Annotated in this window: 59 protein-coding genes (1 of these 59 running past the window's edge); 21 read left to right on the forward strand and 38 right to left on the reverse strand. The window is 74.0% G+C overall.

The features are described from left to right. Positions 1-181: 181 nt before the first annotated feature. Positions 182-931, forward strand: a complete 750-nt coding sequence (locus RF640_RS00300; protein WP_229587499.1) for a class I SAM-dependent methyltransferase — start codon at positions 182-184, stop codon at positions 929-931. Positions 932-1061: 130 nt separating this feature from the next. Here RF640_RS00300 and RF640_RS00305 read toward each other — a convergent pair whose 3' ends face one another. Together RF640_RS00305 and RF640_RS00310 are read right to left on the reverse strand one after the other, a co-directional pair. Continuing rightward, entirely contained in the window at positions 1062-2201 is a 1140-nt protein-coding gene (locus tag RF640_RS00305) for an MBL fold metallo-hydrolase (RefSeq protein ID WP_368826134.1), read from the reverse strand. Between the two features lie 123 nt (positions 2202-2324). After that, complete coding sequence (locus RF640_RS00310; RefSeq protein WP_368826136.1) at positions 2325-3233, reverse strand: LysR family transcriptional regulator ArgP; 909 nt, start codon at positions 3231-3233, stop codon at positions 2325-2327. Positions 3234-3303: 70 nt separating this feature from the next. Here RF640_RS00310 and RF640_RS00315 point away from each other — a divergent pair, with 70 nt between their 5' ends. Then, entirely contained in the window at positions 3304-3900 is a 597-nt protein-coding gene (locus RF640_RS00315; protein WP_031283834.1) for a LysE/ArgO family amino acid transporter, read from the forward strand. A 10-nt stretch (positions 3901-3910) separates the two neighbouring features. Here the strand turns inward: RF640_RS00315 and RF640_RS00320 are convergent, their stop codons facing one another. Further along, positions 3911-4306 carry a hypothetical protein gene (locus RF640_RS00320; protein ID WP_109243981.1) on the reverse strand — a complete coding sequence of 132 codons (396 nt, stop codon included), beginning with the start codon at positions 4304-4306 and terminating at the stop codon, positions 3911-3913. 190 nt (positions 4307-4496) lie between these two features. Between RF640_RS00320 and RF640_RS00325 the strand changes: the two genes are divergently transcribed. The 3 genes from RF640_RS00325 to RF640_RS00335 all read left to right on the forward strand — a co-directional run bounded on the left by RF640_RS00325 (position 4497) and on the right by RF640_RS00335 (position 7085). Continuing rightward, positions 4497-4994, forward strand: coding sequence for a DedA family protein (locus RF640_RS00325; protein WP_017834984.1), 498 nt, complete (start codon positions 4497-4499; stop codon positions 4992-4994). Between the two features lie 148 nt (positions 4995-5142). Next, a complete protein-coding gene (locus tag RF640_RS00330; RefSeq protein ID WP_368826139.1) occupies positions 5143-6654 on the forward strand; it encodes an amidase in 1512 nt (503 codons plus the stop codon). A 125-nt stretch (positions 6655-6779) separates the two neighbouring features. After that, positions 6780-7085, forward strand: a complete 306-nt coding sequence (locus RF640_RS00335) for a hypothetical protein (RefSeq protein WP_017834986.1) — start codon at positions 6780-6782, stop codon at positions 7083-7085. Between the two features lie 16 nt (positions 7086-7101). On the opposite strand, the gene RF640_RS00340 is transcribed toward RF640_RS00335, so the two are convergent. The 5 genes from RF640_RS00340 to RF640_RS00360 form a co-directional block, all read right to left on the reverse strand. After that, the gene (locus tag RF640_RS00340; RefSeq protein WP_017834987.1) at positions 7102-7242 is read right to left on the reverse strand and encodes a hypothetical protein; all 141 of its coding nucleotides are present in this window, start codon (positions 7240-7242) and stop codon (positions 7102-7104) included. Between the two features lie 70 nt (positions 7243-7312). Beyond that, entirely contained in the window at positions 7313-7888 is a 576-nt protein-coding gene (locus RF640_RS00345; protein ID WP_109221548.1) for an NADPH-dependent FMN reductase, read from the reverse strand. Between the two features lie 25 nt (positions 7889-7913). Next, complete coding sequence (locus RF640_RS00350; protein WP_109269064.1) at positions 7914-9011, reverse strand: FAD-dependent oxidoreductase; 1098 nt, start codon at positions 9009-9011, stop codon at positions 7914-7916. A gap of 58 nt (positions 9012-9069) precedes the next feature. Next, the gene (locus RF640_RS00355; protein WP_368826142.1) at positions 9070-9981 is read right to left on the reverse strand and encodes an alpha/beta hydrolase; all 912 of its coding nucleotides are present in this window, start codon (positions 9979-9981) and stop codon (positions 9070-9072) included. Positions 9982-10007: 26 nt separating this feature from the next. Beyond that, complete coding sequence (locus RF640_RS00360; protein WP_017834991.1) at positions 10008-10556, reverse strand: CueP family metal-binding protein; 549 nt, start codon at positions 10554-10556, stop codon at positions 10008-10010. 147 nt (positions 10557-10703) lie between these two features. On the opposite strand from RF640_RS00360, the gene RF640_RS00365 reads away from it, so the two are divergent. Beyond that, positions 10704-11588: a hypothetical protein gene (locus tag RF640_RS00365; protein WP_017834992.1), complete on the forward strand. Its 885-nt coding sequence runs from the start codon at positions 10704-10706 to the stop codon at positions 11586-11588. A gap of 22 nt (positions 11589-11610) precedes the next feature. On the opposite strand, the gene RF640_RS00370 is transcribed toward RF640_RS00365, so the two are convergent. The 3 genes from RF640_RS00370 to RF640_RS00380 all read right to left on the reverse strand — a co-directional run bounded on the left by RF640_RS00370 (position 11611) and on the right by RF640_RS00380 (position 13553). Then, positions 11611-11973, reverse strand: coding sequence for a YciI family protein (locus RF640_RS00370; RefSeq protein ID WP_017834993.1), 363 nt, complete (start codon positions 11971-11973; stop codon positions 11611-11613). Between the two features lie 35 nt (positions 11974-12008). Next, on the reverse strand, positions 12009-12353 hold the full coding sequence (locus RF640_RS00375; RefSeq protein ID WP_017834994.1) for a nuclear transport factor 2 family protein: 345 nt from the start codon (positions 12351-12353) through the stop codon (positions 12009-12011). A 63-nt stretch (positions 12354-12416) separates the two neighbouring features. Next, complete coding sequence (locus RF640_RS00380; RefSeq protein ID WP_017834995.1) at positions 12417-13553, reverse strand: Gfo/Idh/MocA family protein; 1137 nt, start codon at positions 13551-13553, stop codon at positions 12417-12419. Positions 13554-13716: 163 nt separating this feature from the next. Here RF640_RS00380 and RF640_RS00385 point away from each other — a divergent pair, with 163 nt between their 5' ends. Then, a complete protein-coding gene (locus tag RF640_RS00385) occupies positions 13717-14355 on the forward strand; it encodes a hypothetical protein (RefSeq protein ID WP_017834996.1) in 639 nt (212 codons plus the stop codon). Positions 14356-14434: 79 nt separating this feature from the next. Continuing rightward, entirely contained in the window at positions 14435-14593 is a 159-nt protein-coding gene (locus RF640_RS00390; protein WP_154676755.1) for a hypothetical protein, read from the forward strand. Between the two features lie 53 nt (positions 14594-14646). On the opposite strand, the gene RF640_RS00395 is transcribed toward RF640_RS00390, so the two are convergent. The 4 genes from RF640_RS00395 to sigK form a co-directional block, all read right to left on the reverse strand. After that, on the reverse strand, positions 14647-15600 hold the full coding sequence (locus tag RF640_RS00395) for a hypothetical protein (RefSeq protein ID WP_109221551.1): 954 nt from the start codon (positions 15598-15600) through the stop codon (positions 14647-14649). 88 nt (positions 15601-15688) lie between these two features. Then, positions 15689-16558 (reverse strand): hypothetical protein, encoded by an 870-nt coding sequence (locus RF640_RS00400; protein WP_368826145.1) that lies wholly within the window; start codon positions 16556-16558, stop codon positions 15689-15691. 129 nt (positions 16559-16687) lie between these two features. Further along, a complete protein-coding gene (locus RF640_RS00405; RefSeq protein ID WP_052132780.1) occupies positions 16688-17458 on the reverse strand; it encodes an anti-sigma factor in 771 nt (256 codons plus the stop codon). After that, positions 17455-18063 (reverse strand): ECF RNA polymerase sigma factor SigK, encoded by a 609-nt coding sequence (gene sigK, locus RF640_RS00410; RefSeq protein WP_158279186.1) that lies wholly within the window; start codon positions 18061-18063, stop codon positions 17455-17457. The genes RF640_RS00405 and sigK overlap by 4 nt, the downstream gene beginning before the upstream one ends. A 293-nt stretch (positions 18064-18356) precedes the next feature. Here sigK and RF640_RS00415 point away from each other — a divergent pair, with 293 nt between their 5' ends. The 3 genes from RF640_RS00415 (at position 18357) to RF640_RS00425 (ending at position 20850) form a co-directional block, all read left to right on the forward strand. Further along, entirely contained in the window at positions 18357-19127 is a 771-nt protein-coding gene (locus RF640_RS00415; protein ID WP_109221554.1) for a hypothetical protein, read from the forward strand. A 21-nt stretch (positions 19128-19148) separates the two neighbouring features. Beyond that, positions 19149-19865 carry a class F sortase gene (locus tag RF640_RS00420; protein WP_109221555.1) on the forward strand — a complete coding sequence of 239 codons (717 nt, stop codon included), beginning with the start codon at positions 19149-19151 and terminating at the stop codon, positions 19863-19865. Positions 19866-20013: 148 nt separating this feature from the next. Further along, positions 20014-20850, forward strand: a complete 837-nt coding sequence (locus tag RF640_RS00425; protein ID WP_109221556.1) for an alpha/beta fold hydrolase — start codon at positions 20014-20016, stop codon at positions 20848-20850. A 94-nt stretch (positions 20851-20944) separates the two neighbouring features. Here RF640_RS00425 and RF640_RS00430 read toward each other — a convergent pair whose 3' ends face one another. The 6 genes from RF640_RS00430 to RF640_RS00455 all read right to left on the reverse strand — a co-directional run bounded on the left by RF640_RS00430 (position 20945) and on the right by RF640_RS00455 (position 27774). Next, positions 20945-21307 carry an antitoxin gene (locus tag RF640_RS00430; RefSeq protein WP_017835005.1) on the reverse strand — a complete coding sequence of 121 codons (363 nt, stop codon included), beginning with the start codon at positions 21305-21307 and terminating at the stop codon, positions 20945-20947. A gap of 61 nt (positions 21308-21368) precedes the next feature. Next, complete coding sequence (locus RF640_RS00435) at positions 21369-22784, reverse strand: FAD-binding oxidoreductase (protein ID WP_244915829.1); 1416 nt, start codon at positions 22782-22784, stop codon at positions 21369-21371. 183 nt (positions 22785-22967) lie between these two features. Continuing rightward, complete coding sequence (locus RF640_RS00440; protein WP_017835007.1) at positions 22968-24515, reverse strand: gluconokinase; 1548 nt, start codon at positions 24513-24515, stop codon at positions 22968-22970. Then, positions 24515-25537: a zinc-binding dehydrogenase gene (locus RF640_RS00445; protein ID WP_017835008.1), complete on the reverse strand. Its 1023-nt coding sequence runs from the start codon at positions 25535-25537 to the stop codon at positions 24515-24517. Before RF640_RS00445 ends, RF640_RS00440 begins: the two co-directional genes overlap by 1 nt. Before the next feature lie 81 nt (positions 25538-25618). Further along, positions 25619-26386 carry a glucose 1-dehydrogenase gene (locus RF640_RS00450; RefSeq protein ID WP_115163304.1) on the reverse strand — a complete coding sequence of 256 codons (768 nt, stop codon included), beginning with the start codon at positions 26384-26386 and terminating at the stop codon, positions 25619-25621. Positions 26387-26394: 8 nt separating this feature from the next. Next, on the reverse strand, positions 26395-27774 hold the full coding sequence (locus tag RF640_RS00455; RefSeq protein WP_017835010.1) for a GntP family permease: 1380 nt from the start codon (positions 27772-27774) through the stop codon (positions 26395-26397). Positions 27775-27898: 124 nt separating this feature from the next. Between RF640_RS00455 and RF640_RS00460 the strand changes: the two genes are divergently transcribed. From RF640_RS00460 to RF640_RS00475, 4 genes are all read left to right on the forward strand, one after another. Further along, entirely contained in the window at positions 27899-28627 is a 729-nt protein-coding gene (locus tag RF640_RS00460) for a FadR/GntR family transcriptional regulator (protein ID WP_051063850.1), read from the forward strand. A 51-nt stretch (positions 28628-28678) separates the two neighbouring features. Further along, positions 28679-29440: a YoaK family protein gene (locus RF640_RS00465; RefSeq protein WP_017835012.1), complete on the forward strand. Its 762-nt coding sequence runs from the start codon at positions 28679-28681 to the stop codon at positions 29438-29440. Positions 29441-29469: 29 nt separating this feature from the next. Further along, positions 29470-29973 (forward strand): nucleoside deaminase, encoded by a 504-nt coding sequence (locus tag RF640_RS00470; protein WP_109221561.1) that lies wholly within the window; start codon positions 29470-29472, stop codon positions 29971-29973. A gap of 137 nt (positions 29974-30110) precedes the next feature. Further along, positions 30111-30311: an antitoxin gene (locus RF640_RS00475; protein ID WP_017835014.1), complete on the forward strand. Its 201-nt coding sequence runs from the start codon at positions 30111-30113 to the stop codon at positions 30309-30311. A 56-nt stretch (positions 30312-30367) separates the two neighbouring features. Here RF640_RS00475 and RF640_RS00480 read toward each other — a convergent pair whose 3' ends face one another. From RF640_RS00480 to RF640_RS00510, 7 genes are all read right to left on the reverse strand, one after another. After that, the gene (locus tag RF640_RS00480; protein ID WP_115163642.1) at positions 30368-32872 is read right to left on the reverse strand and encodes an excinuclease ABC subunit UvrA; all 2505 of its coding nucleotides are present in this window, start codon (positions 32870-32872) and stop codon (positions 30368-30370) included. A gap of 101 nt (positions 32873-32973) precedes the next feature. Continuing rightward, positions 32974-33804 carry an FAD:protein FMN transferase gene (locus tag RF640_RS00485; RefSeq protein WP_368826151.1) on the reverse strand — a complete coding sequence of 277 codons (831 nt, stop codon included), beginning with the start codon at positions 33802-33804 and terminating at the stop codon, positions 32974-32976. Continuing rightward, on the reverse strand, positions 33801-34019 hold the full coding sequence (locus RF640_RS00490) for a hypothetical protein (protein ID WP_017835016.1): 219 nt from the start codon (positions 34017-34019) through the stop codon (positions 33801-33803). Before RF640_RS00490 ends, RF640_RS00485 begins: the two co-directional genes overlap by 4 nt. Positions 34020-34107: 88 nt before the next feature. Beyond that, complete coding sequence (locus RF640_RS00495; RefSeq protein ID WP_126349613.1) at positions 34108-34521, reverse strand: hypothetical protein; 414 nt, start codon at positions 34519-34521, stop codon at positions 34108-34110. A 237-nt stretch (positions 34522-34758) separates the two neighbouring features. Beyond that, positions 34759-35121, reverse strand: a complete 363-nt coding sequence (locus RF640_RS00500) for a hypothetical protein (protein ID WP_017835018.1) — start codon at positions 35119-35121, stop codon at positions 34759-34761. A gap of 256 nt (positions 35122-35377) precedes the next feature. After that, complete coding sequence (locus RF640_RS00505) at positions 35378-36058, reverse strand: YqjF family protein (protein WP_115163299.1); 681 nt, start codon at positions 36056-36058, stop codon at positions 35378-35380. 49 nt (positions 36059-36107) lie between these two features. Continuing rightward, positions 36108-36371, reverse strand: a complete 264-nt coding sequence (locus RF640_RS00510) for a hypothetical protein (protein WP_017835020.1) — start codon at positions 36369-36371, stop codon at positions 36108-36110. A gap of 192 nt (positions 36372-36563) precedes the next feature. On the opposite strand from RF640_RS00510, the gene RF640_RS00515 reads away from it, so the two are divergent. Continuing rightward, positions 36564-37442 carry a serine hydrolase gene (locus RF640_RS00515; RefSeq protein ID WP_181821136.1) on the forward strand — a complete coding sequence of 293 codons (879 nt, stop codon included), beginning with the start codon at positions 36564-36566 and terminating at the stop codon, positions 37440-37442. Between the two features lie 17 nt (positions 37443-37459). Here RF640_RS00515 and RF640_RS00520 read toward each other — a convergent pair whose 3' ends face one another. Continuing rightward, positions 37460-39148, reverse strand: coding sequence for an ABC-F family ATP-binding cassette domain-containing protein (locus RF640_RS00520; RefSeq protein WP_368826154.1), 1689 nt, complete (start codon positions 39146-39148; stop codon positions 37460-37462). Positions 39149-39379: 231 nt separating this feature from the next. Here RF640_RS00520 and RF640_RS00525 point away from each other — a divergent pair, with 231 nt between their 5' ends. Both RF640_RS00525 and RF640_RS00530 read left to right on the forward strand, forming a co-directional pair. Continuing rightward, positions 39380-40339, forward strand: a complete 960-nt coding sequence (locus tag RF640_RS00525) for a helix-turn-helix domain-containing protein (protein WP_017835023.1) — start codon at positions 39380-39382, stop codon at positions 40337-40339. A 5-nt stretch (positions 40340-40344) separates the two neighbouring features. Next, positions 40345-41319, forward strand: a complete 975-nt coding sequence (locus RF640_RS00530) for an AraC family transcriptional regulator (RefSeq protein ID WP_136340911.1) — start codon at positions 40345-40347, stop codon at positions 41317-41319. On the opposite strand, the gene RF640_RS00535 is transcribed toward RF640_RS00530, so the two are convergent. Then, entirely contained in the window at positions 41316-42011 is a 696-nt protein-coding gene (locus RF640_RS00535; protein ID WP_136340910.1) for an SCO1664 family protein, read from the reverse strand. The genes RF640_RS00530 and RF640_RS00535 overlap by 4 nt on opposite strands. 10 nt (positions 42012-42021) lie before the next feature. Further along, positions 42022-42666: an MSMEG_4193 family putative phosphomutase gene (locus RF640_RS00540; protein ID WP_017835026.1), complete on the reverse strand. Its 645-nt coding sequence runs from the start codon at positions 42664-42666 to the stop codon at positions 42022-42024. A gap of 130 nt (positions 42667-42796) precedes the next feature. Here RF640_RS00540 and RF640_RS00545 point away from each other — a divergent pair, with 130 nt between their 5' ends. Beyond that, a complete protein-coding gene (locus RF640_RS00545; protein ID WP_035924417.1) occupies positions 42797-44212 on the forward strand; it encodes a sigma 54-interacting transcriptional regulator in 1416 nt (471 codons plus the stop codon). Positions 44213-44282: 70 nt separating this feature from the next. Beyond that, on the forward strand, positions 44283-46271 hold the full coding sequence (locus tag RF640_RS00550; RefSeq protein WP_095650067.1) for a VWA domain-containing protein: 1989 nt from the start codon (positions 44283-44285) through the stop codon (positions 46269-46271). A gap of 21 nt (positions 46272-46292) precedes the next feature. Here the strand turns inward: RF640_RS00550 and RF640_RS00555 are convergent, their stop codons facing one another. Then, a complete protein-coding gene (locus RF640_RS00555; protein WP_109244475.1) occupies positions 46293-47402 on the reverse strand; it encodes a DUF808 domain-containing protein in 1110 nt (369 codons plus the stop codon). Between the two features lie 207 nt (positions 47403-47609). Between RF640_RS00555 and RF640_RS00560 the strand changes: the two genes are divergently transcribed. After that, positions 47610-48329 (forward strand): alpha/beta hydrolase, encoded by a 720-nt coding sequence (locus tag RF640_RS00560; protein ID WP_126349605.1) that lies wholly within the window; start codon positions 47610-47612, stop codon positions 48327-48329. Positions 48330-48447: 118 nt separating this feature from the next. Here the strand turns inward: RF640_RS00560 and RF640_RS00565 are convergent, their stop codons facing one another. The 6 genes from RF640_RS00565 to RF640_RS00590 form a co-directional block, all read right to left on the reverse strand. Next, positions 48448-49194 carry a gamma-glutamyl-gamma-aminobutyrate hydrolase family protein gene (locus tag RF640_RS00565; RefSeq protein WP_109221569.1) on the reverse strand — a complete coding sequence of 249 codons (747 nt, stop codon included), beginning with the start codon at positions 49192-49194 and terminating at the stop codon, positions 48448-48450. Between the two features lie 492 nt (positions 49195-49686). Then, entirely contained in the window at positions 49687-50724 is a 1038-nt protein-coding gene (locus RF640_RS00570; RefSeq protein ID WP_017835032.1) for an alcohol dehydrogenase catalytic domain-containing protein, read from the reverse strand. Positions 50725-50770: 46 nt separating this feature from the next. Further along, positions 50771-51718, reverse strand: a complete 948-nt coding sequence (locus RF640_RS00575) for a helix-turn-helix transcriptional regulator (RefSeq protein ID WP_017835039.1) — start codon at positions 51716-51718, stop codon at positions 50771-50773. A gap of 185 nt (positions 51719-51903) precedes the next feature. Then, positions 51904-52644: an alpha/beta fold hydrolase gene (locus RF640_RS00580; RefSeq protein ID WP_368826159.1), complete on the reverse strand. Its 741-nt coding sequence runs from the start codon at positions 52642-52644 to the stop codon at positions 51904-51906. A 23-nt stretch (positions 52645-52667) separates the two neighbouring features. After that, positions 52668-53132, reverse strand: a complete 465-nt coding sequence (locus tag RF640_RS00585; protein WP_158279187.1) for an ester cyclase — start codon at positions 53130-53132, stop codon at positions 52668-52670. 173 nt (positions 53133-53305) lie between these two features. Next, positions 53306-55160, reverse strand: partial view of a replicative DNA helicase gene (locus RF640_RS00590; protein ID WP_081994253.1) — the 3' portion only. The gene runs 1235 nt beyond the window's last position; 1855 of the gene's 3090 nt are visible here — the last part of the coding sequence; the start codon falls outside the window, past its right edge; it ends in the stop codon at positions 53306-53308.

Consider the following 55160-nt stretch of genomic DNA (forward strand, 5'->3'; position numbering starts at 1 on the left):
CGTCCGCCGGACCCGCACGGGGTCGTAGTGACGACGGAACGCTGGTGGGATACTCCCCTCCCTGTGCAAACAAGTGAAGCACGCTTCACCCATGGATTCAATGGGGTCTGTCGCACCACATGATCGCGGGGCGGCAGCCTCACTGCTCTTCCTTTCGCACGGCAGGACGGAGAAGAATCTGATGATGGACCTTCCCCGCATCTTCACCATCCGCGAGAGCACCCACCGGATCCACAACCCGCTGACCGCGGGCAAGCTCGCGGCCCTGGGCGAGGCGCTCCGTCTCGACCCCGGGACACGGATGCTCGACCTGGCCAGCGGTTCGGGCGAGATGCTGTGCACCTGGGCGCGTGACCTGGGTTTCACGGGCACCGGGGTGGACATCAGCACGGTCTTCACCGAGCAGGCCCGGGCCCGCGCCGTCGAACTCGGCGTCGCGGACCGGGTCGAGTTCGTCCACGGTGACGCCGCCGGCCATGTCGCGGACCAGCCGGTCGACCTCGCCGCCTGTATCGGCGCCACGTGGATCGGCAACGGCGTCGCCGGAACCGCCGAGCTGCTCGACCGCAGCCTCCGCCCCGGAGGACTGATGCTGATCGGCGAGCCCTACTGGCGGCGGCTCCCTCCGGACGAGGAGACCGCCCAGGCATGCCACGCCACCGGCATCGCCGACTTCCTGCTCCTCCCGGAACTGATCGAGCAGTTCCAGGCGCTCGGATACGACGTCGTGGAGATGGTGCTGGCCGACCAGGACAGCTGGGACCGCTACGCCGCCGCCCAGTGGCTCAACCTGCGCCGCTGGCTCGACCAGAACCCGGACGACGATCTGGCCACCGAGGTACGCGAAGAACTCACCACGGAGCCCGCCCGCTACGCGCGCTCCACGCGTGAGCACCTCGGCTGGGGAGTCTTCGCCCTCATGGAACGCTGATCTTCCGGAGCAGGTTCCCGGGTCAACGGGCGTACGACCCGGCGGGACCGAGGAGGTCGAGGCCGGGGCGCAGCACGACAAGGCCGGTCCGGGAGTCCCAGGAGCGCCTGGAGGAAGGCATGGGAGGCGGTTAGAGACTGATCTCGTCCAGGTCGGCCCCGACGATCAGCCGACCGCTGTACCCCTGCTGCGCCGCCTGCCACTTCTCGAGCGGCCAGCTGCCGGGCACGAAGTGGTTGAGCACGAGCGTCGGGACGCCGGCCTTCTCCGCGATGGCGCCCACCTCTTCGACAGGGGTGTGGGACTTGATGAGGTGCTGGAAAGCCGCTTCGTCCTCGGGGCTGCGAGGTTCCGGATAGCGCTGGGCCGCCCATTCGGTGGCGATCACCTCGTGCACCAGCACATCCGCGCCCCGTGCCATCCGGACGAGGTTCTCGCTGGGTCCGGTGTCGCCGGAGAAGACGACGCTGCCGTCCTCGGTGTCGAAGCGGAAGGCGAAGGAGGGGAAGACCGGAGCATGCTGGACCAGGGTCGCGGAGACCTTCACCCGGTCGTCCTCGTAGAAGACCACCGGCTTCATCCGCGGGTGCGGATCGCCGTTCGGGTCGTCGACGAGACGCTCCGGCAGGGGGATGTCGTGACCGGCGAACATGTCCTGCGGAGCGGGCATGCCGCCGTCGATGGCGCGATCGTTGAAGTCCGTGGCGAAGGCACGCACGAGCAGCCCGACCATCTCCGCGGTGCCCGGGGTGGGGTTGTCGGGGGCGGTGATGGGCGGCATCGGATGGGTGCCGGTCTTCGGCGGCAGGATCCCGCGGTTGCCGGGGCCCCACACCGGGACAGGGCGGTCCGCGGCCACCAGACCGTTGTAGGCGCCCAGGCTGAGGATGTTCGACAGGTCGTTGATGTGGTCCGAGTGCAGGTGGGTGAGGAAGATCGCGCGCAGATCGCTCAGCGCGGCCCTGGCCTGCCAGTTCCCGAGCTCGGCGTCCATGAGCCGGAATCCGACGCCCTCGCCGGTGTCCACGAGGTAGTAGCGGTCACCGACGACCAGCGCGCTGGCGATGCCCGTGCGCGGCGGCTCGGTGGCGCCCCAGCCCGGACCACCGCTGGTGCCCAGGAGGACGATCTTGGTCCGTGCATCGGAACGCAACGGCGTGCGGGCCGCCGCCGCAGCCACGGGGGCCGGGGCGAGCAGAGGAACAGCACCGGCAGCGGCGAGACCGCCGAGCACCGTACGACGCGATACGGGACGTTCTCGAGAGGACATCAGGACTCCTGGGCAGGCTGCAACGAGACGCACTTCACACTGGTCCGCGCGCCGTCTGCTCAACAGGCGGTCGAGCACCACCCCCCTTCCCCGCATCGCGAGCGCACTGACCGACTGGGGCCCCTACGCCGGCGGGCCGGCCCCAGGCCCGTCCTGCGCCGTGGCGCGCAGGTGCTCCCGGGCGACCCGGCGGACGCACGCGGTGATGCGGTGCAGCCGCTCGGAGTCCAGGGCCCAGCTCTGCCAGTAGAGGGCGACGTCGTGGTGCGCGTGGTCCTCGAGCAGGGCCAGGGACCCGTCGGCGAGCTCCGTGCCCAGCTGCAGCTCCGGGAGCATGCCCCAGCCCAGACCCGCCCGGACGGCGGCGAGGAAGCCCTCGGCGGACGGGACGGTGTGGGTGGGCGGGGACCGGTCGACGCCGCGGGCGCGCAGTGCGCGCAGCTGCAGGTCGTCCTTGGCGTTGAACCGGAGCACCGGCATGTCCGCCCAGTCGACGCCGGCCTCGGTGGTGAACCGCCGGCGCAGGGCGGGGGTGGCGACCGGGACGTAGCGCATGAAGCCCAGCCGCTCGAGCCGGCACCCGCTCACGGGGGCGGGGTCGCCGGTGACGGCGCCGATGACGTCCCCCTGGCGCAGGAGTCGGCTGCTGTGGTCCTGGTCCTCCACGTGCAGGTCCAGGGTGGTGTCCGACCAGCCGGCGGCCTCCTGCAGGACGGGCACGAACCAGGTGGCCAGGGAGTCGGCGTTGACGGCCACCGGGGTCACCGTCCGGGAGGAGACCCCGTGGCCGAGGGAGTGCAGGGCCTCCGCCTCGAGCACCTGCACCTGGCGGGCGGTGCGCAGCAGCACGGCCCCGGCCTCGGTGGGAGTGCAGGGCGCGCCGCGGCGCACCACGACCTGGCCCACGGAGGCCTCCAGGGCCTTGATCCGCTGGCTGACGGCCGACGGGGTGATCCCCAGGGCGTCCGCTGCGGCCTCGAAGGTGCCCTCGTCGACGATCGCGGTCAGGGCGCGCAGATGCTCGAAGTTCATGAAGCAAAGCTAACGCACCCGTCAATTCTTTCGTTTGTCTGCATCGCGGGAGCTGGCTACCGTCGAGGCCATGTGGAGCATCTGGGGTACCGGGCTGATGAGCGGGCTGGCGCTGATCGTCGCCCTCGGCGCGCAGAACGCGTTCGTGCTGCGGCAGGGCATCCGCCGCGAGCACGTGGGGGTGGTGGTGGCACTGTGCGCGGTCAGCGACGCGGTGCTGATCCTCGGCGGCACGGCCGGGATCGGGGCGCTGGTCTCCCGGTTCCCGGAGGCCCTGGACGTGCTGCGGTGGGGCGGGGCCGCCTACCTGACGTGGTGGGCCGTGCGGTCCTTCGCCTCGGCCCTGAAGCCGTCCTCCTTGACCGCCGAGGCCCCGCGCTCCCGCGGATCGGTCATCGCCACCACACTGGCCCTGACCTACCTGAACCCCCACGTCTACCTCGACACCGTGGTGCTGCTGGGCAGCCTCGCCAACCAGCACGGAACCGACGCCCGGTGGATCTTCGCCCTCGGTGCCGTGGTGGGCAGCGTGGTGTGGTTCTCCGCCCTGGGCTACGGCGCCCGGGCGCTGTCCGGGGTGCTCAGCAGCCCGCGCACCTGGCGGGTGGTGGACCTGGTGATCGGCGTGGTGATGCTCGCCCTGGCCGTCAACCTGGTGCGGGGCTGATCCCGCGGTCTCAGCCCGCGGCCGGCTCCTCGGTGACCGACTCCTCGGCGGCAGGCTCCCCGGTAAGCGGCGGCTCCTGGGTCAACGGCTCCTCGGTCGTGGGCTCCTCGGTCGTGGGCTCCTCGGCGGCCGGCTCCTCAGCCACCGGCTCCGCCGACGTCGCCTCGGTCCAGGAGGCACCGGGCTCCCGGGGCGTCCCGGCGGCGAAAGCCTGCCGGACGGCCTCGGCCTGCTCCTCGGGACCGGCGTGCTCGGCGGCGGCGATCACCGTGGCGAACGCCTTCGTGTCGTGGACGAGCTCGGTGATCGTCTCGGGCGAGTCGACGCACCAGGCGTAGGCCGTCGCGTAGTCCACGGGGCGCCCGTCGGCGGTCACGGTCCCGCGCTCGTCGATCTCCACGCTCATGCGTCCTCCTCGGTCGGGGCTCCGGCCTCCGGAGCGGGCCGGCCGTACGGCGAGAGTACCCCCGGGCGGCACGGCAGGACCGGAGGAGACCCTCTGCCGGCCGGATCCGCGCCACCCGGGCGGGCACACCCCGTCGCGGAGTGACACCCTGTCGTCAGCGGTTGTCAGGCCCGCTCCCTAGACTGAACGGGTGCAGGCCTGGCTGGAGTCCCTCCCCCTCGGGGCCGCGATTCTGTTCTTCTGGGCCGGGGCCGTCGTGCGGACCACCACCATCTTCGCCCTGGGCCGTGCCGCCGCCACCGGCGGGAGCCGGCGCTCCGACCGCGTCCGCGAGCTCATGGACACCGCCGTGTACCGGCGGGCCCAGCGCCTCGTGCACCGCTGGGGCGTCCTGGCCGTCCCGGCCTGCTTCCTCACCGTGGGTCTGCAGACCGCCGTCATCCTCACCACCGCCGTCACGGGCATGCCCCTGCGTCGCTGGATCCCCGCGATGCTCGTGGGCACCCTCATCTGGGGTGTCATCTACGGCACCGTGGGCATGGCGGTCGTCTGGGCGTGGCTGGAGCAGCCGTGGGTGGTCGCGCCGGTCGTCGTCGCTGTGCTCCTCCTGCTGCTCGGCCACAGGATCCGCGCGCGACGCCGGGCCCGCCGCGAGCGCCGCGACGAGAAGGCGCCGCTCTCCCGCTGACGACCCCGCAGTGACGATCCCGGTCCGGCGGACGCCGCCCGGTCGTTGTCGTGCGAGGCACGTCACAGTACGGTGGCCCCAGCATCCGGCGTTCCGGACCGTATCCAGCGGCCGTGCACCCGGCGACCCCTGATCGTGAGGATCTCCCGTGAGCCTGAGCTGGAACATCGAAGAAGCCACCATCGACACCGTCCAGTCGGCCTACCGGGAGGGGAAGTCCACGGTCCGGGAGGTGGTGCAGGCCTACCTCGACCGGATCGCCGCTCTCGACGTCGACGGACCGGCACTGAACTCCGTGGTCACCGTCTCGGCGACGGCCCTCGACGAGGCCGACGCCCTCGACCTGGAGTACGCGGCCCGCGGTGAGCTGTCGGGACCGTTGCACGGTGTGCCGGTCCTGGTCAAGGACCAGGTCGCGACCGCCGGGCTGCGGACCACCTACGGCAACCGGGCCACGGCCGGGCACGTCCCGGAGCGGGATGCCACGGCGGTCGCCAGGCTGAGGGAGGCGGGAGCGGTCATCCTGGGCAAGACCACGATGCCCGACTTCGCGACCTCCTGGTTCTCGACCTCGTCCGTGTCCGGGGTGACGAAGAATCCCTACGACCTCTCCCGGGACCCGGGGGGATCCAGCAGCGGAACGGCCGCGGCGATCGCCGCGAACCTGGCGCTGGTCGGCATCGGCGAGGACACGGGAGGTTCCATCCGCCTCCCGGCGTCCTTCTGCAACCTGGTGGGCGTGCGCGTCACACCGGGCCTGATCAGCCGGGACGGCATGTCCCCGCTGGTGGTCCCCCAGGACACGGCCGGGCCGATGACCCGGACGGTGGAGGACGCCGCGAAGGTCCTCGACGTCCTGGTGGGCTTCGACCCGGCGGACGCCTACACGGTCGCGGTCCGGCAGCGCCGCCGGAGCGCGTCCTTCACCGAGGCGGCCGCCGGCGGATCGTTGCAGGGCCGGCGCCTCGGCGTCCTGCGCGGGGCGTTCGGCGATCCCGCCGACCCGGAGGCTGCGGCCGTCGTCCGCGTGGTCGAGGACGCGCTGGCACGGCTCGCCGGGGCCGGGGCGGAACTGGTCGATGTGGAGATCCCCGGTCTGATGGACTACGTGGGCTTCACCTCGCTGTACTTCACCCGTTCCCGGCAGGACATGAACGCCTTCTTCGCCGCCCATCCGGAGACGGGCATCGGCGGTGTGGACGAGGTCCGCGCGAACGGCACCTACGACTCGCACCTGGACCTCTTCGAGGGCATCACCGACGGCCCCGAGGACCCGCGCACCGACCCCCAGTACCTGGACCGGGTGCTGACCCGCGAGGACTTCGTGCGAGCCGTGCAAACGCAGTTTTTGGAGCTGGGCCTGGACGCCATGGTCTTTCCCGACGTCCAGCTCGCGGCTCCCACCCACGAGGACGTGCTCGGGGGCCGGTGGACGTGCCTCACCTACCCGACCAACACGGTGATCGCCTCGCAGCTTCACTTCCCGGCCGCCACCGTGCCGGCCGGCTTCACCGAGGACCGTCTGCCCGTGGGCCTGGAGATCATGACGTCCAGCTTCGAGGAGACCGACCTGCTCGCGGTGGCCCGGGGTGTGGAGGCCACGCTCGACGCCCGCAGGGCACCGCGGCTGGAGGCCGTGGTCGATCCACTGACCAGCTGATCCCGCGGGTGCGCGCAGAGGCCGGTACCGAGCCACCTCGTCACGCCGTGCGGCGCGACCGGACCCCGACCGGTCTCAGAGAATTCTTATGAACCGGGGGTAGTGTTCCGGCAGTGATGTCACCGATGCAGTCCCCCGTTCCCCACATGTTCGCCGCGCCCGTCTACGCCGCCGAGCGGCTGCTCGTCGAGGCCATCCACGACGAGCACGTCAGCGTCGACGCCGTCGTCGTCCTCGACGCCCTGGCCGAGCACGTCACGGCCGCTGAGGCCCCCGCCCTCGAGGTCGTCGCCGAGGACGCCCAGCTCACCTGCGCGGAGCTCACGGCCGCCCTGGGCGACCTGGACGACCTGGGCTACCTCCAGGAGCTGGCCGAGCACGCCCCGCCCCTGTCGGCTCTTCGCGCCTCGCTCTTCGGAACGGCCGCCTGAGCCCAGCGGAACGGGCTCAGTCCCGCTGCTCGGACTCCTCGTTCTTGGCGTCCCCGTGCTCGTGCGGGATCGGGGTCATCTCGGTGGTCATGTCGGCGTCGTCGTTGGAGGCGGCGTCCTCGATGGGGTCCGGGCTGGAGGTGGGCTGCTCGCTCACGGGGTGCTCCTTCGTCGGGATGGCGTGCGCCGCATCGGCGCGGTGTCCCCAGACTACGACGGCGCCCTGCTCAGCCGGCGTCCTCCGCCGGGGCGCGCAGCGGCGCGAGGGCGGTGGACCAGGCCACGACCTGGTCCAGCATCGTGGCCAGCGAGCGCCGGTGGTGCTCGGCCGGGGCGAAGGTGCGGTAGTGCTCGAAGTCGGTGCGCAGGGACAGCGACACCTGCTGGCGCACGTCGGCCAGCTGCAGCTCCCCGGCCACCTGCCGCAGCTGCTCCACGGCGCGCACGCCACCGGCGGTGCCGTAGGAGACGAAGCCCACGGCCTTGTTGTTCCACTCGGCGTAGAGGTAGTCGAAGGCGTTCTTCAGCACCCCGGGCGCGCCGTGGTTGTACTCGGGGGTGACCACCACGAAGCCGTCGAAGCGATCGATCGTGGCCGCCCACCGCCTGGTGTGCTCGTTCTGGTACTTCCCGGCCGAGGGCGGCACCGGCTCGTCGAAGTGCGGCAGCGGGTGCTCGCGCAGGTCGAGGAGCTCGAACCGGGCGTCGCCGCGCCCGGAGGCGTGGGCGAGGACCCAGCGGGCCACGTCCCCGCCGTTGCGGTTCGGCCGGGTGCTGCCGAGGATGATGCCGATACGGACCATGGCGGTCCCTCCCGAGGGTCTCGGATCAGGTGCTGACAGTGGCAACACGTGCTGCGGGCCGCTGCTTCCCGGCCGGAGCCGCGGACAGCAGCCGCACGGCCTCGCGGGCGGCCGCCCGCCCCGCACGGGTGGCGCCGAGGGTCGAGGCCGAGGCGCCGTAGCCGACCAGCAGCACCCGCGGATCCCGGAGCACGCGCACCCCGTCCATCCGGATGCCGCCGCCAGGTTCGCGCAGCCCCAGGGGTGCCAGGTGGTCCAGGGCGGGCCGGAAGCCGGTGGCCCACAGGATCGCGTCCGCCCGCACCTCCCGGCCGTCGGCGAGCCGGACGCCCTCCGGCGTCACCGCCCCCAGCGGCCCGGCAGAGACGAGGATCCCGGCCTCGATCCCGGCCCGGTACTGCGCGGTCCGGGGCAGCCCGGTCGCCGAGACCACGCTGGCCGTCGGCAGCCCCGCGCGGGTCCGCTCGTCGACCCGGCGCTCGACGTCCCGCCCCCAGTCCGGGTCGAACTCCCGGTCCGTGAAGCGCGGGGGCCGGCGGGTGACCCACGTGGTGGTGGCGCCCGCCGCGGCGAGCTGGAGCAGGAACTGCACGGCCGAGGTGCCGCCGCCCACGACCACCACGTGCCGGCCACGGAACTCCTCCGCCGAGCGGAAGTCGTGGGTGTGCAGCTGCCGCCCGCGGAAGGACTCCCGCCCGGGGTAGTACGGCCAGTGGGGGCGGTCCCAGGTGCCGGTGCCGTTGATCACCAGCTCCGTCCGCCAGGTGCCGGTGTCCGTGACCACCTCGAGCAGCCCGTCGTCGGACGCCGCCTCGACCCGCCGCACCGCGACGGGACGGTGGACCGGCAGCGCGAAGCGGCGCTCGTACTCGCCGTAGTAGCGCGCGACGACGGCGGAGGCCGGCTCGGCCGGGTCCGGCACCCCGAGGGGCAGCCCGGGCAGGTCGTGGATCCCGTGGGCGCCGCCGAAGGTGAGCGAGGGCCAGCGGTGCCGCCACGCTCCCCCGGGGCCGGGATTGGCGTCGAGGACCACGAAGTCCTCCTCGGGGACCAGTCCCCGGCGCCGCAGGTGGTGGGCCGCCGACAGCCCGGCCTGTCCCGCCCCGATGACCACGACCTTCATGCCCGCTCCCCTTTTTGGTTGATGTATCACCAATCAGGGAACGGCCGGGGGTGCCGAGCTATTCCTGGGCCCGCCCCGCCGCCGGGGCGTGCTCCCCGAGCAGGGAGCGCACGTGCCGGACCGCCCGCCGGGCCTCCGGCGTCCACCAGGCGCCCACGTAGACGTGGAAGGCGCCGGGCTCGTAGATCAGCTTCCCCGGGTTGCCTGCCCGCGCCAGGTCCCGCGCGAAGGCCAGGACGTCGGCGGCCAGGATGTCCTTGCCGCCCTGGACCACGTGCACCGGCGGCAGCCCGGCCACGTCCCCGTAGAGCGGGCTGACCAGCGGGTCGGTGAGCTCGCGGTCCCGCGCCCAGGCCGCGGCCATGGGCACCACCCGGTCGGTGCTCAGCATGGGGTCGTGCGGATCGATCTCCCGCACGGCCGGGTGCGTGGCGGAGACGTCCACCGCCGGGGAGAAGCCCACCACGTGGTCGGGCATCCGCTGCCCGGCGTCCCGCAGGCGCATGGCCAGCCCGATCGCCAGGCACCCGCCGGCCGAGTCCCCCGCGACCACGATCCGGCCCGCGGCGGACCGGGTCACGAGGTCCGCCCAGGCCGCGGCGAGGAAGTCGTAGCCCTCGTCCACGTGGCCCTCCGGGGCCAGCCGGTACAGCGGGACCGTGACCGTGGTCCCGGTGTCCTTCACGAGCTCGCGGACGATCCACCAGTGCGCCGGCAGCAGCGGGTTCACGAACGCCCCGCCGTGCAGGTAGATCAGGTGGGACCCGTCCGCCCCGGCGCGCGGGGTCAGGCGCAGCAGCGGGCGCCCGGCCACCTCGGTGCGCTCCACGGCGTGCGAGCGCCGCAGGTCGGCGGGGATCCTGGCCGGCTCCGGGTACCGGCGCCCGTGCAGCTGCTCCACCGGGGTCCACGGCTGCAGGCGCGCCCGCAGCCGGACCGCCTGGGAGGTCACGGCCATGCTGATGCTCATCCGATCACCCTTCCTTCGCGCCGGACTCAGGCCAGCTGGAGGGTGGTGAGGCAGGTCGGGCTGTCCGGGGAGGTCTCGAACTCCTGGACCGCCCGGCCCCGCTCCGAGCTGATCTCGAGCGTGCCGGTGATGTCCTTGGGCAGCCAGAAGCCCACGAACCCGTTCTCGTAGCTGGTCACGCTCTCGTCCACGAGCACGGCCCCGGAGCCGTCGGTGATCCGCACGTCGAAGTCCTCGCCCACGAGCTCGCCCTGGCACCCGGAGAGGCTGTGGAAGAAGCACTCGTGGGTCGTGGTGGCATACGGGGCGACCGCCAGGTAGAAGCGGTCCTCCGGCATGGGCAGGGTCGTCTCGGCGGCGCCGTCGTCGAGGACCACCTCGTCGTAGGTCACGGAGCCGGCGAGCCCGGCGTCGCGGTCCTCGTGCGTGCGGTCCAGCTGCTCGACGACCTCCTGCGTGCTCGCGCCCTCGAGCCCGTGCGCCCGGAGCAGGTCGTCCTGCTCGGAGCCCCCGCCGGCGCAGCCGGAGACGAGGAGGAGGACGGCGGCGGACACGGACAGCACGGCGGATCGCATGGGTCCAGGATATCGGGGCGGCCCCTGTCGCCGGCCCCTCCGCGGCCGCCCCGGGATGCCGGGAGTTTCCTGTGGGACCGGTCACAGATCCCGCCCCGGCGGCTAGAGTGGATGTCCAGTGGTGTGAGGGGTTCGGGAGGATCCGCCGTGCAGAACACCGAGAACAACGACGTCTCCGGGATCGTGCTCCTGATCGCCGGGGCGGTGGTCCTGTCGGTGGTCTCGTTCGTCCTCGTCAACCTGGGCACGATCCTTCTCCTCCTGCTGGCCGGGGCCGTCCTGTGGCTGCTCGGCATGTTCGTGCGGGAGTTCGCCCGCTCCCTGACGGAGCGCGCGCGGGAGCGGCTGCACGGCACGTCGCGAAGCCCTGCCGGGTCCGGTGCGCGGACGGCCTGCAGGGCCACCGCGAGGATTCCGGGCAAGAGCCCCCGGAAGAACAGCGGGAAGTCGATCGTGAGGACCGCCGAGCAGGCCCGGCTGACCGCCGCGGAGGACATGCGCACCGCGTGGATCCGCTGGCAGCTCGGCGTCCTGCCGCCGCAGCAGCGGCACGGGGACGCGAGCTTCATCGCCGTCCGGCTGGCCGAGGTCCCGCACGCGGACTGGGACGCGACCCGGCTCCGGCGGCACGGCCAGGCCCTGTGGTCCGTCCGGGACGCCGCCGCCAGGACGCCCCTGCACGGGGAGGTCGAGGCCCGCCTGGACCGGGTGGCCGCCATGCTCTCGGAGCTGACCGACGAGGAGTTCGACACCCACCGCGGCCAGATCGACGACCGCTACCTGTACCACCCGGACCGGGAGGTCCGGGCCGCCTACCTGGCGGGCGGCTCGCAGGGCGTCGAGGCCATCATGGGCACCATCACCGCCGTCCGCGCCCAGGTCCGCGAGGACGCCGCCGCCCGGGCGGCCGCGGACTTCCTGGCGCGCGAGCGCAACGCCGCGCTCCGGGCCCTGCGGGAGACCCGGCGGCCGGCCCGGCCCCGGGACGCCCACGCCGCGTGGGAGGCGCAGGCCGAGCAGATCGGCCGGTGAGCCGCCGGGACCGGGGCGGGCCCTACGCCAGGTGCTCCTCCGGCTCGCCCTGGAACTCGCGCACCTCCACCGGGAGCGTGGTCGCCTGCGCCAGCTTGCGGCCCCACTCGATGGCGGCGTCGTAGTCCGGGGCGGCCACGATGCAGATGCCCCCGGCGTGCTCGTCTTCGCGCTCGTACGGACCGTCGGTGGTCACCACGTCCTCGCCGTGGAAGCGCACGACGACGGAGGCCTCCGCCCGGTCCAGGCCCCCGGCGAAGACCCACGCCCCGGCCGCCCTGAGCTCCTCGTTGAACGCGGCGACGTCCCGCATCACGGGCTCGAGGATCTCCGGGGCCGCCGGTCCGCCGTCGGGCTGTTCGATGCTGAGCAGGTAGTGCTTCATGGCGAGCCTCCTGGGCGTCGGATGGTCCTCGGAGTCTACGGTCGCGGCGGCCCGCCGAAATAGACCTGGGCGTCCACCACCTGCCCGTCGCGCACGGTGATCGCCTCCATGTTCCGGAAGGTCCCCCCGGTCCGGAGCTCGTACTCGTACCGGACGAGCACCAGGCCGGGCTCCGCCTCGACCACCTGGAGCAGGTCCTGCCGGGAGACCCGCTGCGCCGTGGGGAAGCACCGCTCGAAGTACGCGGCCCGGTCGATGTGGTCGTCCTGCGGGGACGTGAACCGGAATCCGTCCCCGACGAGCCCGCGGGCCGCCGCCTCGTCCTGCGCGAGATAGGCGGCGAAGAGCCGCCGGACGACGTCCGTGCTGCTGCTGGTCATGCCCGCAAGCTACTCCCGGGCGGGGTGCGGGACAAGCACCGGAGCCGGTCCGCCCGCCGGGGCTCAGCCGTTCTGCGGGACCTGGGCCACCAGCTCGTCGTCGCCGGGCTCCGCCACGGGCGGCAGGGCCCGGGCCTGCTCCGCGACGGGGCGCACCGCGCGGTCCGCGGGCTCCAGGCGCACGGTCCGGCCCGTCTCGAGGGAGGCGAGCACCGCCTCGTGCACCCGGATGTCCATCAGCCCCTCCTCCCCGCCGGCCTCGGGATCGGTGCCGGTGAGGATGCAGTCCGAGAAGTACTCGGTCTGGCCCGCGAACTGCTCCACCGGGTCGTGGGTGCGGGTCTCGCTGCGCCCGTCGCGGGTCACGGTCCAGCTGATGCCCACCTCGGGGCCGAAGCCGAAGCACGGCTGCGCCGCGACCACGCCCCCGGTGCCCACCACCGTGAACTGCTCGGTGGCCTCGCCCGCGTAGCTGATGGTGAACTGCGCCACCCGCTGCCCGGGGAAGCGCAGCGTCACCGCCACGGTGTCGTCGAAGTCGAAGCCGCGCCCCGGGGTCCGCACCCCCATCGCGTGGACCTCGAGGGGCTCGGCCGCGAACAGGTGGCGCACCGCGTTGAGGGGGTAGCTGCCCATGTCCGGGATGGGCCCGCCCCAGTACCCGGAGTGCCCGCGGTGGTTGGCCTCGTCGATGTCCTGGGTGAAGACGGCGGTGAACAGCCGGGGGTCGCCCACCAGCCCCTCGTCCCGGACCCGGGTGATCAGCTCGAGCGTGCCGGGCTCGTGGTGCAGCCGGTACGCGACCATCAGCCGGGCCCCGCCGCGCGCGGCGGCGTCGATCATCGCCCGGCAGTCCGCCACGGACGTCTCCATCGGCTTCTCCACCAGCACGTGGACGCCCGCCTCGAGCGCCGGCTCGGCGAACTCGCGGTGCCGGAACACGGGCGTGGCCACGTAGACCGCGTCCACGTCCCCGGAGGCCAGCAGCGCGGGGTAGTCCTCGTAGGAGTACGCGGGCACGCCGTACTCGGCCGCGAGCTCCCGGGCCTTGTCCGGGGTGCCGGTGACCAGCGCCGCCAGCACGGAGCTGCCGGCCCGGGCCATGGCGGGCAGGAACGCCTGCTGGGAGATCTGGCCGAGCCCGACCACCGCGTAGCGCACGGGGCCGTTCGTCGAGGGGGCGGTCCGGGGAGAGGTCATGGGGGCATCCTTCGCGGTCGGGACGGACGGTCCCGGCCAGACTAGCCCCGCGGGGTCCCGGCCGGGCGGAGCGGGCCCGGCGTCCCCGGATCCCGCCGGATGCGCGATCATGGGAGGTCCGAGGGACCGCGCACGCGTCCGTCCCCGCCCGTCAGGAGGATCCGTGCCCAAGAGCAAGCCCCGCAAGAAGGCCGCCGCCAAGAAGAAGCAGCAGCGGCGGGAGTTCCACGCCGCGGCCGGCGCCCGCACCGTCGACATCGAGGGCGCCGCTCAGGGCACCTGGGACGACGACGCCCACGAGCTGCTCGTCGCCCGCGGCTGGGTGGCCTACCGGGACCTGGAGATGGACCAGCTCGGTGACGGCTGGGAGTGGCTGCCGTCCCAGCTGCCCCTCGACGCCGGCGTGGGCGGGGAGCCCGGGCCCACCACCGTGTTCGCCGCGGCCGAGGGCGGCTACGACGTCGAGCTGGCCAACCCGAACGGCTCCGTGGACCCGGACCGCGCGGGCCACTACGACACCCTCGAGGACCTCGCGGCGGACCTGGACAGCCTCGAGGCCTGGCGCGTGCCGGCCGACGAGTACGTCCTGCCGGACGTCCCCGCGTTCTCCGCGGACACCCCGTGGGCGATCTGCCAGCTCTGGGCCGGCGGGATGATCGACCACTGGGAGCTCGCGGCGGACCTCATCCACTTCCCGTACGAGGAGACCGAGGAGGGCTTCGCCGCGGTCGAGCGCGCCCACCGGACCGGGCTGATCCCCGCCCAGCTCTACGCCGCGATCCGCGCCGGCCGGGCCGCGTAGCGGGATCCTCTTGTCGGGGCCCCGGGCCCGGCGTAGCGTGAGCCGGGACCATCACCCTGCTGAGCGCACGAGGAGCGGCATGAGCGAGACGACCCCGGACCCGGCCCGGAACAAGCCCTCCCAGGCCGAGGGAGACGTGCCGGAGGACCAGAGCGTGCAGTCGGCCGTCGACCCGGACGACAACAAGCCCTCCCAGGCCGAGGGGGACGCCCCCGAGGACGCGCCGGGCGACGACTGATCCCCGGCCCGGACGGCCCCGGGCGCCCCGCCGAGAGCGGCACGCGCCCGGGATCAGTGCCGGGTCAGCCCCCGGTCGTCCCGGGCGGAGGCGTTCTTCGGCGCCCACGCGGACAGGCCGAGGAGGTCGGCCACCTCGCGGTAGTGGCTGGTGGAGAGGATCCCGAAGCCGGCCTCGACCGCGCGGCGGTAGTAGTGCACGTCCAGGGCGTCGGCGGACAGGTTCTCGTCGTAGCGGTGCAGCTCGAGGCGCATGGGCACGTTCCAGCTCCGCATCCGCAGGCTCTCCTCCATGTCCGGGACGTAGTGGCCGGCGAAGCCGATCACCCGGCGGAGGTCGGGCACCTCCCGCCGGACGTCGTCGACCGTGGGCAGGCCGTCCGGGTGGGTCGGGACGAAGTAGACGAGGTCGGGGGCGATCCTGCGGTAGACGGCCAGCTCCGTCATCCCGTGCACGCTCACCACCACCTGGCCCTCGGCCCGGTGCGTGCGGACGAGCTCGACGACGGCCTCCGGGGTCACGTTCTTGACGTCGAGCCACAGCACCGCCCCGGCCAGCACCGCCCAGGTGAGGAACTCGCCGGCCTCCCGGATGGGGAACCGGGTGACCTCGCCGTAGTTGTCCACCAGGTGCTGGCTGAGCACGTAGTCGGCCGACTGCTCGCTCACCGGGCCGGCGCCGGTGCTCCCGTGCCCCATGACGGCCTCGTGCAGGACCACGCACCGGCCGTCGACCGTGGTGCGCAGCTCGATCTCGATCATGGTGCGCGCCCGGGTGGCCAGGACGTTCTGGGCGGACTCGAGCGCCGAGCAGGGCCAGGGCCCGTCGGGGTGGAATCCGGCGCGGCGGGCGAGCAGGAGGGGCCCGTCGGCGGACAGGCGGTCGTGGCGGGTGTAGGCGGCCAGTTCGGCCGGCGAGTCGAAGACGATCGAGTGCCCTGCTGCGCGCGCCGGCACGTCGGCTGCGACGTGGTCCGGCGAGTCCGGGCGGCGGTAGTTCTTCGGCATGGGAACTCCTGGGGGGATGGGAGCGCGGACAGCGGCCGTGGGGGGACGGCCGGCGGACGGGAAGCGGGGGAACTGCCCGTCCACGTGCTCAGGGGCCCTCGGCCACCCGTGCACGCTCCAACTCTTCCACGTCCGAGGCCGAATACGTGGCTGCGATCTGCATGTCGTTGCCCCCGCGCAGGACATTGCGGGTGCTGAGGCCCCGGAAGAGCGTCCTGGGGATGGGCCGGTAGGCGGTGCGGCCGTCTCCGACGGGCCGGACGCCGGTCCCGTGGCGCAGGGCGACGGCGTGCAGCCACACGTCGTCGGCCATCGGCGCGCACGCGGTGAACGCGGTGCCGAGCTCGCGCAGGGCGTCGAGCAGGTGCGGCGGGTAGAGCACGCCGGAGGTGCCCGTGGCGAAGGTGCGGACGGACGCTCCCGCCGGGGCGCCGGGGCTCCACGTCGCGTAGGGCAGGATCCGTCCTCCGCCGAGGCGGATCCGGTGGGTGCGGTGGGCGACCACGTCGTGCGGGTGCCGCGCGTGGACCGCGAGCAGCTCCTCGAGCCACGCCGGGCCGTAGAGCACGTCGTCGTCCGCGATGACCAGCGGCAGCTCGTGCCGCGCCCGGGACCGGACGTAGGGGTAGTACTTCTGGTGGGGGCCCCAGTCCTCGGTGCACCTCAGCTCGAGGCCCCGGCGCACCAGCCGGGCCAGCGGCGCGGGCGGGTCCGCCACGACGTCGGCCTCGCGCAGCCACAGGATCAGCCGCTGCGGGCGCACGGTGCCGTGCACCATCGACTCGACGGCCAGGTGCACCGCCCGGATCCGGCTCCCGTAGGACGTGAGGCTCACGACCACGGGCGCGCCCCCCCGCACGGGCGCGTCCGAGAAGCGGTTCCGGAGCCGGAAGTGCAGGGCGCTGCGGCTGGTGCGGAACGAGCGCAGCCAGTCGAGGACCAGCTCCCGGGACAGCACCCACCGCAGGGGGTGCCGGCGCCTCCCGCCCGGCCGGGGCCTCACGACGGGCGTGCCGGGGCCGCCCGGGCCGCGCCGCCGCCGGAAGGTTCTGCCTCGGTCATGAACTCATTCTGGCAGGAGCCGCGCTCAGATCTCCGCGGCGGCCAGCACCGGCAGGGTGGGCGTCTCGGAGCCGCCGGCGGGCTCCACGGTCATGGCCACCGCCCCGGCCCGGTCGATGTCGCCGTCCAGCCAGACCTGCACCTGTCCGCCGCCGAAGCGCACGTCCGGCACCGGGGTCTCGTCCTGCACGAGCCACAGCTGGTACTCCCGGCCCTCCCCCGGTCCGGCGAGGTCGGAGGCGACGAACAGCGCCGCGTCCGCCTGCGCCGAGACCACCAGGGTGGCCGGGCGGCCGTCCACGTCGAGCTGGCGGGTGGTGACGTCCGGGGCGCTCAGCAGCCGGTTCTGCCGGTCCTGCTCCTGGGCCACGAGCTGCTGCTCCCGCTGCTCGGCCTGCGTGCCCACGGCCCAGCCGCCCAGGGCCGCACCGGGCAGGAGCACGGCGGCCGCGGCGGCGGCCAGCCAGCGGCGCCGGGGCGGGCGCCGCTGGGCCAGGGACACGGGCGCGTCCCCGGCCCGGTCCTCGGCCCGTTCCTCCGGCCGCCGCTCCTGGGGCGTCCCGCGCACGGCCGCGAGGACGTCCCCGCGCAGCGCCGCCGGCGGCGGCTCGGCCACGGCGGCGGCGAGGTGCGCCCCGACCTCCCCGAACGCGGCCACCTCCTCCCGGCAGGCGGCGCAGCCGCGCAGGTGGAGCTCGAACGCGGCGCGCTCGCCGGGCTCGAGGGCGTCCACGGCGTAGAGCGCCGCGTCGGCGTGGACGTCGCCGGCCCGGTCGTCCCCCTGGATGTCCTTCACTGCCGCACCCCCAGTGCCGATCTCAGATTGGTGAGTCCGTCGCGGATCCTGGCCTTCGCCGTGCCCAGCGGGACGTCCAGGTGCTCCGCGACCTGCCGGTGACTGTACCCCCGGTAGTAGACCAGGCAGACGGCCTCCCGCTGGAGCGGGCTGAGCCCGCCGAGCTCGGCCCGCACCTCCTCGGAGTCCAGGGACTGCTCCACCTCGCTCCAGGTGGAGTCGGAGGGCGTCTCGGCCCGCCGGACCTCGTACTGCTGGTCCCGGTCCCGCTCCCGCTGGCTCTGCCGGATCCGGTCCACCGCGCGGCGGTGGGCCATGGTGCACAACCACGCCAGGACCGTGCCGCGGCCGGCGTCGAAGCGCTCCGCCTGCTGCCATGCCATCAGGTAGACCTCCTGGACCACCTCGGCGGCGAGCTCCGGGGAGCGGAGCAGCCGCAGCACGAGTCCGTGGACCGTGGACGACGTCGCGTCGTACAGCTGGGCGAAGGCGTCCTCGTCACCGCCCGCCACGCGGCGCAGCAGCTCGACCTGTTGTTCGGTCCGCCCGGGCACGGGGACCGGGGCCCCGGCTCTCCCGCTCCGGCCGGTCGGTCCTGGGCTCACGCGGTCTCGCTGTTCCCTCGGAGAGCGGCGCCCCGCCCGGGGTCCGGGCGGGAGCAGTGTCGCACTGCACCTTGCCACACCGGGTCGATGTGATGCCATCGACACACTCGTCGTCTCCATGACCGTTGTTCGTCGCGGGGCCGGCACCGGACGGGTCGGCGGTCCGTTCCGGCGCGCCGGAAACTTTTCTGCCCCCGCACCCGTCCGGGCCCGTTCCGGCGCCGAACTCACCGTGCGCACACCGAAAGTGCGCACCCGGCACGACCCCCCGGTACGACACAGGAGAGAATCTGATGCGCAAGTCCATGCTCCTCACAGTCCCCACCCTGGCCCTCGGCGCGCTCACCATGGCCGCCGCGCCCGCCGCCGCCCACGACTCCGACATGTGGCCCGCCCAGGCGGCGCTGAGCACCCTGAACAACTCCGGCACCACCGGCGAGGTCATGGTCGACGTCCACGGCACCGAGGCCACCGTCACGATGAACGTGAGCGGCGCGGCCGAGACGTTCATGGACGGCCCGTTCCCGCACGCCCAGCACATCCACATCCACGGCCAGGGCACCTGCCCGGGCCCGGAGGCGGACGCGGACGGCGACGGCGTGGTCAACACCACCGAGGGCCACCCCTTCTACGGCATGATCGGCACCTCGCTGACCACCGAGGGCGACACCAGCCCCGACTCCGGCCTGGCCGTGGAGCGCTTCCCGGGCGGCTCCGCGTACACCTACGAGCGGACCCTGCAGCTGGACGAGGCCACCGCCGAGTCCCTGCAGAACGGCACCGCGGTCGTCGTGGTCCACGGCGTGGACCCGGCGAAGATGCCCGCCGCGGCCGCCGAGAAGATGAGCGACCTCGACCCGGCGCTGCCCGCGGCCGCGACCCTCCCGGCCGCGTGCGGCACGCTGACCGCCTCGCAGATGGGCGCCATGCCGGAGGGCGGCGCCGACACCGGCGTGGCCCAGGAGACGGGGTCCACCGCCCAGACCGCGGCCCTCGGCGGCGGCGTCCTGGCCGCCGCGGCCGGCGCCGCGTGGGCCCTGCGCCGTCGCGCAGCGCGCAGCTGATCCGACGGGACGGTTCCTGCTGTGACGGGATCGACCTCCGGTCGTCGCGGAGGCCTGCTGGCCTCCGCGACGACCGCCGTCCTGCTCGCCACCGGCTGCGCCGCGTCCGACGACGGCGCCGCGCCGGCTGCCGGCAGCACCCCGCCGACGGCCTCGAGCACCGCCTCGCCGTCGAGCACCTCGGCGCCCTCGGTCGCGGCGTCCGCCCCGTCCGCGACGGGGAGGCCGACCGCCGCCGCAACGGACAGTCCAGCGGACGGCCCCGCGGACGGCCCCGCGGTCCTGGGCGCGTCGGAGCCGGTCTCCCTGTCCGTCCCGGCCACCGGCACCGAGTCCGAGCTGCTGCGCCTGGGCCTGCGCGAGGACGGCTCGCTCGAGGTCCCGCCCGAGGGGCCCGGCTCCCCGGCGAGCTGGTACACCGGGTCCCCCACCCCCGGCGAGCGCGGCCCGGCCGTGCTGCTGGGCCACGTCAACGCCACGGGCGGCGGCCCCGGGGTCTTCGCCGGGCTGCGCGCCCTGGAACCCGGCGACACGATCGAGGTGGCCCGGGAGGACGGGTCCACGGCGGTCTTCGCCGTCGACCGCGGGGAGCAGTACGGCAAGGACGACTTCCCCACCCTCGAGGTCTACGGCAACACGGAGGGGTCCGAGCTGCGGCTGATCACCTGCGACGGCTTCGACCCGGCCACCGGGGAGTTCGACGACAACTACGTGGTCTACGCGTCCCTGGTGCCCTGAGCGGCGCAGCCCTGGGAACGAGCGCTGGTGCGCACCGCCCCGGCCTCGCGCGGAGAACGACCCTTCCCTAGGCTTCTGCGCAGGGAACGGCCGTTCTCTGCATCTGTCGCACCAGCGAGAGGTCGCACCAGCGAGAGGAAGAGCCTCCATGGGTCACATCACCGTCGGCACCGAGAACAGCACCGACATCGAGCTGTACTACGAGGACCACGGCAGCGGTCAGCCCGTCGTCCTCATCCACGGGTACCCCCTGGACGGCTCGTCCTGGGAGAAGCAGACCGCCGCCCTGCTCGGGGCCGGCTATCGCGTGATCACCTACGACCGCCGCGGCTTCGGCCGCTCGAGCCGGCCGACGACGGGTTACGACTACGACACCTTCGCCGCCGACCTCGACACCGTCCTGAGCACCCTCGACCTGAACGACGTGGTCCTGGTGGGCTTCTCCATGGGGACCGGGGAAGTGGGGCGCTACCTCGGGACCTACGGATCCTCGCGGGTGGCCAAGGCGGCCTTCCTGGGCTCGCTCGAGCCGTACCTGCTGCAGACCGAGGACAACCCCACGGGCGTGCCCCAGGACGTCTTCGACGGCCTGGCCGCAGCCGTGACCGCCGACCGCTACGCGTTCTTCGCCGAGTTCTTCGGCAACTTCTTCAACACGGACACGTTCCTGGGCACGGACCGGCTGAGCCAGGAGGTCGTGGACGCCTGTCGGAACATCGCCGCCCGCTCCGGGACCGTGGCGTCGGTGGCCGCCCAGCCCACCTGGCTGACCGACTTCCGGGCCGACATCCCCAAGATCGACGTGCCGGCCCTGATCGTGCACGGCACCGCGGACAACATCCTGCCCATCGACGCCACCGGCCGGCAGTTCCACCAGGCCCTCCCGCAGGCGGAGTACGTCGAGATCGAGGGCGCCCCGCACGGGCTGCTCTGGACCCACGGCGCAGAGGTCAACGAGGCGCTGCTGGACTTCCTCGCCCGGTAGCCGCACCCGCCCCCTGGACGACGACGGACCCCGCCTGCCGTGCGCTCGAGGCGCGGCGGGCGGGGTCCGCTCCGTTCCCGGGGCCCGGGAACCGTCAGTGGCGGGGGCCCTCGTGGCCGGGCACGTCACCGGGGCGATCGGTCCCGGCCGGTCCTCCCGGCTGCCCGTCCGGGCGCTCGCCGGCGGCGGGGCCGCCCGTGGTCGGGCCGCCGGTCGCCGGGCCGCCCGTGCTGGGGCCGCCCGTGGCCGGGCCGCCGGAGGTCCGGTCGCCGGGGGCGCGGCCCCCGCCGAGGAACTGGCGGGCCTTCTGCTGGACCGTGTCCACGTGGCGCTCGTACTTGCGCCCGGTGCGCTTGTCCACGAAGCTGCCGGCCTGGTCGAGGACCTTGTCGACCTTGTCCGGGTTGCGCTGGGCGAGCTGCTTGGCCTTGGCCGTGAGCCCCTTGAAGTTCACCATCACGTCTCCTTCCGAGAGTGGTCACCGCGCGCGGGAGCGCCGCGGTGCTGCCGCCAGTCCATCACGCGGAGCTGTCCGCCGGCTGGCCGAGGCCGGGAGGCCGGCGCTCCTGGCCGACCACGTGCTGGAAGCGCAGCAGGTTGTCCGGGTCGTAGAGCGCCTTGGCCCGGACCAGACGGGCGTAGACCTCCTCGGACCACGCCCGGGCGTGCTCGGTCTCCCCGCCCGGAACCCCGTGCATGTTCACGAAGGCCCGGCCCGTGGACCACGGGGCCATGGCCTGCAGGATCTCGGCCAGCGCCGGGGGCGTCGCCGCGGCCACGTGGGGCGCGAGCCAGCCGATGAGCTCCAGGAAGAACGCCGCGTCCCGCCCCGAGACCGCGTCCTCGACGCCGTCGGTCCGGGCGAAGGCTCCGCCCATCAGCCGGATCCCCACCTCCGGCAGCGGGCACCGGCTGCCGGGCCCGGCGCTCTGCAGCAGCGTCATGACCGCGGCGGCGTCGAACTCCCGCAGGAACTCCCCGGTGAGCACGTAGAGGCCCGGCTCGGTGGCGTCCATGTGCACCTGGTCGATGTCCCGGTAGTCCATGGGCCCCACCAGGTCCAGGACCGGCCGGGAGACCGCCCGCATCGGCTCGAGGACCCGGGCGCCCTCCTCCTCCGGACCGACCCAGCAGAAGCGCAGGTGCACGAGCATCCGCTTGTGCAGCTGCTCGGGGACGGTCGGGTCGTGCGGCATCCAGCGCAGGGCCACGGACGTCGAGGCACGCTCCGGCAGGGTGGGCGCCCACCGGCTGAACGCGCTCAGCACCTCCTGGGCGTCGGTGCCGGGGTAGAAGATCCCGCCGCCGTAGAGCTCCTCCAGGGGGACGAGGCCCATGGTCATCGCGGTGACGAGGCCCAGGTTGCCCTTGCCCCCGCGCAGCAGGGCGAACAGCTCCGGCTCGTGCCGGGCGTCCACGTGGCGCAGCCGCCCGTCGGGGGTCACCACCTCGAGGCCCAGCAGGTGGTCGGCGGCGAAGCCGAAGATCCGCCCGAGCACCGGCAGCCCGCCGCCCAGGGTGTAGCCGACCGCCCCGGCGTCGCTGGCCGAACCGGTGAGGACCGCGAGCCCGTGGGGCGCGACCGCGTCGATCACGCGGCGCCACCGCACGCCGGCGCCGATCCGAGCGGTCCGGCGGCGGGGGTCGACCTCGATCTCCTGCATCCGATGGGTCGTGACGAGCACTCCGCCCTCCATGGGCTGGTCCGCACCGTGGCCCGTGGACTGCACCCCCACGGGCTCGTGGTGGGCGGCGGCCCACCGCATCACGGCCACCACGTCGGCGGCGTCGGTCACGCCCGCCACCGCGTCCGGGTGGTGGACGGCGGCCAGGTTGAAGCCGGCGACCTCCTGCGCGAAGCCGGCCTCGTCCGGCAGCAGGACCGGACCGCGGACCTGCCGGTGGAGTTCTTCCACGTCCGTTCTCGAGATCATCGCGGGCCCCCTCGGCACCGGCGATCCGCGGTGCGGGGCCGCTCGGGCCCGCAGGCGCCGCAGAACAGGTCCATTCTCCCACGCGGGCCCGCCGGTGCGCCCTCCGGAGCGTGCACGGAATCGTCACGGGGCGCCGGCCGGCACGGCCCGGTCGACACGGCCGGGTCGGAGCCGCCGGGAGGGTCAGTCGCGCTCGAGCGGCAGGGCGGGCGCCAGCCGGCGCAGGGACGTGAACGTGGGCACGAGGGCCTCGTACAGCTGCTCGAACACCGGCTGCAGGGACGCGTGGACCGCGGCGTCGGCGGGGTCCGGGCGCACCACGGACTCGACCTCCACCAGGTCCGCGGCCACGTCGACGGACTCGATCAGCCCGAGCGCCTGCATCCCGAGCAGCGCGGCGCCGAACCCGGAGCCCTCGTGGCCCGAGGCGAAGGAGATGTCCGTGCCGAGGACGTCGGCGAGCAGCTGCCGCCACAGCGGGCTGCGGGCGAAGCCGCCGGTGGCGCGGATCTGCTCCACGGCCAGACCGGCCGAGCGCATCGACTGCAGGACCAGGCCGAGCTGCTGGCACACCCCCTCCAGGGCCGCGCGCACCAGGTGCGCGCGGCGGTGGGCGCGGGTCAGCCCCACGTAGGCGCCCTTGGGCAGGGAGCTCCAGTGCGGGGCGCGCTCGCTCAGCAGGTAGGGCAGCATGAGCAGCCCCCCGGACCCGGCCGGGACGCTCCCCGCGAGCGCGAGCAGCTCCTCCTCCGGCTCCTCCCCCAGGTCGGGGGCGAGGGCGTCCCCGGCCCAGCCCAGGACCACGCCGCCGTTGTTGATCGCCCCGCCGACCACCCAGCGCCCCGGGGTCAGGGCGTAGCAGAAGACCCGTCCCAGCGGGTCCACCACGGGACGGTCGACGACGACGCGCAGCGCGCCGCTCGTGCCGATCGAGCAGGCCGCCACCCCGGGCCGGACCGCGCCCAGGCCGAGGTTGGCCAGCGGGCCGTCGCTGGCCCCCACCACTACGGGCACGGTGGCGGGCAGCCCCGTGGCCCGGGCGCCCTCGTCCGTGAGCCCGGGCAGGACGTGGGTGGTGGGCACGAGCTCGGGCAGCTGCTCGGGCAGGATCCCGGCGTGGGCGAGGGCCTCGCCGTCCCAGGCCAGCTCGTGGATGTTCATCAGACCGGTGGCCGAGGCCACCGAGTGGTCCACCACGAGCGCGTCGCACAGCCGCAGCAGCACGAACTCCTTGATGCCGGCCCAGAAGGCGACGCGCTCGCACAGCTTGGGCTCCTGGTCGTGGAACCACACGAGCTTGGGCAGCGGCGACATGGGGTGCACCGGGGTGCCCGTGCGCCGGTGCAGGGCGAGGCCGCCCGCGCTCGCGCGCAGCCGTTCCGCCTGGACGCTGGCCCGGGTGTCCGCCCAGGTGACGAGCGGGGTGAGGGGCTCTCCCTCGGGCGAGAGCCCGAGCAGGCTGTGCATCGCGGCGCTGAAGGACAGCCCCGCCACGCGCTCCGCCCCGACCTCCCCGACCACCGCGCGGACGGTGTCCAGCACCGCCTGCAGGATCAGCTCGGGGTCCTGCACTGCGTGGCCGGGGTGCGGCTCCTCCAGGGGGTAGCCGGCCGAGGCGGCGGCGAGCTGCTCACCGCCCACGGCGAAGGCCACGGCCTTGGTGCTCGTGGTGCCGATGTCGACGCCCACCACCACGGGATCCGGGTGCCCGGCGCCGGCCGGCCCCGGCATCAGCGCGGCTCCCCGGGGGCCAGGGACACCAGGACCTTGCCGGAGACCGCGGAGTCGCGGGCCGTGGCGAAGGCCTCCACGGCGCGGTCGGCGGGGAACTCGTGCGTGACCACGTCCTCGATCCCGGGACGGTCGGCGAGCAGCCCGATCGCCTCGTCGATCTCGTCGTCGAACCGGAAGGACCCGCGCAGCTGGAGCTCCTTGGAGACCAGCGGGGCCAGGTTCACGGGCCGCGCCTCGTCCGGCACCATCCCCACCTGGACGACGACGCCGCCGCGGCGGGCGCCCACCAGCGCGGGGCTCACGGCCGCGGGCACGCCGGAGCACTCGAGCACCACGTCGAACGCCCCGGACGGGATCTGCTCGGCCCCCACCCGGACGGTGCCGTGCACGCCGAGCGCCCGGGCCCGCTCGAGCGGGCCCTCGAGGACGTCGGTGGCCACGACCTCGGCCGCGCCCCGGGCCAGGGCCGCCGCGGCCGTGAGCAGGCCGATCGGCCCGGACCCGGAGACGAGCACGCGCCGGCCGGTCACGTCCCCGGCCACGGTGAGCCCGTGCAGGGCCACGGCCAGCGGCTCGGCGAGCGCGGCCCGGCGCAGCGGCAGGCCGGCCGGGAGCACCCGGACCATGTCCCGGCGGACCAGCAGGTACTCGCTCATCCCGCCCTGGGTGTGCGGCCGGGTGGAGGCGCTGCCCAGGTAGGCCCCGCCGGGCCAGAGGTGGCGCCGGTCCTCGATCCCGGGCTGGGGCGTGCCGAACGTGGCCGGGTGGACCGTCACCGGGGTGCCGGGGGCGAGCTCGCCGGCGGGGTCCAGGTCCACCGTCCCGGAGACCTCGTGCCCGGGCACGAGGGGCTCCCGGACCACGTACTCGCCGTTGGCGCCCTCGGCCCAGTAGTGCAGGTCCGACCCGCACACCCCGCCGTAGGCGATCCGGAGCCGGACCTGCCCCTCGGCGGGCTCCGGGGTGGGCACCTCCTCGACGCGCAGGTCGTCCTTGCCGTGGATCACGATGGCCTTCATGAGCTCTCTTCCTGGTGCGTCCCCGGGCGCCGCGGTGCGGCGCGTGCCGGGTGGGACTGCGGGTGGTGCGGCGGACCCGGGTCAGAGGACGGAGGTCATGCCGCCGTCGACCAGGACGTTGTGCCCCGAGACGAAGCTGGAGGCGTCCGAGCACAGGTAGACCAGCGTGCCCACGAGCTCCTCGACCTGCCCCCAGCGCCGGGCCGGGGTGCGCTCGACCACCCAGTGGTTGAACGCCTCGTCCTCGATCAGCGCCTGGTTCATCTCGGTGGCGAAGTACCCGGGCGAGATCGCGTTGACCTGGATGTTGTGCCGGGCGAGGTCCGCGGCCATGCCCTTGGTGAGCATGACCACCCCGCCCTTGGTGGCCGAGTACGGGGCGATGGTCTGCCGGGCGAGCACCGACTGCACGGAGCCGATGTTGACGATCTTGCCCGAGCCGCGCTCCTGCATGCCGGGGACCACGGCCCGGGACACGTGGAACACGCTCGAGAGGTTCGCCGCGACGATGTCCTCCCAGTCGTGGGCCGCGAACTCGGCGAACGGGGCGCGGCGCTGGATCCCGGCGTTGTTCACCAGGATGTCCGGGACGCCGTGCTCGGCGAGGACCGCGTCGATCCCCGTCCGGACGGCCTCGGCGTCGGTGAGGTCGAAGGCCGCCGTGACCGGGGCGGTGCCCGTGCCGGCGGCGATCTCGTCGCGCACCCGGGCGAGGGCGTCGGCGTCGCGCCCGTGCAGGACCACGCGGGCCCCCGCCTCGGCGAGGCCCGTGGCCAGGGCCCGCCCCAGCCCCCGGGAGGAGCCGGTGACGAGGGCGAGCCGGCCGGTGATGTCGAAGACGTTGCGCATCCGGGGCCTCAGGCGATGTAGAAGATGACGAGGACGACGGCGAAGCCGAGGACGGACTCGAGGGCCTGCTGGACCGTCCAGGTCTTCAGCGTGGTCTTGACGTCCATGCCCATGAGCCGGCCCACGAGCCAGAAGCCGGAGTCGTTGACGTGCCCGGCGAAGACCGAGCCGGCGGCGGTGGCCAGTACCACGGCCGCGACCTCCACGGAGTTGAAGTTGCCCGCGGCCACGGCCGGTGCCATGAGCCCGGCGGCGGTGACGAGGGCCACGGTGGCCGAGCCCTGCGCCAGGCGCAGGACCACGGCGATGATGTAGGCCGCGAAGATGACGGGCAGCCCGATGCCGTCCAGCGAGGACGCCAGCGCGTCACCGATGCCGGAGGCGCGCAGGATGCCGCCGAACATGCCGCCGGCGCCGGTGATGAGGATGACGGAGGCGACCGGGCCCAGGGAGGAGTCGATGACCTTTTCCAGGGCGGTGCCGTGCTCGCCGCGGCGGGTGCCGAGGACGAACAGGGCCACGAGGACCGAGATCAGCAGGGCGACCGGGGACTCGCCGAGGGCGGAGAGCACCTGGAACCACTCGGCGTCCTCGGAGACGGCGCCGGCGGCGCGCAGGAAGTCCAGGCCGGTGTTCATGAAGATGAGCACCAGGGGCAGCAGCAGCAGGGCGATGATGGTGCCGACCCGCGGCGGGTTGGCGGGCTGGTCGTCGTCGACGTCGCCGAAGAAGCCCGGGACGGGGAGGACGTACTTGGTGCCCACGCGCTTGCCCCAGAGGTACGCGGAGACGTACCAGAGCGGGAACGCCAGCAGCAGGCCGATGAGCAGGACCATGCCGAGGTCGGCGCCGTAGAGCTCCGTGGCGGCCACGGGACCGGGGTGCGGCGGCACGAAGACGTGCATGACCGAGAACGCACCGGCGGCGGGGATGCCGTACAGGAGCACGTTGTTGCCGCTCACCCGGCGGGCGACGGCGAAGATGATCGGCAGCATGACCACGAGGCCGGCGTCGAAGAAGATCGGGAAGCCCATGATCAGGGAGGCGATGCCGAGACCGAAGGGCGCGCGCTTCTCGCCGAAGATGTCCACGAGCTTGTCCGCGAGCACCCGGGCGCCGCCGCTGTGCTCCACGAGCTTGCCGAGCATGGCGCCGAGGCCGATGAGCAGGGCCACCGAGCCGAGCGTGCCGCCGAAGGCGGTGACCGCGGTGTCCACGATCATCCCCGTGGGGATGCCCGTGGCGAATGCCGTCAGCAGCGCCACCAGGATCAAGGTGAGGAAGGCGTGCAGCTTGAACTTGATCACCAGGACCAGGATCAGTGCGATGGCGGCTGCCGCGATCGTCAGCAGCGGCGCGGTGCCGAGGGTCTGTGTCCAGTCTTCCACTGAGTTTCTCCGTTGATCTCGTGCCTGCGGGCAGGCCCTGGGGTCTCGTCGTGAGCCACGACACACGCTAGGCTGACAGAAAGATCATACTTTTGGCAACAGGGTGGGCGCGACCGCGCCGCACATGACGGACGGAGCGTCCATGCACGGGGTGGAGCAGCACAGCGGGGTGCTGGACCGGCTCGGCGAGAGCATCGCCTCCGGGGCGCGGGCGCCGGGAACGGTCCTGACGCTCGCGGCCCTCGAGGAGGAGTTCGGGGTCTCCCGCACGCTCGTGCGGGAGGTGGTGCGCGTGCTCGAGTCCATGGGGATGGTGGAGTCCCGGCGGCGGGTGGGCGTCACCGTCCGCCCGCCGCGGGACTGGAACCCGTTCGACCCCCGGCTGATCCGGTGGCGGCTCGGCGGCCCGGGGCGCGACGAGCAGCTGCGGAGCCTGACCGAGCTGCGGACCGCCATCGAGCCCGTGGCCGCCCGGCTGGCCGCGGTCCGGGCCGACGGGCCCACCCGGCGGCGCCTGGTGGAGCTCGCCGCCCGGCTGCGGGAGCTCGGCGAGGCACGCCGCGGCACCGACCCCGAGTACCTGGAGGTGGACACCGCCTACCACGCGCTGCTGCTGGAGGCGAGCGGCAACCCGATGCTCGCCGCCCTGCAGGACGTGGTGGCCGAGGTGCTCTCCGGCCGCACGGCGCTCGGGCTCATGCCCCGCTCCCCGGACCCCGGCGCGCTCGAGGACCACGAGGCCACGGCCGCCGCCGTCGCCTCCGGAAACGCGGCCGAGGCCGAGGCGCGGGCGCGCGCCGTGGTGGTGGAGGTGCTCGAGGGGGTCGTCGACGTGACGGAGAACACCGCCTGATCTGGCCGATGGTCTGCTGGGCCCGGGCCGCGCCGTTCCTAGGCTGAGCGCATGGCCACACCCGTCACCGGCTACCTGTCCCGGGTCTCGGGGCCCCGCCGGAGCCCCCGTTACGACCTCCACCTGGCCTGCCTGCTGATCCTCGTGGCCGGCATGCTCAACTCTGCGGGCTTCGTGGCCGTGGCGCTCTACACCTCCCACATGACCGGCCTGACCGCGACCATGGCCGACCACCTCGTGGACGGGGACGTGGAGCTGCTGTCCCTCGGCGCGGTGGGACTGGGCGCGTTCGTGCTCGGCGGCATCTGGTGCTCGCTGCTCTTCACCTGGGGCCGGCGGCGCGGGCTCGGGTGCCGGTTCGCGAACGTGCTCGCCTTCGAGGGCGCGCTGATCCTGGTGTTCAGCCTGACCGCCGAGGCCGTCGAGGACGACCACCGCGGCCTCGTGCCCGTCGCCGTCCTGTGCTTCACCATGGGGATGCAGAACGCGCTCCTCAGCAAGGTCGCCGACATCCCCGTGCGCACCACCCACGTCACCGGGATGGTCACCGACATCGCGATCGAGCTCGGCAGGATGCTCTACCCCCACCGCACACCGGGTCCGGAACCGGTCCGGGCGGACCGCAGGAAGCTGCGGGTCCTGACCACCCTCGTGGGCCTGTTCTTCCTGGGCGGCGTGACCGGGACGGTCGGCTACCTGGCCGCGGGGTTCTCCTTCCTGGTGCCGGTCGCCCTGCTGCTGCTGGTCCTGGCCTACCGTCCGGTGGCCCGGGACCTCTCCCGCAGGCGCCCGCCCGCCCGCGCGTTCCTGTGAGCCGGCGCCCCCGCCCGTAGGCTGGGCCCATGGGCATCTCGGAGACCGACCGCGGACACCTGCGACGCTGCGTGGAGCTGGCCCGCGAGGCCCTCGACGCCGGGGACGAGCCGTTCGGTTCGGTGCTGGTCTCGGCGCGGGGGGAGGTCCTGTTCGAGGACCGCAACCGGGTGGCCGGCGGTGACGCGACCCGCCACCCCGAGTTCGAGATCGCCCGGTGGGCGGCCGCCCACCTGACCCCGGAGCAGCGCTCCGCGGCCACGGTCTACACCTCGGGCGAGCACTGCCCCATGTGCTCGGCGGCCCACGCCTGGGTGGGGCTGGGCCGCATCGTCCACGCCTCCTCCTCGGCGCAGCTCGGCCGGTGGCTGGACGAGCTCGGCGCCCCGCCCGCCCCCGTCGCGGCGCTGCCGATCACCCAGGTGGCCCCGGGGGTGCCCGTGGACGGCCCCTGCCTCGAGCTGGCGCCGGCGGTGCGCGACCTGCACCGCCGGCTGCACCTGATCCGGACCGACCCGCGAGGTGGCAGCTGACGGGCACCGCGCCCGGCCGCGTCGCCGTCAGCCGCAACCTCGGCGCGGGGTGGCCAGGGGCCCCGTCCGGGGACCAGGATGGAGGGGTACCCCCGGTGGGCCGCGCCCGCCGGAACCGTTCGACGAGAGGAACGATCATGGTGGACATGGGAGGATTCGCGGACAAGGCGAAGGACCTTGCGGACCAGCACCCGGACAAGGTGCAGCAGGGCATCGACCGGGGCGGCGACGCCGTCGACGAGCGCACCGGCAACAAGTACGAGGGCCAGGTGGACCAGGCCCAGGAGAAGGCCGGCGGCTTCCTCGGCGCCGACGAGAAGGACCAGCAGCAGAACTGATCCGCGCCCGCTGACCTCGGCCCCGCCCGCCTCCCGGCGCGCGGGGCCGCGGCCTGTCAGGCCAGCGCTGCGGCCAGGTAGGGCGCCGTGCGACTGGCCGGGCACGCGGCGACCTCGGCCGGGGTGCCGGCGCACACGATCCGCCCGCCGGCCTCGCCGCCGGACGGGCCCATGTCGATCACCCAGTCCGAGGACGCCACCACGTCCATGGCGTGCTCCACCACCACCACGGTGTTGCCGGCGTCCACCAGGCGGTTCAGCTGGCGCAGCAGCAGCTGCACGTCCTGCGGGTGCAAGCCGGTGGTGGGCTCGTCCAGGAGGTACAGGGTGTGGCCGCGGCGGGCCCGCTGCAGCTCGGTGGCCAGCTTGATCCGCTGCGCCTCACCCCCGGAGAGCTCGGTGGCCGGCTGGCCGAGCCGCAGGTAGCCGAGCCCCACGTCGAGCAGGGTGCGCAGGCTGCGCGCGGCGGCCGGGACGTCCGCGAGGAACTCCGCGGCGGTCTCCACGCGCATGCCCAGGACGTCGGCGATGCTCCGCCCCCGGTGGGTCACCTCCAGGGTCTCCGGGTTGTAGCGGGCGCCCTGGCAGTCGGGGCAGGGCCCGTAGGTGCCGGGCAGGAACAGCAGCTCGACGGCCAGGAAGCCCTCGCCCTGGCACGTCTCGCACCGGCCGCCGGTCACGTTGAAGGAGAACCGTCCGGCCCCGTAGCCGCGGGCCCGCGCCTCGTCGGTGGCGGCGTAGAGCTTGCGGACCGCGTCGAACAGTCCCGTGTAGGTCGCCAGGTTGGAGCGCGGGGTGCGGCCGATGGGCCGCTGGTCCACCCGGATCAGCCGGTCCAGGTGCTCCAGGCCCTCGACGGCAGCCACCCGTGCCCCGGCGGCGGGCGCGGCGTCGTCCTCGGCGTCGGCGGGCGCCGCCCCGCCGTGCACGTGCCGGCCGACCGTCTCGGCCAGGACCTGGCTGACCAGCGTGGACTTGCCCGAGCCGGAGACCCCGGTGACGGCGGTGAGCACGCCCAGGGGGATCTCCGCGTCGAGGTCCACCAGGTTGTGGCGCGTGACGCCGCGCAGCCGCAGCCGCCGCTCGACCGGGCGCGGCGTGCGCTCCGCCGTCGTGCCGCCCGGAGGGTCGTCGGGCGAGCCGTCGGAAGAGCCGTGCGGGGGGCCGTCCGGGAACAGGAAGGGGCGCGTGGCGGACTCCGCCACGTCGGCCAGGCCGGGCACGGGGCCGCTGTACAGCACCGCGCCGCCGCGGTCCCCGGCCTGGGGCCCCACGTCCACGACCCAGTCGGAGCGCCGCACCACGGCCATGTCGTGCTCCACCACGAACACCGAGTTCCCGGAGACCTTCAGCTCCTCGAGCACGGCCAGCAGCGGCTCGGCGTCGGCCGGGTGCAGGCCCGCCGAGGGCTCGTCGAGCACGTAGACCACACCGAAGAGCCCGGAGCGCAGCTGGGTGGCGATCCGCAGCCGCTGCATCTCCCCCGGGGAGAGCGTGGGCGTGGACCGGTCCAGGCTCAGGTAGCCCAGCCCCAGGTCCAGCAGCACCTGCAGCCGGGCGAGCAGGTCCTTGGCGATGGTCACCGCGGCCTCGCTGCGCTCCCCCGAGGACACCGCCCGGGAGGCGGTCCCGGCGTGCTCCAGGGCGGCGGTGGGCCGGACCACCTCGGCCAGCTCGCCGAGGGACGCCCCGTTGAGCTCGGCGATGCTCCGGCCCGCGAAGGTCACGGCGAGCGCCTCGGGGCGCAGGCCGCTGCCGGCGCACGCGGGGCAGGGTCCCGTGACCACGTACTGCAGCACGCGCTCGCGCATCTGCTGGCTCGCGGAGTCCGCCAGGGTGTGCAGGACGTAGCTCTTCGCGCTCCAGAACCGGCCCTTGTACGGCTTCGCCACCCGGTCCCGCTGCGGGGTGATCTCCACGACCGGCTGCTCCTCGGTGAACAGGATCCAGTCGCGCTCCTCACGCGGCAGCTCGCGCCAGGGGACGTCGACGTCGTGGCCCAGGTGGCTCAGGATGTCGCGCAGGTTCTTGCCCTGCCACGCGCCCGGCCACGCCGCGACGGCCCCGTCCCGGATGCTGAGCCCCGGGTCCGGGACCAGGGAGGGCTCGGTGACGTCGTGCACGGTGCCCAGGCCCGAGCACCGGGGGCACGCGCCGGCGGCGGTGTTGGGCGAGAAGGCGTCCGAGTCCAGGCTCCCCGCGGCGGAGTCCGGGTAGGTGCCCGCCCGGGAGAAGAGCATGCGCATCGAGTTGGACAGCGTGGTGAGGGTGCCCACGGTGGAGCGCGAGCTGGGCGCGCCGCGCCGCTGCTGCAGGGCCACGGCGGGCGGCAGCCCGGTGATCCCCTCGACCGCGGGGTTGTGCCCCTGCTGGATCAGGCGCCGCGCGTAGGGCGCCACGGACTCGAGGTAGCGCCGCTGCGCCTCGGCGTAGATGGTGCCGAAGGCCAGGGAGGACTTCCCGGACCCTGAGACGCCGGTGAAGGCGACGATCGCGTCGCGGGGGACGTCCACGTCCACGTGGCGCAGGTTGTTCTCGGAGGCTCCCCGGACCCGGACCATGCCGGTGCGGGTGGTGCCGGGGACGGTGTCGGGGGCCGGGTCGGTGTCGGGGTGGGTGCTCACCGCCTCCACCCTAGCCACCGGCGGGGCCGTGGGCGGACTCAGCGGGCCAGGTGGTGCTCCCGGCCGATCGACCAGGCCGTGTCCGCGGGGGCGGAGTCCACGCCCCAGGCGGACCACTCGTCCAGGCCGGCGAACCAGCGGGCCCCGTCCCGGCCGGCGACCACGAGGGCCGTGGCCAGCACTCCGGCGAGCCGTGCGTCCGGGCCGACGACCGTCGCGGACCGGGCGCCCGCGGCGGGCCGTCCCGTGCGCGGGTCCACGACGTGCGCCGGGCGCTCGGCGGTGCTCGAGGTCGACACCGCGCCGTTGCCGGGCAGCACGGTCCAGGTCACCGCGCCGGCGTCGTCGGGGTGGCGGATGCCCACGGTCCAGGGCCTCCCGGGTCCGGCGGACCCGCGGGTCACAACGTCCCCGCCGGCCTCCACGCAGACGTTCGCGCACCCGGCGCGGACGAGGTCGTCGGCGATCCGCTCCACGGCCCACGCCGTGACGTAGCCGGAGGGGTCGAAGCCGCCGCGCACGGCCCACGGATCGAAGCAGCCGTCGGTCAGCTCCCGGGCCTCGCGGCAGCGCCGGAGCACGTCCAGGAGGGCGCCCTGGGCGGCGTCCCACCGGCTGAGCCGGCGCTCGTCGAGCAGGCCGGAGCGGAGCGCCGTCACGAGCGAGTCGGGGCGGTAGGTGGAGAAGACGGCGTCGACCCACCGCATGTTGGCCACGGCCGTGTCCAGCGCGTGCTGCACGGCGGGCTCGGGGGGCAGCCCCTCCTCGCCGGCGCGGACGTCGACGGTCACGGAGGTGCCCCAGACGGGCTCCCGGTGGCGGTGCCACCGGCCCTCGGGGCGGCGCAGCTCGACGGCGGGGGCGCTCACAGCCCGGCCCGCTCGAGGAGCTCCCGGCAGACCGTGCGGTAGCCCTTCACGGCGGGGGCGGCGCCGCTCACGACGTCGACGCGCGCCGGCCGCCTCGTGAGGACCTCCTCCTGGAGGACGGGGACGGCGCGGTCGTGGAGCCGCTGCGGGGGGCGTGGGGGGAGAGATGTGCGGTCGATGACTTCGACTATAGGACCGGGGGTGGTGCCGGTCACTGGACTTTCGGGCAGAGTTCCGCAGCCGGGGACGCGGGACGGGCCCGCTCCTGCGCCGGCGCAGGAACGGGCCCGTCCACCGGTCCCGCTAGTCGGCGATCTCGATGACCTGCAGCGGCAGGTTCGTGCCGGTCCCGCAGAACTCCGCCTGGCACTCCTGGATGAACCCGGAGAGCACGGCCGGTCCCTCGTCGAAGGCCATGTTGAAGGCCACGGCCTGGTAGTCCAGCTCGACCTCGCCGCCCTCGCAGACCCACTGCTGGAAGTAGCTGCCGTTGGCGATCCGCCCCTCGGAGACCCGCTGGGTCACGCTGAGGGAGACGAAGATGTTGCTCCCCGCCGTGCACGAGACCTTGTAGGTGCCCTCGACGGCCGCCCCCTCGGCGATCCGCGTGGCGTCGCTGATCTCGTAGATCTCCATCGCCTGCGCCGGTGCGGCGGCGACGAGACCGATTCCTGCCGCGAAGGCGGCGGCCGTGACTGCCCTGGTGGTTCTTCTCATGGTTCTGTCCCATCCGGTGGAGAAGCGAGAAGCGCTTCGCGACTGGTGCCGGCCCGCAGCGCATTCCCCCGAACGCCCCCGGGCCCCGTGTCTGGTACGACGTCACCAACGTAGGCGCAGGTCAGGGTGCATCGGCCACCGTGCGTGAAGATGACGGACACGATTCGGACACGGTGCCGGTGCCACCGCGGCCGCCGGGCACCGGCCCGGACCGGGAGGCGCCGGACGGGGCGCCGCTCAGAACGCGTCGTCGATGGCCACCGGCCGGCCGTGCCGGTCGTAGTAGTAGACCCCCTGCGTCTCCGGTGTCCCGTCGGCGGGGTCCTCCGGCGGCTCCGCCGGGAGGGCGCCGCCGCCCCGGGCGCCGAGCGCGAGCGCACCGACGGACACGAGCAGCAGGAGCACCACCGTGAGCAGCGGCCCCAGGGGCACGGCGCGGACGAGGACGGCCAGGACCACGGTCAGCGCGAGGAGCAGGAGCAGGGCGCCCGTTGCCGCGGACTCGAACGCGCGGCCGGGGCGGGCGGCCCCGGGCTCGGCCGAGGACCGGCCGGAGAAGTCGGGCAGCTGGGGCAGCTCGGGAACGAGCGGAGTGGTCACGGCGGGCCTTTCGCGTGCGGCTCCCCCGGTGGAACGGTCCCGGCGGTGAGCGGCTCCGGGAGCGACCTCGACCGGAGTCCCCCCGGTCGCTCCTGCGGGAGTTGGTTCCATCCTGGACCTCCCGCGCGCTCGGGGCCTGCCCACTCTTGTGGGGCTGTCGGGCGCCGGGCGGCGCGATCCCGGGGACGGAGGGCCCGGACGGCCGCGGACGGTGCGCGGGCGGGTGCGGTCCGGCGGACGGGGCCGGGCCGGCGGATCAGGGGCCGTGCACCGTCCGGGGCCGTCCGATCCGGGTCCGGACGCCCGGCGAGAACAGCACGGACTCGGGCGGGCCGTCGACGTCGAGACCGGCCGCGGCCAGCAGGCCGTCCTCGAGGTGCGCGACCGCCGCGGGGTGCAGCGGCCACGGCTCGTGCGAGACGGGGACGTGCACCGTGCGGCCGGCGAACCGGCTGTGCAGACCGAACCGCGCGGTGAGCTCCAGCGACAGCTCGTCGTCGGCGCGGACGGCGCGGTCCGGGTGCACGGCGAAGGAGGACGTCGTCCGTCCGCGGCGCCGGACGACGTCGTACCCGTAGGAGGGATCCGCCCCGTCGGGGGCGGCGGCCCGGCACCGCGACCACACGTAGGGCAGGCCGGCCGCGCGGGCGCCGAGGACGACCGGGAGCCGCGGGGCGTCGAGGGACAGGAACACCACTGCGCGCGTGCCGTCAGGCTCGCGGGAGTAGAGGCGCACGTTGATCTCGGGGAAGCTTCCCCACCACGGCAGGGGCACCGCGGCGCCGAGCCGGATCCGCTCCATCCGGAAGCCGACGAGGCCCGCCCAGGCGGAGCCGTCGACCACGTCCGCCCGGACGCCCGGCGGCATCCGTGCCGCCGCGGCGGACACGGGGATCCGCCAGTGCAGGAAGACGGCGTCCTCCCAGCGCTGGTCCATCAGGTGGGGGCGCGGCAACCCCGGTGCCGCCGGCCAGGGAGCCGCCGGATCAGCCGTCCTCCTGCTCGTCATCCTGTTCCATGGGACCCTCGCCCTCCGTGGGGCTGATGGGCCCGGTCGTGTTCTCCTCCTCGGTGGCGTCCGTGGCCTCGTCCTCGGCGGTCTCCTCGCCTCCGGCGGGGGCCTCCTGCTCCGTGCCCTCCTCGCCGCCGGACCCGGGGTCGTCGCACCCCGCGAGCCCCAGGGCGGCAAAGGACAGGAACCCGATCGCCAGCGTCCTGCGCCACCAGCTCTCGCCCGCAGCTGCTGTCATGACCCCTCCTCCGTGGTTCTGCATGAGCATCAAAGGTAAGCACGCTTTCCAAACCGGTGCAACAGAGGGGACAGGATTGACGGAAGATGCTCAGCGGAAATCCAGGACGGCGCCGGTACGGTCGGGAACGGGGCCGGCGCCTGCCGCCGGGGCGAACCGCCCGCGTCCCCGTCCGGGAACGAAAGGCGCACCGTGCGCACGAGCTGTCGAGGGGCCCGATCCGGCCGCGCCGCGGCGCTGGGCCTCGCCCTCGCCCTCCTCCTCGGCGCCTGCGGCGGGGACGGGGCCGTGCCGGCCGCCGCCCCGACGGCCGAGGCCGCCGCCGCGGGCCTGGCGGCGGACCTGGAGGAGCTCGCCGCCGAGGTGCCCGGGGAGCTCGGGGTCGTGCTGCTCGGCCCGGAGGGCGGGGAGGTCGTGGCCCGCAACGCGGACCGCCCGTTCACGAGCGCGAGCCTCTACAAGCTCTTCCTGGCCCATGCGGTCCTCGACCGGGCCGACCGGGGCGCCCTCGCCCTCTCGGACGTCGTGCCGGGACTGGGCCTCACGGTCGAGCAGGCCCTCGACGTGATGATCAGCTGGTCGGACAACGCCTCCGGTGCGGCACTGGGCCAGTGGCTCGGGTGGGAGCAGGTCGAGGCCTTCGCGCACGGGCAGGGCTTCACGGCCACGACCTTCGACCCCGACACCGGTTCGCAGGACGTCGTCGCGATGACCACCACTCCCGCGGACGTCGCCGCCCTCCTGGAGCGGCTGCGCCGCGGTGAGCTGCTCTCCGGCTCCTCCACCGCCCTGCTCATGGGATTCCTCGAGGAGCAGCACTTCGACTACGCCCTCTCCTCGGGCTTCTCCCCGGACGTCGGCTTCGCGCACAAGACCGGCCTGCTGGTGGACGTCTCGCACGACGCCGGGATCGTCGAGCTCGGCGGGCACGACTACGTCGTCGCCGTCCTGACCGACGGGTGGTCCGACTACGAGGAGTCGGCGCCCTGGTTCGGGGACGCCGGGCGGGAGATCGAGGCGTACGTGCGGGAGGACACCGGCACCTCCCCCAGCCCGGCCGCGGCACCGTAGGCGGGTGCTCCGGGCGGTCAGTCCGTCCCGGACCGCACCCGGAGCACCCGGCCCCGCCAGCGCCGCCGGACCCACCGGTCGTGCGTGGCCAGCACCACCGTGCCCGGGAAGTCCTCCAGGGCCCGCTCGAGCTCCTCGGCCAGGGCCAGCGACAGGTGGTTGGTGGGCTCGTCCAGGAGCAGCAGCGGGGCGGGCTCCGCGACCAGGGCCGCGAGCGCCACCCTCCGGCGCTGCCCGGGGGAGAGCTCCCCGAGGGGGCGGCGGGCGTCGCCGGCGCGCAGGAGGCCGAGCTCCTCCAGCGTCGGGGCGCCGCTGCCGTCCCGCAGCCGGGAGCGGAAGGCCGCCTCGGCCGAGCACGCCGGGTCCGGCCAGGAGTCGTCCTGGGCCAGGCGGCCGACGACGACGGGGCCCTGCCGCTCCACGGTCCCGCCGTCGGCGCGCAGCTCCCCCGCCAGCACGGCGAGCAGCGTCGACTTCCCGGTGCCGTTCGGGCCCTCGACCAGCAACCGGTCCCCGGCGCGCAGCTCGAGGTCGGTCGGCGCCAGTCGCCCGTCCACATGTGCCCCGGTGAGCCGGACCAGCGGGACGTCGGCGTCGGCCCCGGTGTCCGCGCCCCGGTGGAAGCCCGCGAAGCGCAGGGGCGCCGGCGGGGGGCCGACCGCGGTGCGCTCGAGCTCGGCCAGCCGGTGGCGGGCCGAGCGCACCCGGCCGCCGATGGTCTTGGCGGCGCGGTCGCTGTAGAACTTCCGGGTGATCCGGCCCTCGGACTTCGGGGCCGTGGTGTGGAAGATCTCCCGGCCGGAGACCTCGGCGATCTCCCGCAGCCGCTCCCGCTCCTGCCCCTGGGCGGCGAAGCGCTCGGCCCAGCGGCGGCGGGCGAGCTCCCGCTGCCGGAGGTAGGAGCTGTAGCCGCCCGTGGACGCCGTGCCCTGCCGGGGCGGGCCGCCCGCGGACTCGTCGGGCCCCAGGGCGGGGTCGAGGTCGACCACCCCGGTGGCCACCTCGTCCAGGAACCACCGGTCGTGGCTGGCCAGGAGCACCGGGCCACGCCAGCCGGCCAGCTCGGCCGCGAGGAAGTCGACGGCGTCGTCGTCGAGGTGGTTCGTCGGCTCGTCGAGCAGCAGCGCCGTGGGCCGGGCGAGCAGCAGCGCCGCGAGCGCGAGGCGGCGCCGCTGCCCGCCGGACAGCTCCCCGACCGCCCGGCTCCTCGGCAGCCGGGCCAGTCCGAGTCCGCTCAGGACCGTCTCGATGCGGGCGTCGAGGGCCCACAGCCCGTGGCGCTCGGCGTCCCGGAGCACGGTGTCGTAGGCGTCCGCCGTCGCGGGGTCGTCGGGCGCCGCGGCGATGCCGGCGGCGAGCGCTGCCAGCCGGTGCTCCAGGGCGCGGACCTCTCGGACGGCTCGCTCGACGACCTGCTCCAGGGTGGTGGCGGCGGGGAGATCGAGCTCCTGGTGGAGGAGTCCGGTGCGCTCGGGCCGGTGCACGGTGCCGGTGCCCGGCACCAGGAGCCCGGCCGCCACGTGCAGCAGGGTGGTCTTGCCGGCGCCGTTCTCCCCGATCAGGCCGGTGCGCTCACCGGCGGCGACGGTCAGGGACACGTCGGTGAGGACCCGGCGGCCGGGGTGGCTGACACCGATGCCGTCCAGGCGCAGGTGGGCGGGGCGGTGCGGGGCGGCGGTCGCCGCCGAGGGGGCGGTGGTGGTCACGGTGCGGTCCTGTCGATGCTGGGGGTCGGGCCCGCCGGGCGAGTGCGGCACCGGATGCGCGGAGCCCTCTGGGCTCGGATCGACGGTGCCGGCCGCGGACGCGGGCCGGGGCATCAGGACAGGAACATGGCCACCAAGGTACGCCCGGGCGGGCGCCGCGGGCAAGGGTCCCGGCGGACCGCCGGCGGTCCGCGGTCGACTCCCTCGGCGGTCGGGCGTAGCCTGCGGACCATGGACTCCCAGGTGCAGCGGGCCGTGTTCAGCACCCGCGACCCGGCCGAGGGCATCGCGGTGCACGACGAGGTCTTCGCCATCCGGGGCGTGCGCCGCTCCCCGGACGGCAGTTTCGACATGACCCTGGCCTCGACCGGGATCGACTTCGTCGCCTACGAGCGCGTCCGGCTGAAGGGCTCCTCGTGCACCGGCCGCACGGACGGCGCCGGCGTGCTGCGGGTGTGCCACGTGACGGCGGGCGTGCTGAGCGCCACCAGCGCCGGCGACCGCTTCCCCCGCACCGGGCCCTTCCTGTTCCCGCAGCGCACCTTCACCAGCTGGTGGGACGACCTCGAGGCGACCACCGTGTCCCTGGACCCTGCCGCGGTGGAGGACCACGCCCGGCGGCTGCTGGGGAACGAGGGCTTCCGGCTGGAGTTCACGGGGACCCGCCCGGTGTCGCCGGCCATGACCCAGTACTGGCGCGGGACGGTCTCCCACTTCGCCCGCGACCTCCTGCCCGACTCCCGGGCGATGAGCAGCCCCCTGATCCGCTCCGAGGCCGCCCGCTCCCTCGCCACCGTCCTGCTGCACACCTTTCCCGGGAGCTTCCTGGACCGCAGCGGGACGGCCACCGGGCAGACCCGCCCGGCTCCGGCCGGAGTGCGGCGGGCGGTGGCCTTCATCGAGGAGCACGTGGCCGCGGACGTCGGACCGGCCGACATCGCCGCCGCCGCCCGGATGAGCGTGCGCGGTCTCCAGGCGGCCTTCCGCCGGGAGCTGGACACCACCCCGATGGCCTACCTGCGCGACGCCCGGCTCGACGCCGTCCACCGGGAGCTGCTGGCCGCCGACCCCACGACCGGCTCGACCGTGGAGGCGGTGGCCGCGCGCTGGGGCTTCGGCCACCGCGGCCGCTTCGCCGCCGCCTACCGGGACCGGCACGGCCAGGCCCCCGCCACCACCCTGCGGAGCTGACCGGGATGCCCCAGGAGACGGAGCGGGCGCCGGGGACGCCGATCCGCTTGCACACGGCGACCACCGACCCGGAGGTGGCGAACGAGGCGCTGCAGCAGATCTACACCAGTGCGCGCATGGGCACGATCACCGACGAGTCGTCCTTCCTGTACCGCCAGGACGTGCTGGGCGACGCCGACCTCCAACTGGGCCGGCTCACCTTCCGCGGCAGGATCGCCGGCCGGATGGTGCTCGACGACATGTTCTCGGTCGTCGTGCCCCGCGCCGGGGGCGTCGACTGGAGCATCGACGGCCGGAGGGGCAGCGGGCTCGGGGTGTTCCTGCTGCAGCCGGGCCAGGAGTACTGCGGCGCGGTGGACCAGCTGCTGGTCGACTCGGTCACCATCGACCGGTCCACGCTGCGGGAGACCGCCCGGACGGTCCACGGGGACGAGACCCTCGAGGTCGCCTTCCACGGACCGCGCCCGCACTCCCCCGCCCGGGAGAGGCACTGGAGGAGCACCTTCGCGTTCGCGCAGCAGGTCCTGGCCGACCCCGAGGTCGCCTCCCTCCCCCTGCTGCGCGCGGATCTGCGGCGGCGGATGTCGGTGGCGACCCTGGAGGCGTTCGCCTTCGCCGGGGAGCCCGTGGCCCGGCGCGCGTCGGCCGCCGGGCAGCAGGCGGCCTACCGGGACGCGGTCGAGTTCCTGCACGCCGCCGCGTCCTCGCCGATCACGGTCGAGGACGTCGCCCGCCACGCGGGGGTGAGCACCGTGGAGCTCGTCCGGGCCTTCCGCTCCCACGCCGGGACCACGCCGGGGGCCTATCTGCGCGAGCTGCGGCTGGTGGCCGCCCACGACGACCTGGTGCAGGGCGACCCGGCCCGGGGTGACACCGTGCGCGGCATCGCCCGGCGCTGGGGCATGAACCACCCCGGCGACTTCGCGCGCCGCCACCGGCAGGCCTACGGCGAGAACCCGGCCGCCACCCTGCGCCGTTAGAGCAGCGGCCAGGGGATCCGGCGGCCGGTGACGTCGACCGGCAGGACCGCCTCGTCGAGGAGCCGGCGCACCCGCCGCCGCAGCGCGGCCACCTCCTCGGCGTCGAGGAGCTCGGCGAGCTCGGCGGGGACGTCGTCGGCCAGCGGGGCGATGTCCCGGAGCAGGTCCTGGGGCACGGGCTCGCCGGAGAAGTCCCAGACGACGGTCCGCAGCTTGAACGCCGCCGCGAAGCACAGACCGTGGTCGATCCCCCAGATCCGGCCGTCGGCGCCCCGCAGCACGTGGCCGCCCTTGCGGTCGGCGTTGTTGGCCACGAGGTCGAACAGCGCGATCCGGCGCAGGGCGTCGTGGGTGTCGGGGGCGGTGTCGTAGAGGGTGAAGTAGTGCTGCCGGGGGTCGTGCTCCACGAACCGCTGCAGGGACCCCGTGCCGAACGGGCCGTCCTGGCGCAGGACGGTGGGCGGGACGATGCCCCAGCCGAGGAACTCGCTCAGCACGTACGCGGCGCGCTCCCGCCGGTGCAGGCCGGGGCGGAAGTCGAGCAGCGGCCGCTCGCCCTCGAGCCGCTTGTAGATCCCCCAGGCCGTCTCCTCCTCGAGCGTGACCTCGACGAGCAGCGCCGAGTTGCTGCTCTCCCGGATCAGTCCGAGGAGCTCCAACCGGCCCTCCGTCAGGAGCACGAGCTCGCCCATCAGCGTCCGCTCACGACACCCTCAGGCCGGCCAGCGGCTGGTCCGTGGAGTTCACGGTGAGCACGGCCGGCGCCTGCCCCGGCGCGTACGAGATCGCCGAGACGGAGCACGGGCTGACCACGATCCGCTGGAACAGGTCCAGGTGCGTGCCCAGGGCGTGGGCGAGGGCCGCCTTGATGGGGTCGGCGTGCGAGAAGCAGACCACCACCCCGCCCTCGTGGGCGGCGCGCACCCGGTCCACGGCGCCCACGGTGCGCGCCTGCATCTCGGGGAAGCTCTCGCCGCCGGGGAAGCGGAAGGTCGAGGGCGCCCGCTGGACGGTCGACCACGCCTTGAGCCGGGAGAGGCGGGAGAGCTCCTCGCCCGTCCACTCCCCGAAGTCGCACTCGAGCAGTCCCGGCTCCACGACGGCCTCCCGGCCGGTCCGGGCCGCGGTCGGCGCCGCGGTCTCGCGCGTGCGCTCGAGCGGTGAGGTGTACACGGCGTCGACGCGCACGCCCGCGAGCCGCTCCGCCACCCGGTCGGCCTGGGCCCGGCCGCGCTCGGAGAGGTGCAGGCCGGGGGCCCGCCCCGGCAGGACCTTGCCCGTGGTGGGGGTCTCCCCGTGCCGCACGAGCAGGACGAGGGTGCTCCGTGGTGCCTTGCGAGTGACCATGATGCACCAGCGTACTGGCGGGGGCCCCGGGGCCACAGGGGCCCCGCGCCCGTCGTCGTCGGGCGCCGCCTGCGACGACGCCGGCCCCGGCCCGGGGGCGCCCTCTTGACGCCGGGGTTAGGTTGGCGCTGTGACTGATCGCACCGATCACCCTGACATCCGCACGCTCGGCGAGCTCCGCGCCGCCGGCGTGACCCACCGGACGCTGCGCGAGGAGATCCGCGAGAACCTCCTGCGCACGCTGGCCGAGGGCGGTGACCCCTGGCCGGGCCTGCACGGGCTCGGGCGCACGGTCCTGCCGCAGCTCGAGCGGGCCCTGCTCGCCGGCCACGACGTGGTGCTGCTGGGCGAGCGCGGCCAGGGCAAGACCCGCCTGCTGCGCACCCTCGCCGGCCTGCTCGACGAGTGGTCCCCCGCCATCGAGGGGTCGGAGCTCAACGAGCACCCCCTGGAGCCGCTGACCGAGGCGTCGCGCCGCCGGATCCTGCTCGAGGGCGACGAGCTGCCCGTGGTCTGGCGGCACCGGTCGGAGCGCTACGTCGAGAAGCTCGCCACCCCGGACACGTCCGTGGCGGACCTCATCGGGGACGTGGACCCGATGCGCGTGGCCGAGGGCCGGCGGCTCGGGGACCCGGAGACCATCCACTACGGGCTCGTGCCCCGCTCGCACCGCGGGATCGTGGCGATCAACGAGCTGCCCGACCTCGCCGAGCGCATCCAGGTGGCCATGCTCAACGTGATGGAGGAGCGGGACATCCAGATCCGCGGCTACGTCCTGCGGCTGCCGCTGGACGTCCTCGTGGTGGCCACGGCCAACCCCGAGGACTACACGAACCGAGGCCGGATCATCACGCCGCTCAAGGACCGGTTCGGCGCCGAGATCCGCACCCACTACCCGCTCGAGCTGGAGGACGAGATCGCCGTGATCCGCCAGGAGGCCGAGCTGATCGCCGAGGTCCCGGACACGATCCTGGAGACCCTGGCCCGGTTCACCCGCCTGCTGCGGGAGTCCTCCGCGGTGGACCAGCGCTCGGGGGTGTCGGCGCGCTTCGCCATCGCCGGCGCGGAGACGGTCGCGGCCGCGGCGCTGCGCCGCGCCACGATCCGCGGCGAGGCGGAGGCGGTCGCGCGGATGGTGGACATGGAGACGGCCACCGACGTCCTGGCCGGCAAGATCGAGTTCGAGTCCGGCGAGGAGGGCCGCGAGCGCGCGATCCTCGACCACCTGCTCCGCCGGGCCACCGCCGAGACCGTCCGCGGCCGCTTCCGCGGTCTCGACCTCGGCCCGGTCGTGGAGGCCTTCGACGGCCGCACGACCGTGTCCACCGGCGACGACGTCTCCGCCCAGGACTTCCTCGCCGGGCTGCCCGAGCTGACGGCCTCCGACGACGACGGGGCCGCGACCGCCTACGACGAGATCGCCGCGCGGCTCGGCGCGAGCACGCCGGGCCAGCGCGCCAGCGCGATCGAGCTGGCGCTGGAGGGGCTCTACCTGGCCCAGAAGATCTCCAAGGACGCCGACGAGGCCGGCACCGTCTACGGCTGACCGCACGGCCGGCACCAGGACCCGCACCGGGTTCCGCACCGGGACGCAGAGAAGACACAGAGGGGGCGTCATGCCCGCACACCACCGGTCCTCGAGGTACGGCCGGTACACCGGAGGACCCGATCCGCTGGCCCCGCCGGTGGACCTCTCCGAGGCGCTCGAGGCCGTCTCCGAGGACGTCATGGCCGGGTACTCGCCGGAGCACGCGCTGCGCGAGTTCCTCCGGCGGGGCGGCCGCGGCCGCGACGGCCTGGACGACCTGTCCCGGCGCCTGCAGCAGCGCCGGCGCGAGCTGCTGAAGCGCCACGGCCTGGGCGGCACGCTCGAGGAGGCGAAGAAGCTGCTGGACAAGGCGCTGCGTCTGGAGCGCGAGCAGTTCCTGCGGGACGCCCGGATGGACCCGATGGACCGCTCCTTCCGGGAGATGCAGCTCGACGGCCTGCCGAGCTCCACGGCCGCCGCCGTCAGCGAGCTCGCGTCCTACGACTGGCAGTCCGAGTCCGCCCGGGAGGCCTACGAGCAGATCAAGGACCTCCTCGGCCGCGAGCTGCTGGACCAGCGCTTCGCCGGGATGAAGCAGGCCCTGGAGAACGCCACGGACGCCGACCGGGAGGCCGTGGCCGAGATGCTCCGGGACCTCAACGAGCTGCTCGAGAAGCACGGGCGGGGCGAGGACACCGAGGAGGACTTCCAGGACTTCATGGCGAAGCACGGGGAGCACTTCCCCGAGAACCCGCAGTCGGTCGACGAGCTGATCGACGCCCTGGCCCAGCGCGCGGCGGCGGCCCAGCGGATGCTCAACTCCATGTCCCCCGAGCAGCGCCAGGAGCTGATGCAGCTCTCCGCCCAGGCGTTCGGCTCCCCCGAGCTGATGGACCAGCTCGGCCGGCTCGACGCGAACCTGCAGGGACTGCGCCCCGGCGAGGACTGGGGCGGGTCGGAGGGCTTCGAGGGCCAGGACGGCCTGGGCCTCGGCGACGGGACGGGCGTGCTCCAGGACATCGCCGAGCTCGACTCCCTCGCCGAGCAGCTGGCGCAGCACCACCGGGGCGCCAACCTGGACGACATGGACCTCGACGCGCTCGCACGGCAGCTGGGCGAGGACGCCGCGGTCTCGGCCCGGACCCTGGCCGAGCTGGAGCGGGCGATGCGGGACAGCGGCTACCTGCAGCGCGGCGCCGACGGGGACCTGCGGCTCTCGCCCCGCGCCGTGCGCCGGATCGGGAAGGCGCTGATGCGGGACGCCGCGCAGAACCTGTCCTCCCGGACCGGTCAGCGCGACACCCGCCTCGCCGGTGCGGCCGGCGAGCCCTCCGGCGCCACCCGGGAGTGGCAGTTCGGGGACGCCGAGCCGTGGGACACCACCCGCACCATCACCAACGCGATCCGGCGCACCGCCGCCGAGGGCGGCGACGTCCGGCGCGGGCTGCGCCTCGACGTCCGCGACATCGAGGTCGCCGAGACCGAGGCGCGCACGCAGGCCGCCGTCGTCCTCCTCGTGGACACCTCGTTCTCCATGGCCGCCGAGGGGCGCTGGGTCCCCATGAAGCGCACGGCGCTCGCGCTCCACCACCTCGTCTCCACCCGGTTCCGGGGGGACCAGCTGCAGATCGTCGCGTTCGGCCGCTACGCCCGCGCCCTGCCGGTCGACGAGCTCACGGGGCTGCCGCCGGTGCGGGAGCAGGGCACCAACCTGCACCACGCCCTGCTGCTCGCCACGCGGTTCTTCCGCAAGCACCCCTCGATGCAGCCCGTCCTGCTCGTGGTCACCGACGGGGAGCCCACGGCGCACCTGCTGCCCGACGGCGAGAGCTGGTTCTCCTGGCCCACGGAGCCGGAGACCCTGCGCGCCACGGTCGAGGAGCTCGACCGGCTGGGACGCATGGGGGCCCAGGCGACGTTCTTCCGGCTCGGCGACGACCCGGGGCTGGAGCGGTTCCTGCGGCGGATGGCCGAGCGGATCGACGGGCGCGTGGTGGCGCCGGACCCGGGGGATCTGGGCTCCGCCGTCCTGGACGAGTACCTCAACGCCCGCGCCGGGGACCCCGACGATCTCTGAGCGGACTCCCGGCGAGCCCGGTCAGCGGGCCGCGGTGGAGCCCCCGTCGGCCGGCGGGGTGGGGTCGGACGGGCCGGACGGTCCCGCGCCCTCCTCCCCCGAGGACGCCGCCGCGGAGGACGCCGCTGAGGAGTGCTTCCCGTGGTGCTCGTCCTGCGCCTCGTGGGCGCCGTGGGCGGCGTGCTCGGCCTCGTGCTCGCCCTTGCCGAAGGGCAGCAGCTCCCAGACCAGCACCAGGATGGCACCCCAAGCCAGGCCCAGGACGGCGGAGAAGAAGGTGTTCGTGAGCCAGGCGAGCGCCGCGCCGAGACCGCCGGGGACGGCGTCGTGCACGAGCACCTCCACGTGGTGGACGGCCTCGTACGGGGCGTGCCAGCCCAGGTCGTCGAGGCCGACGAGGACGATGTGCCCGCCCACCCAGATCATGGCGGCGGTGCCCACGACCGAGATGACCGTGAGCAGCCCGGGCATGCCCTTCACCAGGCCGTGGCCGATCTTCTGCGTGGTCGGGGAGGACCGTCCGGCCAGGTGCAGGCCGAAGTCGTCCATCCGGATGATCAGCGCCACCACCCCGTAGACCAGGACGGTGATGCCGATGGCCACGACCACCAGGATGGCCGCCCGCGAGAGCAGCGGCTCGCCGGCCACCTCGTTGAGGGAGATGACCATGATCTCGGCCGAGAGGATCAGGTCGGTGCGCACCGCGCCCCCGACCATCGTGTCCTCCGCGTCCTTGCCCTTCTCGACCACGGGGGTCTTGGTCTTGGCCCCGTGGCCCGAGATCTTCGACCAGATCTTCTCGGCCCCCTCGAAGCACAGGTAGCTGCCGCCGAGCATGAGGATCGGGGTGAGCAGCCACGGCGCGAACTGGCTCAGCAGCAGGATGACCGGGAGGATGAAGATGAGCTTGTTGCGCAGCGAGCCCTTGGTGATGCGCCAGATGATGGGCAGCTCGCGGGCCGGGGAGACGTCCTGGACGTACTGCGGGGTCACGGCGGTGTCGTCGACTACGACGCCGGCGGCCTTCATGCTCGCCCGGCCCGCCGCCGCGCCGATGTCGTCCACGGAGGCGGCGGTGACGCGGGCCAGGGCGGCGACGTCGTCCAGCAGGGCCATCAGACCGCCGCTCATCGGAGGGCCTCCGGCGCGGTCTCAACAGGGGCGGGCGGAGCCGCGGTGGTGATCAGCATGATGACAGAGTAGGGCCTCGGACGCCCGGATGCTCCCGCGCGGGACGAACGGGCACCGATGTCCTGCCGTTCCGCGGAGCCGGTGCCGTGCGCCCGGCGCCGGACCGTCCACCCCCGACCAGGTAGCACCGACCAGGAGGCACCCCGCATGGACCCCGTTCACCCTGCCGCCGGACCGGCGGGGGCGCGACCGCCCGCGCCGTCGCCCGCTCCGCACGTCGTCGTCCTCCCCGGCGGCGGGTACGCCCGGCACGCGGACCACGAGGGCGAACCCGTGGCCGAGTGGCTCCGCGGCCTCGGCCTCTCCGCCGGCGTCCTCCGCTATCCCGTGCACGCCAGGCACCCCGCCCCCGTGGACGCGGTGCGCGCCGAGGTGCGCCGGGTCAGGGCGGCCGGGGCCGGGCGGGTCGTCCTGCTGGGGTTCTCCGCCGGCGGGCACCTGGCCGGGCACGCCGCGCTCACCGCACCGGCCTCGGGGCCCGAGCGGGTCGACGCCGTGGTCCTGGGCTACCCGGTGGTGTCCATGCAGCTCGACACGCACCGGGGGTCGCAGGAGGAGCTCCTGGGCCCGGGGCCCGCCGCCGAGGTGCGGGCGGCCACGTCCCTCGACCGGCTGGTGACCCGGGCCGCGCCCCCCTTCTTCGTGTGGCACACCGCCGACGACGCGTCCGTGCCGGTGCAGCACTCCTACCTGCTGGTCCAGGCGCTGGCGCGCCGGGGCGTGCCCCACGCCCTCCACGTCTTTCCCCGCGGACCGCACGGTCTCGGACTGGCCGGCGGCACCGGTGCGCCCGCGGCCTGGCCGGCGCTGTGCGCCGCGTGGCTGGCCGGCCTGGTGGAGGACATCACGCCGCCCGCCGCCCGGTGAGGCCTGTCGGCCGCCGACGCACCCTCGAGCAGGCCCACCCGCCCGGGCTCCGGCCGCCGCCCCTCCGGTCCGCGCCGCGGCGCGGCGCTCCGCGGCGCGGACCGGAAGACGGACCGGCTCACGCGGCCAGCACGCGCGACCTGGGGACGCGGCGCCGCCCGGACCCGGCCTGCTCCACGAACGCGGAGAACAGCCGCCCCCGGTCCGCGGCCGAGCCGTGGGAGTCCTCCGGGTGCCACTGCACCCCGACGGCCCAGGTGCGGTCCAGGTGCTCCGTCGCCTCGACCACGCCGTCCTCGGCCACGGCGGTGACGCGCAGCTCGGGGGCCACGACCCCCATGGCCTGGTGGTGGTCCGACCGGACGGTGAGCCGCCGGGCGCCGAAGACGGCGGCCAGCCTGCTCCCGGGCTCCAGGGCGACCTCCTCCTCGGGGCACACCGGGTCCCCCGGCGCACCGCGGTGTCCGTGGCCGGTGCCGAGATCGGGGACGAGAGTTCCCCCGCAGGCCAGGTTGAGCAGCTGGGCCCCCCGTCCGATCGCCAGCAGCGGGGCGTCGCGGTCGAGGCTCTGCACGAGGAGGTCCACGGTGTAGAGATCGGCGCGCCGGTCGACCCCGTACCCGTTCGGCACGGGCCCGCCCGCCCCGTAGAGGGCAGGGTCGACGTCCCCTCCTCCGAGCACCAGCACCGCGTCCGCGGAGGCGGTGACGGCGGGGTCGGGCAGCTCCCGGGCACTGGAGTCGACCAGGATCGGCCGGGCACCGGTGTTGACCAGGCACTGCAGCGCGGTGCGGGTGCGGCGGCGCATCAGGTCCCGGGTCTGCGGGGTGAGGCCCGGGAAGTTCAGCGACACCACGGTCGCCACGGTGGGCGCTTTGGCACGGAGGCTCCACAGTCCTACGGGAGTCACCTCGTGCGCATTCAGATGAACGGCCTGTCGGTTCATGCTGTCATCTCCTGTTCGATCATGAGGTCCTCGCTCCGTGCCGGGTGGCGGGCGCACGCGGCGCCGCCGGGGCGATCGGAGGGAGGAGTTCAGGCCCGAAGCGTTTTCGGGGGCACCTGGTGAGTTGTTGCGGAGCTGGACGGTGGCGGTGGAGCCGACCGGGATGGGAGCGGCGGACACCGGGGTGAACGGCGGTCGCCCTTCACGCGATGCACCGGGGAAGTTCGCGTCCCCCAAGTGGTGCAGATCACTCTGCCCGAGCCGGAAGGGGTGCGCCCCTCTTTTCCGGAAGAACATTGCCGATTCTTCACGATCCACGAAAATCGGCTGTCAGGATGCGGGGGCGGGGCCCGGGCAGCGGCGGGCGGTCCCCGGCGCCGGGGTCGGTCCGCTCGCCGCCTCCGAGCGGGTCTACAGCCCGGGATCGATCATCGTCATGCCGGCGACCGTCGCGGTGTCGAACACCGGCAGCAGCGCCGCCGCCTCGTCGAGCCCGATGGTGCGCTCGATGAGCTTCTGGGGCTGCAGTGCGCCCTGCTCGATGAGCGCCATCATGGCCGGATAGTCGGCCGCGGCCATGCCGTGGCTGCCGAGCAGGTCCAGCTCCCAGCCGATGACCCGCGCCATCGGCACGCGCGGATGGCCCTCGACCGGCGGCAGCAGGCCGATCTGGACGTGCCGGCCCCGCCGGCGCAGGCTGAGGACCGCGTCGGCGCAGGTCTGCTCGCTGCCCACGGCGTCGACGGCGACGTGGCCGCCCCCGCCGGTGAGGGCGGCGACCGCCGCGGGGACGTCGCGCCCGTCCGCGCGCAGCGTGTGCTCCGCGCCGAGCTCACGGGCGAGGGCGAGCGCCTCCGGGTTGCGGTCGACCGCGATCACGCGTCCGCCCAGTGCCCGGGCGATCATCACCGCGCTGAGCCCCACTCCGCCGGCTCCGACCACGGTGACCCACTCCCCCTCGGCGAGGCGCGCCCGGTCGGCCAGGGCCCGGTACGCCGTGGCGAACCGGCACCCCAGCGCGGCCGCGGTGGCGAGGTCGACGTGCTCGGGGACGGCCACGAGGTTCGTGTCGGCCCCGTGCAGGGCGACGTACTCGGCGAAGGACCCCCAGTGGGTGAACCCCGGCTGCTGCTGATCGGGGCAGACCTGCGCGTTGCCGGAGCGGCACCACTCGCACCGGCCGCAGCCGCAGACGAAGGGGACGGTCACCCGGTCCCCGGTGCTCCACCGGCGCACGCCCGCCCCCACCGCGACGACCACCCCGGCCAGCTCGTGCCCCGGGACGTGGGGCAGCGCGATCTCGTCGTGCCCGGCCCAGGCGTGCCAGTCGCTGCGGCACAGGCCCGTGGCCTCCACGCGGACGACCACCCCGTCGGGCGGTGCCGTGGGCTCGGCGACGTCACGGACCTCCGGCCGGCCCCGGACAGCATCGATCACCACTGCGCGCATGCCCCCACTCTCCCACGCCCGTGCGGCACCGGTCGGCGGTCAGCGGTCAGCGGTCCAGGGTGCGGCTCGGTGTCGTCCCGTAGAGCTGCCGGTAGTACTGCGCGAAGCGTCCCGCATGGGTGAAGCCCCATCGGGCCGCAATCCCCTTCACGGTGTCCCCGCGAGCCGGGTCGCCGTCCTGCAGGTCCCGGTGGGCGGCGTCCATCCGCGTCCGGCGCAGATACTGGGCCGGGGTCAGGCCCAGGGGATGGTTGGCCCGGAACGCCCGCACCAGGACCTTCGTGGTCGTCCGGGCGGCGCGGGCGGCATCCTCCACGGTGATGGGGTCCGAGGCGTGGTCGTCGAAGAACTGCGCCGCGATCCGGTAGCGGCGGGACTGGGCCTCCATGGACAGGTACCGCGCCTCCCGGTCCCCGAGCAGCGGGAAGCACTCCAGCAGACCCACGGCCAGGTGGCGGGTCAGGTCGGCGCGCACCATGGGCTCCTCGAAGACCGTCGACCCCAGCATGTCGGCACCACGGCGCACCAGGCCCGCCCAGTACTCGCCGAGCCGGGCGCTGACCGGGGCGGACGAGCTGAAGTCCACCGGGGTCTCGTGGCCGTAGACGGTGTCGGCCGTGGCCTGCACCAGGTCCACCGGCAGGTGCGCCATGGTCACGTCGACGTCCTGCGCCACCACCAGGGACGGGTGCTCGGGGCGGAACAGCACCGATGAGCCCGCAGCCGCGGCGCCGATCTCCGCACGGATCTGCCAGTCGTACCGGACCCCTCGCACGTGGGCCACCGTGAAGACCTCGGTGTCCCCCCACAGGGACATCGTTCCGCCCACGTGCACCGTCGACAGGGCGACCTGGCCGTCCCCGGCCCTCGACAACCGGTAGGAGAACCCCGGATCGGTGGAGCTGTAGCCGAAGCGCATGCCGGTCCGCTCGCCGAGCGCGGGCAGCACCTCGGGATCCAGGATCGTGAGCTCGTGGCGGAACATTTCACCCATGAGTCAGCACCGCCTCCCGCCCAGGGCCCACCCCACGGGGGCTCTGCTCCGAAGGACCATTCTCCAGATCTGCCGGAGGGCCCGCACCATTGTGACCCGACACTTCGACGATCCGCTCGCCCATGCCGCCCAGTTCGCCCCGGACGGTGCCGAGGCGCCGGCCTCCGGGATGCCTGCTTTTCGCGTCAGCGCGCTGCGGCCAGGAAGCGGTGGAGCACCTCGTTGTAGGGCTCCCCGGTGCGCTGAATGCTGTGGCCAGCACCGGGCACGACCGCCCGCTCGGCCTCGAGCTCACGCTCGAGGACATCGCAGACGGTGTCGAAGACCGGGTTGTGACTGCCGGAGACGACCAGCTTCGGAAAGGGCGTCTCCCGCAAGACGCCCAGCGGGATCCGGGCCTCGTCGGTGAGGCGTTCGTGCCGGAGGAGCTGCGCGTTCTGCAGCAGCGCGGGCGGCAGCGGGTCCGGCGGGGTGACGGCGCTGCCGACGTAGCCGATGAACGCGTGCAGGAACGCGGTGGGATCGGCCGGGCCCTGGTCCCACAGCTCCCGCAGCCCCCGGGCGTAGTCGCGCACGATCGGGTCGTTGGACAGCAGGCCGAAGGCCGGCGGTTCGTTGACGGTCAGGGACCGGACCATCCCGGGGCGCTGGGCGGCCGCCAGCAGGGCAACGACGCCGCCGTAGGAGTGCCCGACCAGGTGCATGGGCTCGGTGAGCAGTTCGGCGACGTCCCCGGCGTCGACCTCGAAGTCCTCGACCTCGACCGGCGGGTTGGGGAAGTAGCCGCGCCGGTCCACCACGACCAGGTGCCAGTGCTGGGCCAGGGGGCGCTGGGCGTCCCAGGTCATCGCCCCGCCGGTGACGCTGCCGTGGACCAGCAGCACGGGCGGACCGGCACCCCAGTGCTCGACGTGGATGCTCGGCATGGGCACCTCCCGTGTCCGCGTGGTCAGCTCAGGCCGAGCTGTTCCTGCTGGGTCGCGAGATCGTGGTAGCGCCGCGCCTCCACTATCAGGCCCTCCTCGTCCAGCCGATCGAAGAACGCCATGGGGAACCGCAGCCGACGCCCGGTCGCGGGAACGTCCCCGGTGGGCAACACCAGCGGTCCGTCGTGCGTGCCGGTCATGGTCGCCTCGACCGCGGTCACCGGGCCGTCGACGACCGTGCTCGTGACCTCCATGCCCAGGTCCGGGAAGGCCCTCAGGAAGTCAGTGATGTCCCGCTCGATCGCGGCCCGACCCCGCAGGGGGTCGGGGTACTGCGGGTCGACGACCACGGCGTCCTCGGCGTAGAAGGAGACGAAGCGGGCAACGTCGTGAGCGTTGATCGCGGCGACCTGCTCGTCGAGCACCCGCCTGCTGAGCCCTCCGGGATCCATCCCCGGATCCGTCGTGTCTGCGGTCGGTGCGGTCATGGCAGGCTCCTCGTCTCCGGGATCCGACACCACCATGGTCCCCCCGGCCGACGGCCCCGACAACGTCCGTTAGGCAATCGTTGGGGACCGATCCGGCGGAGCGGCACGGCCGTGCCGCTCCGCGGGTACCCCGAGGCGAGCAGCCGGGGAGCACTTCTCGGCCCGTGTGCGGGTCAGAGTCCCTCGTGCGCCATGTTCGCGAACCGGGAGTAGTGGCCCTGGAACGCCACCACGATCGTCTTGGTGGGACCGTTGCGGTGCTTGGCCACGATCACGTCGGCCTCACCGGCACGCGGCGACTCCTTGTCGTAGACGTCGTCGCGGTGCAGCAGGATCACCATGTCCGCGTCCTGCTCGATGGAGTTGTGCACCGCGATGCCGTTGGCAACGAAGTTGTGGTTGCCGAGCACAGTTGCGTCGAAGACCTCTTCCTCGCCCTCGTGCTCGATGGACACCACGGAATCCCACATCAGGTCATTGACCGCCATGAGTTCGAGTTCCACAGAGTCCAGCGTGGCAGCGATCTTCGCCAACCTCTGCCGAGACGGCGCTGACTTGTAGTATGCACTTCCGCAGTATTCACTGCCCATGGACGATTGGAACGCCCGGTGGGTGATTCCCTTATCCCGGAGGATGCCTTTGACGTCCTCCCAGACGTCGACCGGAACAGTGTCGACATTGGTGTTGCCGGATTTGGTCTCGAGAATTGTCAGCAGCTTCGCGCAGTTCGCCGACCTCTCCCCGTGCACGCCGATCTCCCGCAGAAAACGTAACTGATCATCCATACCGGAGATGTCCAGCGTGTAACCGGGTCGATACTGCGCCTTGGGCGTGGTGCGACGGATACGGGTGGTGATGCCGAAACGAAGCAACAGTCGACTCAGATCGTCGAGCAGACGACGTGAAGTCGATGCGAAATAGATCCGTCCACCATTCTGGTTCTTGTTGATAGTGACGGAGCCATCCGTGGCCCAGATGTGGTGGAGGAACAGGGTGATCTGCCTTTTTGACAACGCGAACACCGATTGCGGAACGAACTTCTCGTAGCTGCGGCGCCCGAAAAGGTGCTCCTCACCAAGCCATGCGGCAATAGGGTTTCGTCTTCCGTGCGTCAGACGGAACGGAGCCGGCAGGCGGAGAGAAGTGCACCGTGCGGCCGGGTGCTCGTCCCGGACAGCGGTGATGCCGAAGTAGGTCGCCGCCTCGGCGACAGCATTGAGGTTCATTTCATCCACAGACGCATAACGCAGCGGCTGGCGCTCGACGAACGATCCGTCGCCCAACAGGTGCGCGAGCAAGACGACCTGCGCGTCGTCCCACTCCGTGCGCTGCGTCGGTCCGTCAGTGTGCCGAGGCACGCCCAGCCGATCCCCCACGGACAGCTCGTCCAAGGGTTTCCACCCCTGGTACGTGAAGAACGGGTGGTTCGCGGTCGCCCGGACCGTCTTCCCCGACGCCAGCGTGAGCCGGTGGACCGGCTTGACCCCTGTCGAGAAAACGTGGGTGAGCGTGCGTTCGACGTAGCGCATGTCATCGCCCAGCGACCACACAGGGACATCCTTGGCCCCGGACTCGAACAGCTCGCCCATGGTGACCTCGGCTCCGGTGTCGGAACGGAGAATCCGAGTGTCCGCAGTGAGACAGCCCGACTCGCGGAGGTCAGACACCATCGGCTTCTTGTCCTGACGCTGCTCGGACCCACGGTTCAGCTGCGACAGCGCGATGACCGGGACCTCGAGCTCCTTGGCCAGCAGCTTCAGGGCACGGGAGAACTCCGAGACCTCCTGCTGGCGGGACTCGACCTTCTTGCCGGAGCTCATGAGCTGGAGGTAGTCGAGCACCACGAGCTTGAGGTCGTGCTTCTGCTTGAGCCGGCGGCACTTCGCCCGGATTTCCATGAGGGACATGTTCGGGGAGTCGTCGATGAACAACGGAGCGGAGTCCATCTTGCCCATCGTGGTGGCGATCTTGGCCCACTGCTCGTCCTGCAGCCGGCCTTTGCGCAGGTCCTGCATGTTCAGCGTGGCC

The sequence above is a fragment of the Kocuria sp. CPCC 205231 genome (assembly GCF_040980965.1).
Taxonomy (GTDB): domain Bacteria; phylum Actinomycetota; class Actinomycetes; order Actinomycetales; family Micrococcaceae; genus Kocuria; species Kocuria rosea.

Bases quoted from the DNA above. Each gene is read 5' to 3' on its own strand.
- RF640_RS00300 (WP_229587499.1), top strand. From the start codon at position 182: ATGATGGACCTTCCCCGCATCTTCACCATCCGCGAGAGCACCCACCGG.
- RF640_RS00305 (WP_368826134.1), bottom strand. From the start codon at position 2,201: ATGTCCTCTCGAGAACGTCCCGTATCGCGTCGTACGGTGCTCGGCGGT.
- RF640_RS00310 (WP_368826136.1), bottom strand. From the start codon at position 3,233: ATGAACTTCGAGCATCTGCGCGCCCTGACCGCGATCGTCGACGAGGGC.
- RF640_RS00315 (WP_031283834.1), top strand. From the start codon at position 3,304: ATGTGGAGCATCTGGGGTACCGGGCTGATGAGCGGGCTGGCGCTGATC.
- RF640_RS00320 (WP_109243981.1), bottom strand. From the start codon at position 4,306: ATGAGCGTGGAGATCGACGAGCGCGGGACCGTGACCGCCGACGGGCGC.
- RF640_RS00335 (WP_017834986.1), top strand. From the start codon at position 6,780: ATGCAGTCCCCCGTTCCCCACATGTTCGCCGCGCCCGTCTACGCCGCC.
- RF640_RS00345 (WP_109221548.1), bottom strand. From the start codon at position 7,888: ATGGTCCGTATCGGCATCATCCTCGGCAGCACCCGGCCGAACCGCAAC.
- RF640_RS00350 (WP_109269064.1), bottom strand. From the start codon at position 9,011: ATGAAGGTCGTGGTCATCGGGGCGGGACAGGCCGGGCTGTCGGCGGCC.
- RF640_RS00355 (WP_368826142.1), bottom strand. From the start codon at position 9,981: ATGAGCATCAGCATGGCCGTGACCTCCCAGGCGGTCCGGCTGCGGGCG.
- RF640_RS00360 (WP_017834991.1), bottom strand. From the start codon at position 10,556: ATGCGATCCGCCGTGCTGTCCGTGTCCGCCGCCGTCCTCCTCCTCGTC.
- RF640_RS00370 (WP_017834993.1), bottom strand. From the start codon at position 11,973: ATGAAGCACTACCTGCTCAGCATCGAACAGCCCGACGGCGGACCGGCG.
- RF640_RS00375 (WP_017834994.1), bottom strand. From the start codon at position 12,353: ATGACCAGCAGCAGCACGGACGTCGTCCGGCGGCTCTTCGCCGCCTAT.
- RF640_RS00380 (WP_017834995.1), bottom strand. From the start codon at position 13,553: ATGACCTCTCCCCGGACCGCCCCCTCGACGAACGGCCCCGTGCGCTAC.
- RF640_RS00390 (WP_154676755.1), top strand. From the start codon at position 14,435: ATGAGCGAGACGACCCCGGACCCGGCCCGGAACAAGCCCTCCCAGGCC.
- RF640_RS00395 (WP_109221551.1), bottom strand. From the start codon at position 15,600: ATGCCGAAGAACTACCGCCGCCCGGACTCGCCGGACCACGTCGCAGCC.
- RF640_RS00415 (WP_109221554.1), top strand. From the start codon at position 18,357: ATGCGCAAGTCCATGCTCCTCACAGTCCCCACCCTGGCCCTCGGCGCG.
- RF640_RS00425 (WP_109221556.1), top strand. From the start codon at position 20,014: ATGGGTCACATCACCGTCGGCACCGAGAACAGCACCGACATCGAGCTG.
- RF640_RS00430 (WP_017835005.1), bottom strand. From the start codon at position 21,307: ATGGTGAACTTCAAGGGGCTCACGGCCAAGGCCAAGCAGCTCGCCCAG.
- RF640_RS00435 (WP_244915829.1), bottom strand. From the start codon at position 22,784: ATGATCTCGAGAACGGACGTGGAAGAACTCCACCGGCAGGTCCGCGGT.
- RF640_RS00440 (WP_017835007.1), bottom strand. From the start codon at position 24,515: ATGCCGGGGCCGGCCGGCGCCGGGCACCCGGATCCCGTGGTGGTGGGC.
- RF640_RS00445 (WP_017835008.1), bottom strand. From the start codon at position 25,537: ATGAAGGCCATCGTGATCCACGGCAAGGACGACCTGCGCGTCGAGGAG.
- RF640_RS00450 (WP_115163304.1), bottom strand. From the start codon at position 26,386: ATGCGCAACGTCTTCGACATCACCGGCCGGCTCGCCCTCGTCACCGGC.
- RF640_RS00460 (WP_051063850.1), top strand. From the start codon at position 27,899: ATGACGGACGGAGCGTCCATGCACGGGGTGGAGCAGCACAGCGGGGTG.
- RF640_RS00465 (WP_017835012.1), top strand. From the start codon at position 28,679: ATGGCCACACCCGTCACCGGCTACCTGTCCCGGGTCTCGGGGCCCCGC.
- RF640_RS00470 (WP_109221561.1), top strand. From the start codon at position 29,470: ATGGGCATCTCGGAGACCGACCGCGGACACCTGCGACGCTGCGTGGAG.
- RF640_RS00475 (WP_017835014.1), top strand. From the start codon at position 30,111: ATGGTGGACATGGGAGGATTCGCGGACAAGGCGAAGGACCTTGCGGAC.
- RF640_RS00480 (WP_115163642.1), bottom strand. From the start codon at position 32,872: ATGGTCCGGGTCCGGGGAGCCTCCGAGAACAACCTGCGCCACGTGGAC.
- RF640_RS00495 (WP_126349613.1), bottom strand. From the start codon at position 34,521: ATGAGAAGAACCACCAGGGCAGTCACGGCCGCCGCCTTCGCGGCAGGA.
- RF640_RS00505 (WP_115163299.1), bottom strand. From the start codon at position 36,058: ATGGACCAGCGCTGGGAGGACGCCGTCTTCCTGCACTGGCGGATCCCC.
- RF640_RS00510 (WP_017835020.1), bottom strand. From the start codon at position 36,371: ATGACAGCAGCTGCGGGCGAGAGCTGGTGGCGCAGGACGCTGGCGATC.
- RF640_RS00525 (WP_017835023.1), top strand. From the start codon at position 39,380: ATGGACTCCCAGGTGCAGCGGGCCGTGTTCAGCACCCGCGACCCGGCC.
- RF640_RS00530 (WP_136340911.1), top strand. From the start codon at position 40,345: ATGCCCCAGGAGACGGAGCGGGCGCCGGGGACGCCGATCCGCTTGCAC.
- RF640_RS00535 (WP_136340910.1), bottom strand. From the start codon at position 42,011: ATGGGCGAGCTCGTGCTCCTGACGGAGGGCCGGTTGGAGCTCCTCGGA.
- RF640_RS00540 (WP_017835026.1), bottom strand. From the start codon at position 42,666: ATGGTCACTCGCAAGGCACCACGGAGCACCCTCGTCCTGCTCGTGCGG.
- RF640_RS00550 (WP_095650067.1), top strand. From the start codon at position 44,283: ATGCCCGCACACCACCGGTCCTCGAGGTACGGCCGGTACACCGGAGGA.
- RF640_RS00555 (WP_109244475.1), bottom strand. From the start codon at position 47,402: ATGAGCGGCGGTCTGATGGCCCTGCTGGACGACGTCGCCGCCCTGGCC.
- RF640_RS00560 (WP_126349605.1), top strand. From the start codon at position 47,610: ATGGACCCCGTTCACCCTGCCGCCGGACCGGCGGGGGCGCGACCGCCC.
- RF640_RS00570 (WP_017835032.1), bottom strand. From the start codon at position 50,724: ATGCGCGCAGTGGTGATCGATGCTGTCCGGGGCCGGCCGGAGGTCCGT.
- RF640_RS00575 (WP_017835039.1), bottom strand. From the start codon at position 51,718: ATGGGTGAAATGTTCCGCCACGAGCTCACGATCCTGGATCCCGAGGTG.
- RF640_RS00580 (WP_368826159.1), bottom strand. From the start codon at position 52,644: ATGCCGAGCATCCACGTCGAGCACTGGGGTGCCGGTCCGCCCGTGCTG.
- RF640_RS00585 (WP_158279187.1), bottom strand. From the start codon at position 53,132: ATGACCGCACCGACCGCAGACACGACGGATCCGGGGATGGATCCCGGA.